A 57671-nucleotide genomic window follows, 5' to 3' on the forward strand; every position below is an offset into this window, starting at 1 on the left:
TTTCTCGTGTTAGGAAGCTCACACCCTTGGCTTCCCTCTCTGTAAACCGTAAAAATGATTTCATGTCCTTATCGTTACTTTTTCGTTCATGTCTATTTGTTAACTTATTATAGTTATCAACTTTTTAAAAAGCAAGCCTATTTTTACTAACTATTTTCAAGATAATTTTTCATTATATTTCACAATAACATTTTACAATGACTGCTCTTATTACTTTTTTTGTAATTTATTAGCTTGTAAATCAACGGTTCATATATAAATATTCCATTTTAAAACGAGAAGATTTCCACTTTCTAAAATTATATCAATAAAGAATTTTTCAATACAATCTTTTCGTATAACTTTCTTCTAAAGAACGTGCAACGTCCTCTTCTGACGCATTCACTTTCGCATGTTCCATTAACATTTTTGCTGCTGAAGGTAACTCTTTTTTATTTAACCATGATTCTGGCTCCCACACCTTAGAACGAATAAAAGCTTTCGCGCAATGAATATAGCATTCTTCTATTTCAACAACGATTCCAAGTAACGGATTACGTCCATTCGCCTGCATTTCTTTCAAAACTTCTTCATCGTTTGTAATATATGCTTTACCATTTATTCGGAGTGTTTCCCCAAGACCAGGAATAAAAAAGATTAATCCTACGTGCGGATTCGAAATAATATTTAAAATAGAGTCTATACGACGATTACCCGGTCTTTCAGGGATGATAATTTTATTTTGATTTAATACATATACAAATCCAGGTGCATCTCCTCTCGGCGAAGCATCACACTCTCCTAATTTATTCGCAGTAGATAATACTAGAAAAGGAGATTTAGACAGAAAATCTATGCAATGGTGGTCTAGTGATGAAATAACTTTTTTCAAAGCTCGCTCACTTGGTGGCCCCAATATTTGTCGTAATTCTTCCTCTGTTGAAATAATCGATTTTATTCCCTTACTCTCTATCCCCACTTATAAACACTCCTTTTTCTTTATTTTTCCAAAATTCAATACAATTATTGTATAATAAAATTTGCAGAAAGGGGAATTAAAATGACAGAGTGGTTAACGATATTTGATTCTGAAAGAAATACACTTGGGAAGAAATTACGTGATGAAGTGCACCGTGACGGTGATTGGCACGAAACATTTCATTGTTGGTTTGTAGAAAAAGATGATGAAGATATGTTCTTATATTTCCAATTACGCTCTAAAAATAAAAAAGAAGCTCCAAGTATATGGGATATTACTTCGGCTGGACATATTATGCATGATGAAGATGTACAAATTGGTGGCCTACGTGAAATTGAAGAAGAATTGGGGCTTTCCTTCCAAACCACTGATTTAGCATACAAGGGCATCTTTAAAATAGATTATGAAATTTCGAACCTCACTGATCGTGAATTTTGCCATATGTATTTTCACAATGTCATCACCTCACTTCCATTCGTACCAGGTGAAGAAGTAGATGATGTAATGAAAGTACATGCAACTTCTGTTCTTCAACTATTAAAAAGAGAGGTTCCATCTTTTACGGCCATTTCTGTTTTAAACAATAAACCGATAACGATAACATTTACAGATATTTATCCGTATGATCTTGCATACTATGAATTTGTAATTGAAAAAGGAAAAGAATTGCTAAAGAATGATAGTTTGTAAATAAAGTAGGACTCCTAGCTTATATTACCCAGGAGTCCTACTTTATTTATCATTATTGTTCAAGTATCTTCAATCTTTTCTCTACTTGTATAAATAAGCGAATAATTAATAATAGCATAACAATCATAACCGCTATCATTGTATGCGAATATCTAAACAATATACTAATAACACTTCCAATTAACATCATGATGAAACCATTTTGTTTCATCACTTCTGCACTATACCTATTACCCGCATCCCATAGTTCCTTATTTTTCATAGATCGTTTCGTACGATAACCATATGCCGCGTTAATATCTGTCGGTGGATTTTTTTGAAGTATAAGTGCGGCAAGTATAAATATAATACCAATCAATAAGCTTATTCCTATGTTTACTAGTGCATCAATCAATTATATCCCCCCTAACTTACACTCTCATTATACGCCACAACCCTATTTTTCCCAATTTATAACACATTCAGTTTCTTTCTTTCGATGTCTGAAACATGCTTGGAAGTGTTACAAAGCGCGCACCTTTCGTTTTTAACTGCGGAATGATTTTGTCTAGCGCATCTACCGACCCTTGCAAATGCCCGCCTGGAGTTGAATGCTGCAGTATGACACTACCTGGAAATGAATTCCCTAACACATTATTTGTAATCGTATCGGCACTTACACCTTTCCAATCAACTGTATCAACACTCCACTGTACAATCATAAAATTTTGCTCAGTCGCCCAATTCAGTTGATTTTCAAGTATTTCACCATACGGCGGACGTATAAATTTAGGAGCATAGCCGGCTAAACGTTTTAATATTTCTTCCGTTTTTATAATTTGATTCCGGTACTCTACCTCATTTACTTTCGCTAAATTCGGATGACTATACGTATGATTACCAATTACATGCCCTTCATTCGCGATGCGCTTCACTACGTTTGGATACCTTTCTGCGTTTTCCCCTAGCAGGAAAAAAGTGGCTTTTACATTATGTTGTTTTAACTTATCTAAAATTTTTGGCGTAAATACTAAATCTGGTCCATCATCAAATGTAAGAGCTACTTCCGCCTTATTGTATGGTCCTGAAAATGCATACGCATATTTTTCAACCCATGAAAATGGAGTCCATGATCCACGATCTTCTTTTATTTGGACTTCATAATTTTGAGGAACATGTAAAGCGTATGGCAATGAGCTTATATAGTCTCCATAATAAAATGGAGGATACGGCATATAAGCATACGAAATATCTCGTTCTAGCCCCGATTGAAATGGAACGAACATCTCTGGTGAATAAAAATAATACATGATAAAAACCTCCCTAAAATTTCATATGTGATTCAGCTGCACTTTGTTAGAGAAATTGTTATTCCTAAACCAAAATAAGACTGTCCGTAATTAGGACAGTCTTACTGCTTTATAAAATTAATATATCGTTGTACTATCTTTCGGCAAAGCTTTCACATGCTTTAAATAGCTTGTTACTTTGTCATCATCACATTGCGGATATTGATATTCATATGTTTTAGCGATTTCTATTGCAACTTCTCTAAATAAATCACCCATTACAAAGAATGACTCCCAAATACTCTCATATTCTGCATTAGAAAAGGTCCTTTTAAATTGTTCCCACATATCTTCTTCAATATATTGCTCGAAATGCTTTCCAAACTTTCCAGCATTAACTGTAAAGTCTGTTTTCATACCAATATGCCATTCTAGCATTACGCTTAACATATCTCGCACTGGACCTTCAAGCATTCCTTTCGCATAAGAAAGTTCTTCTCTCCATAACCCTTTTGCCACATTCGTACTACACCACCAAAATTCATTACAGCAATCTAAAAACTCTTTTTCTGTAGGCTTTTTTATTAAGTAATCTTTGTCGCTTGCTGGTGGTAATTCTTCCATACAATCATCTTTATCAAGAAGCAGTTTACTTAAACTATCTTGTACAGTAAACTTATTTATTAAATGAACTGGAACTAGCGTTAAATCAATACGATTCCCATCCATGAACTGCATTAAATATGGAAATTTCCCGTCTTCATCTGCTGGAAGTAATGACATTTCTTCCGGCATTTGAACAATCATTATTTCTCCAAATCTATGAATCCAATTATGATTAGATGTAAAAGGTTGTACTTCTTTTACAACATAAATAATATCATAGTCTTGAAAACAATCTTTTTTCACATTCGGATTCACGCGTGATCCATTCATGATGACAGCTCGAATTCTTTCATCTTCTTTTGCTGTATTTATAATTAAGTCTAGCATTTCTTTTTCGGTTCTCATCTACTTATATCCTCCAATTTTTTAATATATAATATAAAGCTATTTAAATTGAAGGTCCACGGGCTAATTTCGTTGTACACGATACACGTTATAATTTTTGAAACTTCTTTTTCATCCCTTTTTCCTCCTCACATCACTCATATATTGCAATCGTGCTCATTGAAATACTATCTCTTAAAGTTATTAATGCTTTTCTACTATGCACTTTTAATTATACAGAAATTTCTGTTTTGTATACAAACAGAAAAAAGGACATCCATTCCATCACAGAATAGATGTCCCTACCTTATTTTTAAATTTAGCCCTTACGGATTAGTAGACCAAAGTCCTGCTGATTTAATAAATGTACGTTTATTTAATTTCAGCTGTGCTACGATAAACTCTGCAATATCTTCTGCTTGCATAACTTTATCAGGATTCCCATCAGTTAATCCTAAATCTACAGCCATATCCGTTGCTACTGTACTTGGTGTTAAAGCAGTTACACGAATGTTATGTTTACGAACTTCCATCGCTAATGATTCTGTTAAGCCAAGAACACCGAATTTAGAAGCACTATACGCACTTGTTACAGGCGCACCTTTTTGTCCCGCTGTAGATGAAATATTAATAATATCACCAGATTGCTGTTCAATCATGCTCGGTAAAGCGGCACGAGTTGCATAGTATACACCCATTAAGTTTACTTGAATAATTTTTTCCCAATCAGCAACGTCTAGTTCTAAAAACTTACCGAACTTAGAAATACCAGCGTTATTAATTAAAATATCGATAGACCCTAAGCCGTTTTTTAACGTTTCAATTGCAGTCGTTACCTCTTCATACGAAGATACATCAGCAGTCGCAATAACAGCTTTTACGCCTTCTGCTTCTACTTCTTTCGCTACAGCTTTTAAGTTTTCTTCTGAACGAGCTAATAGACCTACATTTACGCCTTCTTTCGCTAATGCGATCGCTACAGCACGACCAATACCTCTACCTGCTCCTGTAATTAAAGCATTTTTACCTTGTAATAATTCTGCCAAGTATAACACTCCTTAATTTCCTCAGTTGTTTGTTATATTAAAAGTGTATCTATGTTTATGCAAAAAGGCAATGATGCACTTTCATGTGCGTAGGTTACTTATAGGTAACTATAGTAGTTATACATACATTTTTTAAAGAAAAGTAGTGTTAGAAAGCTTTCCTCCTAACACTACTTTCCTTCATATTTAGGAATACGCACAATAAATTCTGTACCATTCCCTTCCTCACTCTCGACTTTTATTTTTCCTTGATGAAGGTCAAGTACTTTTTTTACAATGGCCAACCCTAAGCCACTTCCTCCATAAGCACGATTTCGTGAAGAATCCGCTTTATAAAAACGCTCAAAAATATGTTGTTTCTGTTCTTCTGATATCCCAATTCCCGAATCACGAATACGCACTTCCACTACTGTCTCATATTCTTTTAACTGAATTGTAATCGTACCACCACTTGGAGTAAATTTAATACTATTATGAATTAAATTAATCCATACTTGACTCATACTTTCTTGGTCGGCAGTAATTTGTACTTTTTCTAAATCAAGATCTAATTCAATTTCTTTGTCAGCCCAGAGTGGTTCACTATTTAATACAATTTGCTTTAATTGTTGATCTAATCGATAAGCCACTCTCTCTGGTATATACTCTTCTGACTCTAAAAGCGTTAGCTTCAGTAAATTTTGACTCAGTTTAGATAATCTCGTTGTTTCAGTTTCAATAATGGTAAGATAATGCTTTCTTTTCTCCTCAGAAAGATTATTATCTTGTAGCGCTCTAGCAAATCCTTTTATGGAAGTTAATGGCGACTGTATTTCATGAGAAACATTCGATACAAATTCTTGTCTCATTTTCTCCATTGCATTCAGTTCATCTGTCATATCATTTATACTTTTTACGAGTACACCAATTTCTCCATCATACTTTTCTTCATTTCGTATTTTTACGGAGAAGTCTCCTTTTGCAATTTTTTGTATCGGTTCGATAATAGTCCAAATCATTGCCTCTCGCTTCGGTCTCATTAATACCCCGATCAATACCCAAATAAGAACAATAAATACAAAGCCGACCATATCACTAATTAAAAAAGTAACAAACGGCGATACGTTTATTTCTAGAGCATCTAATATACTAGATGCTACATAAAATGCGATAGACCAAATTATAGTGAGAAACGAAAAGAGCGCTATGACCGCTCCAATTACTTTCAGTATCTTTAACTTACTCATTCGTTCTCTTCTTCTCATTTACTTACCTCTAAGCGATACCCTAATCCTCTTATCGTCTTAATACTAAACTTCGAACTCTCTTCTTGAAACTTCTCACGTAACCGATTAATATGAACGTCTAGTGTACGTTCATTCCCTTCAAAATCATATCCCCATACACCTTCAATTAATTGCTCTCTTGAACATGTCCTTCCAGCTTTAGATCCTAATGTAAAGAGTAACTCAAATTCTTTTAGCGGCAACGTAATGGTCTGTTCTCCAAGTGTAACTTCAAATGTTTTACGATTTAATAATACGTCTCCAACTTGAATAGATTGTGATATTGTAATTTGGTAACGTTTTAGTAATGCCTTTACTCTCACTACTAGTTCTATCGGATCAAATGGTTTTACAAGATAATCATCTGTTCCAAGGTGAAACCCTTTTACTTTATGAGACGTCTCACCTTTTGCAGTTAGCATCAAAATCGGGATATCATAGTATTTTCTTAATTCAAAACATACATCAAAGCCATCCATATTCGGCATCATAATATCGAGAATAACCATATCAACTTTCACTTCATCTATCTTCTGAAGTGCATCTTGTCCATCCATCGCCTCTAATGTTTGAAAACCTTCCCGTTCTAAAAAAACAGAAACAAGTTCTCTAATGTGCGGGTCGTCGTCTACGATTAAAATTTTAGGTATCAAAGGAACCATTTCCTTTCTACTTAGCATCCTTTATACAGTTTTTACAAATAAATAATCAGCGGAGTACAATCCCCACTGATTATTCATTTTATAATGCGCCTTCTTTAATTTTCAATTGTTGCATTGCAAATTCGCGATACATATCATGCGTCTGTAATAATTCATCATGTGAGCCACTTCCTGTAAGATTCCCTTTTTCAATAAAGATAATTTTATCTGCATCTACAACAGTAGAAAGTCTATGTGCAATAACTAACGTTGTTCTGCCTTTCATTAAGTTGTTTAATGCTTTTTGGACGACAGACTCCGATTTACTATCTAGGCTTGAAGTCGCTTCATCTAACATAAGAATTTGCGGATTTCGAAGTAACGCTCGGGCAATAGCAATTCTTTGTCTTTGTCCTCCCGAAAGCTTCACACCACGTTCTCCAACTTCTGTTGCATATCCGTTTGGTAAGTCATGAATAAATGCATCAACATATGCCATTGCCGCTACTTTTTCAATTTCTTCATCAGTCACTTCGCCTTCAACACCGTAACAAATATTATCACGAATCGTTCCATCAATTAATGGGCTATCTTGTGATACATAACCGATTTGACGTCGCCATGACTGTAATGAATAGCTCGTAATTGATTCTTTTCCTAATTTAATGGCACCACTAGTTGGCTCATAAAAACGTTCTAGTAATGAGAATAACGTTGTTTTCCCACTACCACTTGGTCCTACGATCGCTGTTACTTTTCCAGATTCAATTGTAAAATCAATATTCTTTAAGACTTGCTCTTCTTTGTTATACTCGAAATGTACATTTTCAAGAACTATCGGCTGCTTAGCATTTGAAACCTTCACACCAGTTTCATGGTCCTCTACCTCATATTCTAAGATCGTATTAATTCTTTCAGTTGCACCAATTGCCTTTTGAAATTGTGTAAAGAACATAGATAATTGACTCACCGGCATTATAATTTGAACTAAATATAAAATAAACGCTACTAGTTCTCCTGTTGTTAATGCACCGCTAGAAACCCGCATTCCACCATATCCTACGATAATAACAAGTAGTGCCATTAAAACAAACGACATAACTGGTGAAATTAACGCTTGCACTTTTCCTTCTTTCAAACCAAATTGTAATAACTTTTGTATACCTGTATTTCCTGTTTCATATTCTCTTTTTTCTGTATTTGAAGATTTCACTAAACGAATTTCTGATAACACTTGTGTTAACACACTGGTAAAAGAAGCTGTTTCATCTTGAAGTGCTTTTGAAATCTTATACATTTTTCGTCCAAGTGGCACTAAAATTAGTACAGACAACGGAATAACCGTTAAAAGTAAAGCAGTCATTTTCCAATCTAAAACAAACAATACAATTAACGATCCAACAATTGAAATACCGCCTGTTAATAAGTTTGACAAATGCTCAGAAATTAACGTTTTAACAACACCTGTATCATTTGTCATACGGCTAATTGTATCTCCCGTTCTATTTTGGTCATAATAAGACACTGGTAAAATAAGTACCTTTTTCCATAATCGTTCCCTCAGTCCCGCGACAATCTTCTGTCCAATAAAATTCAGTAAATATATAGACAATCCTGCAGCAATGGTTTGCATAATAAAGAAGGCAACTAATCCAACAATTTGTCCCGTACTAATTGAAGAAAGCGAAAAATTATCTACTAATCCCTTTGTTAACATCGGAATAAATAAACTCGCTCCCGTAGAAAGCAAACTCATTAATAATGCAAAAGCAAGAATCCCTTTCGGAGGATTTGTATCTTGAATAAGGCGTAAAAACTGCCTCCAACTCCCTTTTTTCTTCATTTCATTTCTAACTTCCATTCATGTTCATCTCCTCGTGTTAAACCAAACTGTTCTTTCTAAAACTACAATACAATACAAATGTAAACTGAATGTAAACACACTTTTTCTATTTTTACAAAATATACATAAAAACTCATCTTTACAACACATATAAATATCTGATATTATTACCTGGTACTTAATATTATTCTATGTGGATTATAGATAACTAGTTAAAACACTATATACATCTCCAGTTATTGAAAGGAGTATCCTTTTTGCAAACAAATATACATTCCGAAAAGGAAACAATCATTTTTATTCATGGATTAGTTGGCAATCGTCGCGCCTTCAAAAAAGAGCATAAACGATTTTCTGCCTCCTACAACGTTATAACTTATGACTTATTAGGTCACGGTGACGATAAAGGAGAAGCTATCGAATTTTCATTACAGCGCCTCGTAGATCAATTATTGAGCTTATATGAAAAAGAAGGCATTAAAGAGGCTCATATTTGTGCTTTAAGCTATGGTTGTTATATCTCTACAATTTTTGCACAAATGCACCCAGAAAAAGTATTAAGCATTTGTCATATTGGCGGACATTATAATAACCCTTCTCGTTTATATAACGTATTTCAAAATTTTTGGGAGAAACGAGGAGATGAATACTCTAAATGGCTCTCTCAATACGCAAACACTATTTTTCCGAGCGGCATACTAAAAGCGAACCCGTTCGCAGTTATTTCCAGAAATATTTACTACCGTTTCGGGTTACAATTACATTCGTCAATTATTGCCCAATCATTACGACACCGGTTAGAATTCGATTTAAAATCTAAATTAAAATCACTTCCCCATCCTATACTATGGGTAATGGGCGAACATGATCATCTCTATAAATCTTGTCTTTTTGATTTAAAGTCTATCTTGCCAAATGTTTTATATAAAGAAATCCCGTTAGCAGGACATGCAGCAAACTTATTTCGTCCTAACTATTTCCATGACCTATACGATCGATTTTTAAATGGGAATTTAAAATAATAGCTACTACACTTCTAATTTATTTAACTATAAAAAGGCTTCCCAAGTTTCCCTGGAAAGCCTTTTCTCTATACGAAAAGTATAAAATACTTTTTCTTAGTATGCTTTTGTGTAACCTAATAGGTGCTTGCTCCAGTAAGAGTTGTTTACTGAACTAATACGTACACCAGTTTCATCAGTTTCTGCACTAATGAACTGACCGTTTCCTAAGTAAACGCCCATGTGAGAAGGACCTGATTTATAAGTATTTTGGAAGTATACTAAATCACCTGGTTGTGGATTGCTAGTTTTTGTTTTAGAGCTCCAGTATCCAGCAACTGTTTGACGAGCGCCTGTATGACCAGTTTGATTTAATACGTAGTGAATGAATCCACTGCAGTCAAAACCAGCAGGTGTTGTACCAGCAGTTCTGTATGGTGAACCATTTAATGATCTAGCGAATCCAGCGATTGAAGATGTATCTCCACCTGTTGGCGCTGTTGGTTTTTGTACTTGGTTAGAACCTTGGTTACCACCAGTAACTACATTGTTCACTCCGCCTTTTACAAACTTAACAAAGTCTGCACTTACGTAACCTGTGCGGCCGTTATGGTTAATTTTATACCAACCATTTTCAGCGCCAGTAACGTTTAATACTGTACCGTTCGTTACTCCACCAATTACAGCGTTATATGTAGCTGGGCCTGTACGTACTTTTAAAGCACCAGTGTTAACAACATAAGAACCACCAGTTTGAACTGTAGTAGTATTGTTGTTTGTAGTTGGTTGTTGTGTTTCGTTAGAGACAGCAGAACCACCTTTTGTTACGAAGTCTTTGCTTACGTATCCAGTTCCACCATTGAAGTTGATTTTAAACCAATCTTGCACTTCACCAACAACTTGTACTGTTTTACCTTTATTTACAGAACCTAATACTGTATGAGAAGTACTTGGGCCTGTACGTACGTTAAGTGAAGAAACGTTTACTGTGTAAGTACCTGTTCCTTGTTGAACAGTTGTTCCTTTATTACCACCATTTGTTACGAAGTCCCCACTTACATAACCTGTTTGGCCATTTACATTAACTTTGAACCAACCATTTTCTTGTCCAATTACTTGTAGTACTTGACCTTCTTTTACTTTAGAAATAACGTCATGTCCTGTACCAGCACCTGAACGTACATTTAATACATCAGCTGTTACTGTGTATTTTAATTCAGAAGTTGTTTCTACAGTTTTTGTTTCAGTTACATTCGTTTGAGTTTGTGTTTGTCCATTAATTTCTTTTAGCGCTTCGTTTGAAACTTGTGCATGGGCAGAATCCATACCTGGAACTGCAACGCCTGCTACTGAAGCTGCTGCTAAACCTGCGATTATTTTTTTCATAAGTTGTCTTTACTTCCTTTCCCTACTATCCTCTTAAAAAAAACTTACAAACTTAATACTTTACAATATTATCAAAGTAAAATATTCATCAAGTTCCATTTTTTAGCAAGAGTTTTATTTTTCACACGTAGTTCATTTTAAATGCATGAAGTGAAATCCGTGTGAACTTCATGTGAACTTTACCATTAAACACACTGTTTTTGCAACGATTTTTAAAAAATTCTTATGTATCACATTAAAATTCGACATTTCATTTAATATTTCAATATAGAATTTCTATTTTCTATCCACTATAAAAAATTCTATTAACCTAATACAAAATAAAGTATGTGTTTTCTTATAAAGCTACTTACATGAAGTGTACTCTTATCATGACAAAAATCACTCTATTTATCAATAGTATAATATTTTTAGAAAACTAATTTCCTATACTACCTAAAATTTTGAAACAATTTGACGAATTGTAAGATTTAATTCCTAAAGTCTCATTCACTTTACAGAAAATACACACTCTATTTATTATTCATTTTTACTAAATATGGATTTTTTAGGATACTTCCATTATCATATGGTTATCCGTATAAAGTGAAACTCTAATAAATAAGTGCTTTATCCCCCTTTAATAAAGCGAGTCGGACTTTTACGACCAGGGGGTCGAATTTCAAATGAGAATTTTATTGGAACAAAAAGGGGGTGCACTTGTGAAAAACATAATTGATGATCATGTAAATAAAAATATAGAACTATACTATGCTTCTATTCTATTCGTTTCATTTATAACATTACAAAAAATATCAGCTATTGAAATCCGTAAAAACGAATTAAAAAATCAGATGAAAAATGCCGAGCAAAAAAATCCTTATTACTTATAAAAAGACTGTGTGTTGTTATCTAAAATAAGTAACAGCACACAGTCTTGCTTATGTAGCAATCTACAACGATATTTTACTTAATTAACTAATCCAAAAGCATATGTCATTAACTTATTCGTCTCTGTAAAACGTTTTGTTTTACCTGATGTCCCCATGACTACTGTAATAACTCGATTGTCACCTTGTTTTGCAGTACCTGTAAAACAATACCCTGCGCTATCTGTGAATCCTGTTTTTAATCCATCTATTCCTTCTATATATAAATCTTTATTATTTTTATTTAACATATCGTTCGTACTTACAACATTAATATTATTAAATGCTAACTGACTTTGACGTAAGTGAGTCACTTCTAATATCTCTGGATAATCTTTTATAAGATGATACGCTAACTTTGCTACGTCAGCAGCCGTCATCTTTGTTTCACTTCCATCAGGCTCTTGTAGCCCAGATGCATTTGCGAATTTAGCATATTCCGACATTTCGAACTGTTTCGCTTTCTCGTTCATAAGCTGAACAAAATCTTTCTCCGTCTTTGCGATATGCTCTGCTAAAGCCACAGCCGAATTGTTAGCTGACTCAATCATTAACGCATGGTATAAGTCTTTTACAGTTAATGTGTCATTAACTTGTACTGGGATTCTTGCACCCTCTGTTTGTGCCGCTTTTGCACTCATTGTCACTGGATCTTCCCAACGGACTTTCCCATTATGTACACTCTCTAATAAAAGATATGCTGTCATCATCTTAGACATACTAGCTGGCGCAAAAGCCTCATTCTCGTTATTTTGATAAATAACATCTCCATCACTCGCATCTATAACGATGGCTGCTTTTGCATTAATTTCCGGTGGAATATACTTTTGTGGAACTTCCTTATCAGTTAGCCCTATTTTAGGTAATTCAGTTACCTGTAAAGGTTGTGCATCTACGCTGTTCCCACTCTTTTGAGTCCCTTGGAAAAAGAACCAACATATACCCAAAACTACTACTAATAGGATTGCTATTCTTCCCCATTTTAACTGCTTCATTTTAAAACTCCTTTAGTAAACCTTTTATACACTCGAATTTAACCATAACAACTTTCCCTTTATATCGTCAAGGTAAAAAACATATTTATTCATCTATTGCAATTTTATTTCAATGTATTTATGTTACACTAATAATACAGAAATATAAGAATATTTAACAATACAGTCTCGTAAATAAACTATTTAATAGAAGGGATTCATACAAATGTTACTTCCAAAATCATTGAAAAATGGAGATACAATTGGGATCTACTCACCTTCTTCACCAGTAACCTACACTTCTCCAAAAAGATTTGAACGAGCAAAATCTTACTTACAACAGAAGGGATTTCGTATATTAGAAGGTTCCCTAACAGGCCAACATGATTACTATCGTTCTGGCAGTATACAAGAGCGTGCTGAGGAACTAAATGCCTATTGGTATTCAAGTTAAGATGGATGCAACTAATAAAACAGTACATATTTTAGAAAAATGGAAGGTCTAAAAAATACATATATTAATAAGAAGAAACTATAATGAACTTTTCCGTTAGAAAACATTAAAAAGCTCCGTTCATCACAAACGGAGCTTTTCATTATTGACCTAAATTTTGTACCTTATCTTTCAAAGCTTGAACTTGATCTATCGTCTGCATAAGCTCAGAGTTTTTAAATTGCTCTACATCAATTTTCCCTTCCTCTATTTTCTTCATAGACGTATCAATTAATGTATTTAACTTCTCATTATATCCCACGATTTGTTGGTGAAGATCTTTCGCAACATCTGGTGGTGTTAATTCATTAAAAGCTGGTATATCTTGTTTAATTTCATTCAGCTTCGTTTCCAATTCTTTACGAGCTTCTTCATCATTAACAGCCTTTTCTACTAACGCTGGAGCTTCATTTGCAAATGCACTTATTTCATTTACATAGTCTGTTGCTTTTTGAGCATAATCTAATGAGTTCTTTCCTTCCTCTACTACCGAACATCCCATTAAACCAATTGAAACGATAATTGCAAATAACATTGTTTTTGCAAATTTCATTTTAACCTCCTAAATAATTGTTATTCCTTTATACTTATATAAAAAGTATGTTTTCTTCTTATACACCTAATCACAGCATATGTTATTTTCTAATCTTCATTTTATATATTCTAGAAAAATTACTCTTCTCCTGTTCAATATGTACATCAAGAAGAAATATAACATTATTTCCTCTTTTATCTTCCTACAGTCCTTATCTCTCAAAGTAAAGCATCTATGCCTACCCTTAACTATTTTCATTGAAATATAAGCAAGCAGACGTACTTATTTTAAGTACATCCGTTCGCTTGAAGTCATCCCTCATTTATGCTCTTACATGACCAATAACTGTAACCACTTCAATTTCTATATGTACACTAATAATATCTTCAATAATATCCGTATATCCTTGTCCTAAAGGTGTTCCGTACTGTAATAATATCTCCTTATTTTCATAAACGGACTTCGGCACCGTAAAAATAAATCTCCTCAGATTCCGTTCATCAGCTGGTTCCATAATTAAAACAATCCCATCTTCTTCAAACATATAATCACGCCTTCCAACTATGCATTCACTATGGCTCAGTATTGCCTTAAACAGATAGATTTTAAACCCTATCTCCAGTGAAACAATTCGGATCTTATAAAAAAACACAAACCTTGAACTATCAAGAATTTGTGTTTTTCATTATATGTTTATATTCCTTTATCAAGTTCATAAAGCTTACGATACTTTTCGTTTTCTTTAAGAAGTTGTTCATGACTACCTTGCATCACAATGTGACCACGATCAAGGAATATAACTTCATCTACATGTTCAATTCCTACAAGATGGTGTGTAATCCAAATAACTGTCTTTTCTTCCGTTGCAGAAAACATTGTCTCAATTAAGGACAATTCAGTTTTCGGATCTAAACCGATAGTCGGTTCATCAAGTACAATGATCGGCGCTTCTTGCATAAGCGTTCTAGCGAAAGCAACCCGTTGTCTTTCCCCACCAGAAAATCTCTTTCCCATTTCATGCATTTTTGTTTGTAATCCATCTGGGAGAGAAGTAATATGTGAAGCTAATTGTGCTTTTTCTAAAGCTTTCCATATATCCTCATCATTCGCCTCTGGTTTGCCAATTCGCACATTATTTCCAATTGTCGTATCGAACAAATGCGGTTTTTGATTTAATACAGAAATATATTTGGACAACAGACTCGTATGAGCTTGTTCACCATTCAATAAAACTTGACCATTTACCGGACTTAACGCTCCTGCTAACAATTTTAGCAAAGTAGATTTCCCTGTCCCACTTCTCCCTAAAATAGCAATTTTCTTTCCTGCTTTTATTTGCAGTGATACATCTTTTAATACAGACTCATTACTATTCGGGTAATTATACGATACATTATTCAGTTCAATATCTACATACTTTGGTGCAACGTAAACTTTATCTTCAAATAACTCATCTCTATCTTGCAATACGTTTTCACTTTCTACACTATTAAGCCGATGAAAAGATTCTACATAAGATGGGATTCGATCAATAGCATCTGATACTGGAATAAGCGCATTTGTGACAGATAACGTCATTAAGACGAAAGCTGCGATAACTGTAGGTGCAATCTGTCCACTTGCAGCTTCATTCCCAGTCCATATAATCATTGAAATAACTACAATACCCACTACTAACTGAATGATACTGTCTCTAATATGATACCAGCTTTTCACTCTCTGTTCAGTTTTTAATAACTGAGCATTCTGTTCTACATACGCATCAATAAATTCATTTTTTCTACCACTTGCCTGCCAATCAGACAATCCAAAAACAGCATCCGTTAGTTGTTGATACAAACGGTTTCTTCCTTGCTTCAAAGTAACGTGATGTTGTTTCATTAAAAGTAATGATACAAACGGAATCAGAAAAACAATGATAGCCAACATACACCCTGCAATAAGTGCAAACACTACGTCAAATGCACCGATAACAAGTACGAAGATGCTATATACAACTAGCGCTAATATACTAGGGAATATTGTACGTAAATATAAGTTTTGCAAATGCTCTATATCTTCGGATAGTACGCCTAACATATCACCCGTTTGAAATCGTGAACGAAAAAATAACGCCTGTGGCTCTACTATTCTATATAGTTTCGTTCTCATTTTTTCTAATATGCGTAGTACGACATCATGTCCAACTAAACGCTCTATATAATGAAAAACAGCTTGTCCTATACTAAACGCACGTGTTGCAACAATAGGTACATATACAACCATTACATTTTCTGGTCTGAGAGCAGATTTAGAAATTAAATAACCTGAAATGAAAAGTAACATCGCACCTGAACTAACTCCAAGAAGCCCAAGGAAAATAGTTAAAGTCATTCTACCTTTATTTTGTTTTATATAAGGTTTAACCCAGTTACTCATTTCTCTCCCTCTCTTCCCTATGAAAATGTAATGGCTCATTTTCTAAAAGTTCTTCATATGTTCCACTTTCTTTTATTTCTCCTTTATTTAAAATAAGGATATGATCCATCTGTTTCATCCAATGCAGACGATGTGTTGCAAGAAATACTAACTTACCTTTAAACAGGCGTAACATAGATTGCTTTATTTCAAATTCAGTTTCAATATCAAGATGCGCCGTAGGCTCGTCTAATAAAATGATTGGCTTTTTACTTAAAAGTGCACGCGCCATAGCGACACGTTGTTCTTGTCCGCCACTAAGCATACGTCCACCTTCTCCAATTCTTTCGTGCATCCCATTTGGAAGTGATGCAACAAGCGAACGAAGACCAACATCATGAATAACTTTCTCAATTTCTTCATCAGTTGTATTTGTCTCGTAGAAACAAATATTATCTTTTAATGAAATTGGAAAAATATAAGGTTGCTGCGGAATATAAGCAATATTTTTTTGCCAATCTTCTCGAATGGATTCATCAATTTCTAAACCATTTACGATCATCTTCCCACTAGATGGAGCTAAAAACCCTGCCAAAACATCGATTAACGTTGATTTTCCAGCTCCACTTTCACCAATTATTCCAATAGTACCGTTACCTTCCCAAGTAAAGTCAATTCCTTCTAATATAGCCTTTTCAGATTCATCGTTATTTACTTTTATATGTTGTAACTTTATGCTGCTAGAAGAATCCCATGTAATTTCTACATTTGATTCTTTTATTTCCATTGCTTTTTGTTGTTGCAGAATCCCTTCAATTTGCTCCATGGCAAGTTGTCCATCTAATGTAGCATGATAATTCGCTCCAACTTGCTTAATTGGAAGAAAATATTCCGGTGCTAAAATTAAAATCGTAAGAGCTGGTAACAGTATAATTGTCCCATCTATTAAACGTATCCCTAACCCAACTGCTACAAATGCGATTGATAAACTCGTAAAGAAATCTAATGCAAAAGAAGAAAGAAAAGCAATTCGCAAAGTTCGCATCGTTGCTTTTCTATATCTTTTACTTACTTTTTCAATCTTTCCTTCGTGCTGTTTACTTTTCCCTAAATACTTTAATGTTTCTAATCCTTTTAACGTATCTACAAAATGATTAGAAAGTACACGATATGTCTCATATTGACTATCTGCCATTTTTTGCGCTGCTAATCCTAAAAGAATCATAAATATGATCACGATAGGAATCGTTACAACTAAAATGATTCCAGACTCAATATCTAACGTAAAAACATATAAAACAATTAGACACGGAACGATGCTACTTCTAATCATTTTAGGAATTGTCAATTCAATATATGTTTTAAATTTCTCAATCCCTTCAATCGATAAGGTAACCAGATGACCCGTTCCAGCAGTCTGAACATACCTTGGACCTAATGTAAAATATGCTTCTATTAATTGTTTTCTTAGTAACGACCCTGTTTTTTCAGCGAAACGTTCCACTAATATTTGTGATGTTCGAACTAATATTTGACGCGCTACAAACGAGATACCAAAATAAACAATTTCACTTAACACTGTTTGTACTGCCTCTCCATGAAATAAAAACGTAATAGCGCGTGCTAAAAAGATTGTTTGTACAATAATACTTAAAGCTTCTAAAATACTAATAATCGTTAACGCTACATATAAAATACGGCTACCGGGATAAGATGGAAGTCCTCTTTTTCTTTTCATTAGTACTCCAAATCGTTGTCTGACTTAACAGGTTGTCTAAATACATAATAACTCCATATCTGACTTCCGATAACGAAAGGTAAAATAGCAATCGCAAAGTAAGTCATAAGTTTTAATGCATAAGCCCCTGATGCTGCATTATAAATCGTCAAATCATTCATTGCTCCTAAAGAGCTAATCATAACACGTGGAAACATACCGATAAATACACTCGCACTTAGTAAAATGATTGTTAAGCTCGTCATAAAGAAAGCCCAACCATCTCTTCTTCTTTTGTTTAATAGAGTAGACATTAATAATGCTACAAAAGCTCCAATTGGTACCATAATCCATTCTGTTCCATGTGCAGTGAAAATATCAGTTTTCCATAACCCTATACCAGCAAAAATAAGAAGCGTAATTAATGAAAATGGTGCAATTTTTATTGCAGCAATTCGTGCACGTTCTCTCAATTTACCAGTTGTACGTATTGTAAGGAATTGTAATCCGTGAACAATACATAGTAGAAGGAACATTACTCCTCCAAGTAACGCAAATGGATGAAGTAATTGCAGGAATCCACCTACAACATTTTTACTCTCATCAATAGGTACACCTACCATAAAGTTTGCAATTGCAACTCCCCAAAGGATAGGAGGTAACATACTTCCTATAAACATCCCCCAATCCCATACACTCTTCCATTTATGATTATCTATTTTCGCACGGAACTTAAAGGAAACACCTCTTAAAATTAAGGCAAGTAGCATAAAGACAAACGGAATATAAAAACCACTAAATAAAGTTGCGTACCAGTGCGGAAATGCCGCAAACATAGCGCCACCAGCACAAACAAGCCATACTTCATTCGCGTGCCAGAACGGTCCTATTGTATTTAAGTAAACTCGTTTTTCAAAATCATTCTTTCCTAAAAACCTTGAAACCATTCCTACACCAAAATCGAAACCTTCCAGTACGAAGAATCCAACAAATAAGATTGCAATAACTACAAACCATAACTCATTAAGAGATAACATACTCTTCCTCCTTATCAAATGGATCATGGCTTTGATTATCCTTTTTCGTTTTCTTATTCTTATGTCCCTTAATGATACGAACGAATAAGTAAACACAAATTCCACCCATAATTAAATACATTGATGTGAATGAAATAAGTGAGAATAACACTTCACCGAATGTTACATTTGGTGATACAGCATCTTCTGTTTTCATGACACCAAATACTACCCATGGCTGACGACCCATTTCAGTCATAACCCATCCAACAGTATTACCGATAAACGGTAGTGAAATTGCATACACCATTAATTTTAAATACCACGTTTTTTCAGCTAAACGATCTTTTCTTGATAAGAACCATCCGTAAGCTCCTAAAAGTAACATGAACGTTCCGCTCATTACCATCGCTCTAAAGCTCCAAAACATTGTATGTACTGGCGGAATATAATCCCCAGGTCCATATTTTTCTTCATATTGTTTTTGAATTTGATTCATACCTTCTACTTGACCGCTAAATTTATCGTATGACAATAGACTTAGCATATAAGGGATTTGAATTTCAAACGAATTTTCTTTCTTCTCTGTATCAATTTTTGCAAATACCGTAAATGGCGCTGGATCCTCACTCGTATTCCAAAGCGCTTCAGCTGCCGCCATCTTCATTGGATGTGTCTTAATTAAATTTTGCGCTTGTGCATGACCGAAAAATAATACCAATGCTGTTGAAATTGTTCCAACAACGATAGAAACTCGGAAAGACTTCTTAAACACCTCAGTCTCTTGTTGTTTTGTAATTTTCCATGCACTTACACCCGCAATAAAGAATGCACCCGTTGCAATTGCAGCTGTAAGTGTATGCGGGAATTGTACCCATAGTTGCGGATTTTGAATAATCGCTAAGAAATCATTCATCTGTGCACGTCCATCTGCTGCCATTTCATATCCTACAGGTGACTGCATAAATGCATTTGCAGTTAAAATCCAAAACGCTGATAGCATCGTTCCAATTGAAAGAAGCCAAATACATAAAAGGTGAATTTTCTTTGGTAGTTTATCCTCACCGAATACCCATAAACCTAGGAATGTAGACTCAATGAAAAATGCTAATAATCCTTCAATTGCAAGTGACGGACCAAATACATCACCTACGAAACGTGAATATGTTGACCAGTTCATTCCAAACTGAAATTCTTGTAATATACCTGTTACTACACCTACCGCAAAGTTTACTAGGAATATTTGTGTCCAAAACTTCGCCATCTTCTTGTACACTTCTTGTCCTTTTACCACATACATCGTTTGCATTAACGCAATAATAAAAGCTAAACCAATGGATAGCGGAACAAAAAGGTAATGAAATATCGTTGTTGATGCGAATTGTATTCGTGCCAATTCGAGCGTTTCCATGCTAAACTCACTTCCTTCATAGTTTTTATAATAAAAATTAATTGAGCGATCTTAATAAACTCAACTATTAAGAAATACGAAAAGATAAAATTATCCTGTATGTATTTTCATAAAATATGAAATTTCAGTTTTTCAAACTATTACACTTCTATTATTTACCTTTTCACTATTTCTGTAGTGTTTTGATTCGTTAATCGAATTGTATAATATACTTACATAATAAATTCAGATGATTTTTGACGTATTATTGACATCATTTTGTCTGAAATATGTCTTTTGGTATTTTTTCGAATTATTTTTTTCACATTATTAAAATGTATTTTTCGAATGTGAGACTTACTTTTATATCAATAAAATTATCGTTTTTCTCTTTATACGCTTGACTTTCCTCCGAAAAAATGCCCTTGAAACCCACCAGAAAAAACACTGTATTTTTGTCAAGAAAAAAATTATTTTCAACATTCAATTCTATCATTTTATTATTCAAAAATAGAAACTAACTCCCTTATTCCTAAACTAAAAATTCATTTTTTTGTCACTTTTTCAAACTAAATAAATACACAAAAAAACACCGAGAATCCATTCGATTTTCGGTGTTTTCAAATTATTTCGCTGTATGTTTTCTAACAGCTGGTAAAATTTCAGTAGCAATTAATTCGATATTTTTTTCAATTTTATCAATTGGCACACCGCCGAAATCAATTTGTGCCATAAAACGTTGTTGTCCAAATAATTCATATTGATAAAGCATTTTTTCAATAATTTGCTGCGGGCTACCAATCATTAACGCATCACGGTAATCTAGCGCATTTGTAAATTGTTGCTTCGGATATCCGCCTCCACGTAACGCAATCATTCCAGCATTAATATGAGGATAATATTCACTTAACGCATCCTGTGAATTTTCTGCTGTATAAAATAAACTCGTTGTAGCAATCGGTAAACTTGCTGGATCAAACCCACTTTGCGCAGCTGCCTCACGATAAGCATCTACTGATACTTTAAAATTAATAGCTGGTCCGCCAAGTGTTGTTATCATCATCGGAACACCTGCGCGCCCCGCTTTTATTGCACTAGCTGGTGGACCACCAACCGCACGCCAAATTGGTAAGTTATTATTTTTAGCTCTTGGAATAATCGAAGCGTGTTCAAGTGGTGCTCTAAACTGCCCATTCCATGTCACGCTCTCTTCTTTATTAATTTTTAATAAAAGATCCATCTTTTCTTCAAATAACTCTTCATAATCATTTACATCGTAACCAAGCAAACTATATCCTCCAATACGAGAGCCACGACCAGCTACGATTTCAGCACGTCCATTAGAAATTAAATCAATTGTTGCAAAATCTTCATATACTCGGACTGGATCTGATGTACTTAATATTGTTGCAGAACTCGCTATTTTAATATTTTTCGTTGCTTGTGCAACAGCCCCTAAAATAACTGTGTGAGCTTGCGTTGTAAAATGCGTTTGATGACTTTCACCAACTGCAAATACATCAAGTCCAGCCTCATCCGCTAACTTAGCAGTTTCAATAAGCTCACGGATTCGCTCCCCTGCACTTAATTTTTTTCCATTATGCGGATTTAAAATATGATCCCCAATTGAATATAATCCAAACTCAATTCCTTTACTTGTATCCATACGGTATTTTTCCATAATTGCGCTCTCCTTTATTAATCGGTATTAACTTTCCTCTAATCACTTGATTAGTCAATTGATTCTGTAAAAAAAATTACTCACTCGGTAATTCTTTTTTTTCACTATGCTTATGAACTTTCGTCATCAACTCATAAAGTATTTTCTGCTCTTCTTCATTTAATACATCATCAAAAAATGATGATTGAAATGCAAGTTGTTCTGGCAATGCTCTTTCTAAAGCCCCTTCCCCTTGCTCTGTAAGACTAATGGTTTTCGTCTTCCAATCTTGTTTTCGTATAATATAACCTTCTTTTTCAAGGCGAGTTAACATTCGAGAAATACCACCTTGTGTAACAGTAACCTTCTCAGCTAACTCCATTTGCGTTAACGGCTGATAAGTCCGTATTTGTAAAAGTACATCAAATTGTGCTGTCGTTAAATCAAAACGTTTTAAAAACTCATTTGACATTTGATTACTTTGGTTCGTAAATCGTATTAAACGTAACCATATTAACGATCCTATCGTATTATCACGCATGATTCATCACTTCCTAGCGTTTATCTTACTATCACTTTACTACGCAAGTGATAGTAATGCAAGTGATAATTACATTTTTTTTATACAACTCAACTTACATACGCCTGATGTCTTTTTCAAATAAAAATCCCTCCTTAACGAATCAAAAAGAGGGATTTTCATATTATTTGCAATATATTTTTCACACGTTCTGCTCCACTCCAGTACTTTTTTCCTTCTTACTTCTTTTAAAATTCTTCAACTTCTTAACCGTTCCAACTAATCCTTTCGGAAAAACTAGTAACACGATAATATACAATAAACCTAGCATAATCGTCCATCTTTCAAAAATCGGATACTCTGTCGCTAGTTCTGATAAATAATATTTCAGTGATTCAATTATGCCAGCTCCAACAATGGCTCCTATTAATGTTCCAACTCCTCCAATCATTGTCATCAACAATGCATTTAATGTCATTTCAATTGAAAATACTGTCGTATTTACAAAGCGCAATGTGATAACAAATAACCCACCGCTAATTGCAGCTACTACTCCCGCCACTACACTCGCGATTATTTTATAATGAAGAACTTTGTATCCAAGCGCTTCAACACGTTGTTCATTTTGTGAGATTGCTTTCAATACTTTTCCAATAGATGATTTTGTGAAAAGACGTAACACAATGAAAATGATAATTAGACATATGAACGTTACATAATAAAATGTAAAACGATCACGGAATACATCTGGCACACCAAATGTAAAACCATCTCCCCCGTGGGTAAGCCCACGCCATTTTTCAGCAAGTACGAAAAATAACTGTGAAATAGCAAGTGTTAACATTGCATAAAAGTGACTTTTCAACCGTAAAGAAAGCAAACCGATTATATAACTAACAATTGCCGAAACGATAATTGCAGCTACAATTCCTATTAAAAAGTTCGTTATTGATACTCCTTGCCGATCAAATAAAAGCGCTACCCCATATGCTCCTATCCCAAAGAACATACAGTGACCGAACGATACAATTCCTGTATACCCAAGCAATACATCAAAACTCATTGCAAAAATAGCAAAGATGAAGATTTGAGTGAATAAAATTAACAGGCTCCGTGAATCATTTACGAATGGAAATACACTTAAACAAATGAGCATAATTACTCCGAAGTATACTTTAATTCGGTTCGATGTGCCGTTCACCATTTCACCCCTTTTCACCAACAAGTCCAGTTGGCTTCACTATTAAGAAAAATAGTAACATTAACATATTAATTGCGAGTGATAAATCTGGCATAAAATAAGCTGTAAACGCACCGGCTAATCCAACAATTAAAGAAGCGATAGCTGAACCTTGTACGCTTCCTAATCCGCCAATTATTACTACAATAAAAGCTAAAATTGCATATTGCATACCCATTTCCGCGAAAATAACGCCTGAATATGGGGCAAGTAGGAATCCCCCTAACGCCGCCATTCCTGCTCCTAATAAAAAAACGAAAGAAAATATCGCTTTTACATTAATACCGAGCGCTTGAACCATCTCTTTATCCATTACACCAGCGCGGATCATAAGACCTATCTTTGTTTTTTTGAGTAATAATAGTAATGCAATGTAAATGATTATCCCGATTACAATAACGAACAGACGATATTTAATTAATATAACGCCTCCGAATGTAAAGCTTCCTTGTAGCCATAAAGGTAATTTTGCGCTAATTGGATTGGGTCCCCAAAATATTTTGATACATTCACTTAGAACGAGCATTCCTCCGAGCGTAACGAGTAGTTGCCGAACATGATTTCCATACACAGGTCTGATAAGAAATCTTTCTAAAATAAAACCAAGCAACATTCCCATAGCTACTGCTCCAACTAACGCTAAGAAATAACTACCCGTCATATTAAATAACCAAACACCTGTAAAAGCTCCCCATGCAAATAAACCGCCATGTGCAAAGTTCAATACACTCATTAATCCGAAAATAAGTGACAGACCAGATGCTAATAAAAATATAAGCATCCCTGTTGAAACACCATTCACAAATAAGTTAATTAACACATCCACGTTCTATCCCCCCGTATCAATGTTAAGAAATACCTAAATATTTTTGACATGTTTCCTTATCCTCGCGTAATTCATTCATAAAACCGTTATGCACAATTCTCCCATTATCCATAATGTAAAAATAATCCCCAATTTGACTGGCCATCATAAAGTTTTGTTCGACAAGTAAAACTGTTGTTTTCTCTTTCATCTTCAAAATAGCTACCATTAGTTTCTCTACCATAATTGGAGCCAGTCCTTTACTCGGCTCATCAATTAGTAATAACCCATCACTATTAATAAACGCTCTTGAAATAGCCAACATTTGCTTTTGGCCTCCGCTCAAAAGACCACTTTTTTTATTCCAAAACTCCTTTAAATCTGGGAATAGTTCGAGCATCCACTCTATTTTCTCTTCCGCTTCTTCTCCCTTTCCCCTAGCAAGAGCGAATGTTTCTTCTACGGTCAAATCATGAAAAATCCCTTGATTTTCTGGTACGTAACCTATCCCTTTCCTAGAAATCAAATGTGTAGATAATCCATTTACTTGTGTACTATCATAGTAAATTTCACCATCTGCAATCCGGTGAAACCCCATAACCGATCGCAATGTCGTAGTCTTCCCAGCCCCATTTCTTCCAAACAATACAGTAATTGTCCCTTTCTCAACAGTAAGAGATACCCCTTGTAAAATATGAAACTGATCTAAATACGTCTCTATTTTATTTACTTGTAATAGTGCCACTATATAATCCCCCTAAATAAGCACTTTGTACACGCTCATCTTTCATAATTTCTTCCGGCAATCCTTCAGCCAATAATTCTCCATGAAATAAAACGATAAGATGATCTGACAAATCGATTACCATATCCATTTTGTGTTCAATAAGTACAATTGTGCTCTCTGGATGTTTCTTAATATTTTCAATCACTTGTAAAATAGCAGGTACCTCCTCAACTGATATACCTGCCGTCGGCTCGTCGAGTAATAACACATCCGTTTTCAAGGCCAATAACATCGCAAGCTCTAGTTTTCTTTTTTCACCATGCGCTAAATCCTTCGCTAATACATTCTCTTTTTCGTGAAGTAATACTGTTTTTAAGAAACGCCTTGCCTCTCCAACTTGTTGCTTACGTTTTGCTGAACTTGGAAAGAAACTATAGTAATCTTGAACAAATGATTGAACACTTAAACGAACATTTTCAAGCACCGTTAACTCTGGGAATATATTTGTAAGCTGGAAAGAACGACCAATTCCTAAGCGTGTTCGATCTGAAATCGATAGGTTTGTAATATCTTGACCTTTAAAATACACTGCACCTTTTGATGGAGAAATCTGGCCACTTAGTAAATTAAATAATGTTGTCTTCCCTGCACCATTCGGCCCAATAATTGAAATGAGCTTTCCTTTTTGTACTTTTAAATTTACGTCTTTAATAACATGATGTTCACCGAAAGATACGCTAAGATTTTTCGTTTCTAGCAAATGCGTCACGAAATCCCTCCCTTTAAAGCTTTGAATATGAAAGAAATACGTATAAAGAGGGTATCCCCTCTTTATACAAAAAACAACTGAAAATTCAGTCTATTTATTTTGAACTGGTGGTTCTGTCTCTTTCATTGTTAATTCTCTCTCTAAAACAGGCACTGGATAATCCACACCATCTTGCTTTTTCAATGTGATAGAATAAAGTGTCTGCATCGCTTGGTGGTCCTTCTCTCTAAATTTCATCTTTCCTTTCGGTGTATCAAATTCCATTCCTTCCATTTTCTTAATAAGCGTATCTACATCTGTATCACCTTTTGTTTTCTTTAAAGCTTCCACAATAGAAATTGCCGCTGACATTCCTCCTGCTGTAAATAAATCCGGCACTGCGCCATTAAAACGTTTTTTATGTTCTTCAACTAGCCAATCGTTCACCTTATTTTTAGGAAGTTTGTGATAATATACAGAAAAACCTTGCATTCCGACTAATGCATCCATCGTTTTTAATGCTGGTATATCTGGCGCACCAGTAGAAATTTTAATACCTTGCGCTTCCACATTCATATCTTTCAACTGTTTCCATGGTGAATTGGCACCTGCCCAAACGACAAATAAATAATCTGGTTTTGAGCTAATGATATTTTGAATATTCGCTGTGAAATCAGTTGAATTCGTATCTGCGTATTGCTCATTTACAATATTCGCACCTAATTTCTTCGCTCCCGCTTTAAATGCTGCAATTCCTTCACGACCGAAAGCATTATCCGGGGCAAACGTCGCAATCTTTACATCTTTTTTAGCAATTGAGGCAGCACCAGCAATCGCATCTTGTGAAGAGCTTCTTCCTGTTCTAAAAATATATTTATTCCAGTTCTTTCCAGTGATACTATCAGCAACTGCCGGTTCAACAACCATAATTTTTTCATATTCTTCAGCTAATGGTAATACTGCCAATGTATCACTTGAACTAGACGAGCCGACTAAAAAATCGACCTTCTCTTCTTCTAATAACTTCGTAGCTTTTTTAACTGCTACATCGGCTTTCGTTTCCGTATCTTCTACAACAAACTTAATCTTCTTCCCTTCCACTTTTCCCGTCCCACCAGTTGCATAATCTAATCCTAATTCAAACCCGTTCACTGTTTGTTTTCCATACGATTCTAGTGGACCTGTTAATGAAGCAAGAACCCCTACCTTAATCGTTTTTTCATCCTCAGTACTTGTCTTCTTACCTGAACAAGCTGCTGTTACCAATAGCGACCCTAAAACACAACCAGTAACCACCGTTTTTAGCCATTTACGTTTTTTTATCGACATTGTGATCCTCCCCATACTTTACTTTCTGATAGAATCAAACACGCCAAATTCCCCTGTCCGTAATCATGACTTTTAAACTTTACAATTGGTAATGGAAAACTCTTGTAGTAATCTCTACATTCGGCACAAATCTATAATCACCTTCCTATTAAATGGAAACGGACATACAATCCATATATATTCCGTTGTTCACATGAAATTACTGTTTCATTACAGGAATCATCACGAAAAAAGCTGCAAATAATTAACTTAAGTTAATTATTTGCAGCCTACCTAAAAAGTACTTAATTATTTTCTACTTTCTCTAACCCTTCAACCAATAGTTTCTTATCTAACCCTTCCCCTATTACTACCAAGTTTGTCGGGAAACCGAAATCTTGTTCCAATAAAGTTGGTACCCCAAACGAATATTGAAATAAATGAGGGTATTTATCTCCATGGAATTTCACGAAACCTTTCACACGATAAATACTATCTGGTAAATTCGAAAGCCATTCATATAATTTCTCTTGATCAATCGATTTTGTAAATTGATACGTCATTGTTTGTATATGTAAATGCTGTTTGGCATGTAGTGTCTTGTGTTCTCCATCACTCACAAATTTAGCTTCTTCAATATCATTTAAAGATATATTACAATACTTTGTTTCAAACAACTTTGCATGATTATTTATTGCTTTCACATCTTCAAGTACTTTGTTTTTATCTTCTTCTGTTAGTAAATCTGATTTATTAATTAAAATGTGGCTACCAAACTTCATTTGTTCATGCAACAATTGCTGAACGTTTGCGCTTAATACACTTCGATTTAACCACCTTACTGCATCTAAAACGACTACAATAGATTTCACTTCAAGGAAAGGTGCTAATATAGGTGATACGCATGCATCTAACACTTCAATCGGATGTGCGACACCTGTTGTTTCTATGTAAATTACATCTGGTTTTTCTTGTTGATATAAAGAATGTAATTGAATTTCAAGTTCCTCTTTTAACGTACAACAAATACATCCTTTTAAAAGTTCTCTTAACACGTTTTCTTTACCAATAATATCTGTATCGACTGAGTATTCACCAATCTCATTCATTAATACTGCAACTTTTCGATTCTTCTGCTTTTCTGCTAATAATAAATTTTGCAGTAATGTTGATTTTCCGCTACCTAAAAAGCCACCTAATATGTGAATTTCTACTTTATTCATTTGACCGACCATCCATTTCTCTACTTCAAATTTCTTCAAAGCGTAATAATTACGATTTATATCTATCATTTTATTAAAAGAATAGTGATTTGTAAATATATCTTCATTGTTCATTAACTTCATGAGCAACTCTAACTCCAGACTCAATCGCACCTTGCATCCATCCATGTGTCAATGTCGTATGCTCACCTGCAAAATGCACTTTTCCAGTTGGCGGCGTAATATAAGGAAATATCTCTAGCTCTTGGCCTGGCTCAAAAGCTGTAAATGCTCCGCAAGAATACGGATTCTTACTCCAGCTAAAAGATGCCCCTGTAACAAACTCGCTATAGACCACATTCCCATATATTTGTGCTAAATTTTTCAATGCGTAACGAATACGCTCTCTATGCGAGAGACTATCCCATGTTAACGCTTCATCTGCCCACGTATAACTTGCTATAACGATAGATGCCCCTGGTGACTGAATGCCATAGCTCGGATAATATGTAAAACGTATCGGTAAATCCGTAATAGATTTCCCACCACACTGCCTCGCTCTTTCCCAAAATCTACTTTTGAACTCTATCGCAATTTTAGTTGCTGCAATATAATTTAATTCACGAATTGCCCGTCTTTTATAATAAGAGAATAAATGATACGGCTGGACTTCTACAAATCGCAAAGCTGAAAATGGAATTGTGATAATAGCAATATCACCCGTTACTATAGATTGCTCTAACGTTTTCTCATGATTCACTTGCATCATTACCTGGTTATCTTCTTGAATTATTTTCTCTACTTTATATGACATGAAAATATTATCCTTTAGCTGCGGTAAAAATGAATTTGGTAATGCGTCCATCCCGCCAGTTATCTCATAATATTTCGTCGTGGAAGTGAAAAAGATCATTTCTCGTAATACTTCAATTAAAGACATTCCCATGTATGCTTCCATATCAAGAAGTACTCCAATCATATCTATTGCTCCATCTGAATAATACTCGGTTAAAAATGAACCGAGCGAATATGTTTTATACTTTTTTTCAACAATAATCCAGTTTTTATTAGGATCTTTCTTAATATAATTAAGTATCGGTTCTAATACCTCTAACATTAATTCTTCTGCCGTTTTCCCTCTTTCTTTATCTAAAACTGGATATCCAAGTACACTTGGATCCTTTTCAAACACATCCAATCTCGTTATTTTATTATTCGTATAAATTATATCTGAAGCAGTTTTATTAATAAAAAGGTTTAACGGTAGTTTAAATTTACGAATGTAGGCTAAAGTTAAATGATGAGTATCCGGAATACGCATAGGACCTGCGTTAAAATATAATCCTGCGCTAAATGGTTCACGAATCGTATACACCCTGCCACCTATTCTGTTATTTGCTTCTATAATCGTTATTTTATGACCCGCTTCTTTTAGTAAAGATGCTGCGACTAAACCAGAAATCCCTGCACCAGCAATAATGATTTGTTTTGGCTTATTCGTTTTTAAGAGCCCCACATTAATAATATGAAGCATGTTTTCCATCGTTAACGGCTTCAGCATGTCCTTTTCCCCTTTTATAAAGGATTTTACTGAATTATATTCAGTTAACTTGATTCCTATGTTTTGTACAAGGAATTGCCGGATACATTTTCAAATACTTGAATATCTTTTATAAAATGTAATAAAATAGATATGAAACTATAGAGGTAAGACGTATTATCTTACATAATAAAATAATGAAATTGCGAGGAATTTTGAAATGAAAAATGGTATTAACCGTGTTGTATTAGTAGGAACTGGAGCAGTTGGATGTAGTTATGCTTATTGTATGATTAACCAAGCTGTAGCTGAAGAGTTTGTTTTAGTCGATGTAAATGAGGCAAAAGCTGAAGGAGAAGCAATGGACTTAAGCCATGCCGTGCCTTTCGCACCAGCTCCAACAAAAGTTTGGAAAGGTAGCTATGAAGATTGTAAAGACGCAGATCTTGTAGTCATTACGGCTGGATTGCCACAAAAGCCAGGTGAAACACGCTTAGATTTAGTTGAGAAAAACGCTAAAATTTTCAAGCAAATTGTTCGTAGCATTATGGACAGCGGATTTGATGGCATCTTCTTAATCGCAACTAACCCTGTAGATATTTTAACTTACGTAACTTGGAAAGAATCTGGTCTACCGAAAGAACGCGTAATCGGTTCTGGTACAACACTTGATTCTGCTCGTTTCCGTTATATGTTAGGTGAATACTTCGATATTGGACCTCATAACATTCACGCTTATATTATCGGAGAGCACGGTGATACAGAACTTCCTGTTTGGAGTCACGTATCAATTGGTATTCAAAAGCTAGAAACACTTCTTGAAAAAGACAACACATTCAACCAAAAAGATTTAGATGAGATTTTCATAAACGTTCGTGATGCAGCTTACCACATTATTGAACGAAAAGGTGCTACATACTATGGCATTGGTATGTCACTGCTTCGTGTAACGAAAGCAATCTTAAACAATGAAAACAGCGTATTAACTGTATCAGCTTATCTTGAAGGTCAATACGGCCAACAAGACGTTTATATTGGCGTACCTGCTGTCTTAAACCGCGGAGGCGTTCGTGAAATTTTAGAAGTTGAACTAAGTGAAGAAGAAGAATTAAAATTCGATCACTCTGTTCAAGTATTGAAAGAAACAATGGCTCCAGTTCTTTAATGGTATATTCAAAAAGCAATCCAACTTATTTTGGATTGCTTTTTTATATTTTTATTGTTCACCCTCAATCTAAACCGTAATATTATCTATAATAAAAAGGAGTGATTTCATGAATGATTCTTGGACGATTGTCATCCTCTTACTAGCTGTAGCAGCCTTAATTCTCTTCCTCTTCTTAATCATCAGAACGCTATTTCCAACTAAAAAATATGATAAGAATCTCGGATTGATTCTAATTATTTTAAGCTTGTTAGCAATACCGATAAGTATCTTCCTTATAGGAGGATGGGCAGGTGTAGGAGTTGGCGTAATCGCATTGTTTATTTTTGCTGCTGTTATTATAGCTTTAATTGCAAATACATTCATTAAACTCCCCCCTCCAAAGAAACAATAACAAATAACCGATGTTTTCACTCGGAAAAACATCGGTTATTTTCTATCATTTATTATTTTTAATCGGTTCTTCATTATTTACATCAAGTACATCTAATAAAAAGATAAAGATTGGAATCCCAATAATAAGCCCCCATATTCCGAGGAAATGCTCTGAAAAGATAAGAATCATAAATGTATAAAAAACAGGTAAATTCGTTTTTGCCGACATAAATTTCGGATTTAAAAAATAACTTTCAAGAGCGTGAATCCCTGTAATGAATATTAGTATGTAAACAACATATATAACCCCGCCGACGTTATAGGCAATGATACAAAGTGGAAACAATGAAATGATAACACCCGCAACAGGAATCAAGCCGAGTAAAAAGATCATAACTGCTAATACAAGTAACTGTGGAAATCCTAAAATGACAAGCGCTATCACAGTAAGAACACAATTTACAACCGCAATTAAAAACTGCGCTTCAATCACTTTTCCAAACGACCTTGCAAATCTTTCACCGAAATATGCAATCTCCTCATAAAAAATTTTCAGCCTACTATCTTTAAATTTCGAAGTAAATGATATTATGCGTTCTTTTTCCAGTAAGAAAAATAAGCTTAAAATAAGAGAAAGTAGGATTTGCAAACTGACTTTTCCTATATTTGCTATCGATTGATATATAACATCTACACCTTGTTCAATATATTTTGATACTTCCATTCCGTTAATGGTCGAGAGTGCATATTTAATTATCTCGTTATCAGGTGGGTTTTGAAAAAATAATTTAAATTGATAAATTAATTGTGAAATTTGTATCGTTAGTACAGGCAAATATTTATATAACGTTGTGATAATAAACGACACTAATACAATATATAAACAAGCAATAACAATTTTCCTATTTACTTTCAATTTTTTTGAGATAAACTTTTGAAATCGATCCATTAAAAATGTAAGAATAAACGTAATTAATATTAAATTAATCATACTTTTTAATCCATATAATACAAGCGCTAATATTATTAAAACGAGAAACCGTTGAAACCCTCTACTGCGAAAGAAATTTTTCACTTCATTCATTAAGAATTAACCTCCCCCTTCAATAGATGGAAATTGATTATATTACATTTTATGAACTTCTATAGACAATCTTTCTTACTAATTGGGAAGAATCCTTTTTTTCTTTTTTAATGTCGGATTTTTCATCTAATACTTTTCTAAAAACTATTTTCAAACTCTATATTTTAGGAGAACTTCTATTTTTAGACTGTTGCTCATACTCATATCCTACGTTACCTTTACCCATTTTTTCAGGTGGTTTCCTCCACTCTAAAAATTGCTCCTCAGTAGATTTTTTATATTGAAAAAAGAGAGTTATCTACTACTTAACTCTCTCTAGAAAAATGCTAAATGAAAAGCTTAATTATTTCTTTTTTGCATTTGCTTCGCTAACAATTCCTTCACTTGGTTATACGTTAACCCTGAATTTTTATTTAAACGCTTTACTTCCTCGACATCCGTACCTACCACTGTATATTTTTTCTCATCACTCATTTTTCCACTCCCCTTCTCACTGGATTATTTCTTATATTTCTTCCCTAAACTCTTATAAATTACTACACATAAGGAAGCTATACTTAATTAAGTAGACTACACTGAATAGAAGATATTATAATCAATAGCTAAAGGGAGTTTGGTTGTGTAAGAGGACTAGATAAAAAAATGTCGAATTTATATACTTGTTGAAATTGAGGACTTGGGGGATATACTTTGAAGAAATATGAGTTTAAAAATAACATTCCAACATTGGAAGAGTACAAATATTTGTGTGATTCTGTTGGGTGGACTAATTATATGAATTTTGAAGTGGTGGAAACATCACTGAAGAATTCCATTTACTGCATCACGGTCAAGGATAATGAACAAATTGTGGGCATGGGGAGAATTGTTGGTGATGGAGCTATCTATTTCTATATTCAAGATATAGTGGTTCATCCAGATTATCAGAAACATGGTATTGGGAAAGAAATAATGCACATTTTGGTTGAATACTTACATCGGAATGCCCCAGATAAAGCGTTTGTCGGTTTGTTTGCCTCACAAGGTAAAGAACCATTCTATGAAAAATATGATTTTAAAGATTACTCACCAAACATGACGGGGATGTTTACTGTCATTTCAAAAAAATAAACATAATAGATTTTTCATTTTAAGTCATCCCTATTAAAGAATTTGTTCCAGTACTAACTTTTTCATTATTAAACTAAAAGAAATCTTATCTTCAATAAGAATTTACACAAACAAGCTTGAATATAAAATAAGAAAGGACAGCCCACTAATAGGGGCTGTCCTTTCTTTTTGATAAGTATGTAACAAATCTCTTCTTGTTACATATTGGGTTTCTTAATAAAATTTCACTACCTCTTCAGTAGGTAAGAATGTTCTTTCTCCCGGTTGTTCATTTGGTTCACCAAATGGCATTTGTCCTACTAAACTCCACTCTGCTGGAATGTTCCAAGTCTCTTTTATTTCAGCATCTACGATTGGATTGTAATGTTGTAATGACGCTCCAATTCCTTCAGCCGATAATAGCATCCATACAGTATGTTGTAACATTGCATTTCCTTGATGAGACCAGAATGGGAACTGATCTTTATATAATGGTGCATTTTCTTGCATTTTTTCTACTGTTGCTTGATCTTCAAAGAATAAAACTGTCCCTACACCTGCATGGAAGCCTTTTAGTCTTTCAACAGTTGCTTCAAAGTTTTCTGCTGGCACGCGAGCTCTTAGTGTTTCTTTTACGATATCCCAAAACTTTTCATGCTCTCCATCCATTAATACGACCATACGACCACTTTGCATATTGAAAGAAGTTGGTGCATGTAACGCTGTTTTTAAAACTTCTTCAATTCTTTCTTTCGTAATTGCATCGCTTTTTGTTACTTTACGAATGGAACGACGGTTCACAATTGCTTCTTTTAAGCTTGTTGTAGTTGCTGACATTTTAATTCCTCCAAGTGTATGTTTTTTATTTAAACAAATCAATTCGATTCTTTCATGCAAAACGAATTAGCAATATCTATCCGTATTACATTGCATTCCTTCAAATGAATTTGTTTTATCCTTTTCCATTTCTTTATCAATTACTCTTTCTAACGTTTCTTTACTAGCAAGCCCTTGAATGACTTCATCCCCAATCATGACAGTTGGAACAGCCATAATATTCGCTTCATCATATGCATGCTGAATTGCTGCTTGATGTTTTTCTTTATATTTTCGAGTTACTAAAGCATCTTTAAATTCATCTTCTGGAAGTCCTACTTCTACCGCTAGTCTTGTTAAAACATCAATATCCTCAATGTTTTGTTCTTCTTGGAAAAATGCTGTGAATACGCGGTGATGATACTCATTTCCTAGTCCACGTTCTTTCGCAAATTGACATCCTTCGAAAGCTAAATGTGTATATGGATGCGGTGAAACACGTGGCAGACGCATTTCAACTCCTAATTTTTTTGCAGTAGGACGAATGAAAGCATCCCATGAACCTAACTTATCTGGTTCGTTCCAAGGATCTATTTTAGAATATGGACTTGGACGCAATTCAAATGGCATCCATTCAATCTCTACATCTTTCTCTTTCGCTACTTCATCTAATGGACCTTTTGCCAAAAAGCAAAACGGACATATAAAGTCTGAGTATACTTTCATTTTTACAGTCATAAGTTTTACACCTTACCTTTATAGTTGTAATTAAATTAGTTACATCGATAACAAAAAAATATAGATAATATTTTAAGCATTCATTTTCTCTTGCAAAGATTCAAATAACTGCCCCATCGTAATACTTCTCAAAACTTCTTCCATCGCAGATTGTGCTTGAACCAAAATAACTTCTAATACAGCTTGAATATTCGCACCAATTGGACAATCTGGATTTGGTTGCTCGTGAATATGAAATAGTTTATCTTCTTCTACTACATTCACCGCATGATACACATCTAACAATGTGATTTCATGTAGATCCTTTAATAATCCCGCACCACCTGGTCCGCGATTTACATAAACAAATCCAGCTTGTTTCAAATACGACATGATTTTACGAATGACTACCGGATTGGTATTTACACTTTCAGCCATATAGTCTGAAGTGCACAATGATGATGGATTATTTTTCAAAATAGATAAAATATGAACAGCTATAGAAAAGCGGCTACTAATTCTCATCGTAATCACCACCTTGATGTAATCATTATAGTTACAACTAAAAAATAAGTCAATCCTTTTATTAAAAAAGCACCTCATTATTTATGAGATGCTAAATATTAATCCTTAAATAACACTTTAAACTCTTCAATAAACAACTGAACAGCTATAGAAACTTCTTTTAATGACGGTACAGCTAAAGCAATTTCTCGCCACACTTGTGGTTCTAACTCTCTAGTTTGTACGTTCGAAGGTAAATTCGCTAAAGATAACTCCGCAAGAATTGCAAGACCTAATCCTTCTTGAATCATATTCAAAGATGTAGTGACAGTCGAAACCGCATATTCAACTCGAAGTGGCACGTTTGCTTGTTTGAACATATCAATAATCGGCGGTTCATATCCACCCTTAAATAATATAATCGGTTCGTTCTCTAAATCATTTATCGTAATAGAACGTTTCTTACAAAGGGGATGATCCTCCCTTAAAACTACAACCATCTTCCCTTTCGTTACTGGGACTATTTCCATATCTTTATTCGGTAAAATAACAATCCCAATATCGATAACTCGTGATAATAACCAATCTTCAACTTCTTTAAGTGCCCCCTCACAAAGAACTAATTGTAATTTTGGATACTTTTCACGGAAAATATTAATCATTTTCGGCAAGAAATAAGCTGAGGCACTTGGAAAACTCCCTATACGAATCGTCCCAACTTCATGCCCTTTCTCCATCGCTACTTCTTGTTCAATCTTCTCAACACCGTTCAAAATCTCTCTAATATGCACAAGAATTCTGTTTCCAACATCCGTAACGATTAACCCTTTTCGTTTATCACGTATAAGAATCGTAACTCCTAACTCTGACTCAATACTTGAAATCGCATGACTAACGGCTGGCTGTGTCATATTTAACACCCCTGCAGCCTTTGTAAAACTACCTAACTCAACAGTTTTTATTAATACTTGAAGTTGTGTAATGGTCATAACTAATCACTTATACCCCTTATAAAAAAGATTCATTTTATTTATCATAGTCGATATCATATCATAGTGAAATGAAATACAACAAGGAGGTCTTACAGTGACACAGCTTTCTCGAACTAAGACAGCCATAATCCTTACCTTTCTCGTTCTTATGTGGGGAATTAATTGGCCTTTATCTAAGTTTGCCCTTCATTATACACCGCCTATTTTATTTGCAGGCGTTAGAACTTTAATTGGAGGATTTATTTTACTACTTTTCGCTTTACCAAAATACAAAGAGTTACATTTTAAAAAAACTTGGCATTTATACTTAATTTCTTCTTTGCTCAATATCATTATATTTTACGGACTACAGACTGTCGGCCTTCAATATATGCCTGCTGGATTATTTTCCGCAATTGTATTTCTACAGCCTGTTTTACTTGGTATTTTCTCATGGATATGGCTTGAAGAATCAATGCACGGTTTAAAAATCTTCGGGCTTGTTCTCGGGTTTATTGGTGTAGGAGTTATTAGCTCTAGTAGTTTAACCGGACATATTTCTGTCATTGGAATCCTTCTCGCATTAGGATGCGCTATTGGCTGGGCACTTGGCACAGTATTTATTAAGAAAACAGGACACCGCGTTAATTCCATTTGGATGGTAACACTTCAGCTTATTATTGGCGGACTTTGCTTAATCGGATTCGGTTCAGAATTTGAAAGTTGGTCTAACATCGCTTGGAGCATACCATTTGTAAGTGTACTACTCTTCATTTCATTCTTTATTATCGCAATGGGGTGGCTTGCCTACTTCACACTCGTCGGAGCTGGTGAAGCAAGTAAAGTTGGGGCTTATACGTTTCTTATCCCTCTTATCGCTATTATTACAAGTTCAATTTTCTTACATGAAGCAATTACAATAAGCTTATTGATTGGATTATTATTGATTGTCGTGAGCATTTATTTTGTAAATATAAAGCCAAAAACACTTGCTGTAAGGCAGCAGATTGAAGTGAAATAAACAAATATAAGAAAAAGTCTACTGTTTGTAGACTTTTTCTTATATTACTTTTTACGACGTACGACAAACACACACGTACCCACCGACGATACAATCGCCAAAACAGATAAGACAATTGCTATTGTTTGCATATTACTTGTACCTTCATTCTTTTCCACACTAGACTCTTCTCCATGTTCTCCTGTAAGTGCTGTACCTTTTGCAATCGTAGTAAGCGAATGTGGCTTCTCAGCTTTCTCATCACCTGTCCATTCAACAATTTCTCCGTCTTTATATTGTTGATATGCATCCCAAGCTATTTTTTGTTCTTTATCTGGATTTTTAGCAACGAAAGTAAATCGCTGAAACTGCCCAGGTAAAATACCCTCTCCTGTTGCTTCCCATACTACCGTTTTAACTTTTTCAGCTGCATCTTTCTGTTCTTCTACTTTCCATCCTGGCACTGGTTCATACTGTTGAAACTCGACGCCAGCTGGTATTTTCAGTGTGACTTTTGTCGTTGCCATATTTTTTTCAACTGGCACCTTTATTGTGTAAGTCTCCCAAGAGTTAACGTCTGAAGTTGCTGGTTGCACAGTTACGTGAGCGCTAACAGGTAACGAGAAAATCCCCATTGCAATTATTGTTGCGATCATTGTTGTTCCTAATTTTTTTATACGTTTCATTTTCTATTAACTCCTTTTCATCTATAACGGCTCTTTATCTGCCACCTACAATAAATTTATAATCTGTATCAAAGCTATCAAGAGATTTTGTTAATCCATGAACATGTATATTCCAGTTTCCTGTCATGTTAATATACATACCTTCCGCTTCATATTCTCCTGGTGAAACTGCCGAAACTTTAAATGAACCTTTGCCCATATTCATATCTAACGATTGTGTGGTCAATATCATTTGTTCCATATCAGTAACAGGCTGTCCGTTTTCATCCTTTAAAGTAATATGAAATGTATTTTGTCCTACCTTATTAGGACTTACATGTAAAGTAAGTTCATATCCATTATCTAATTGTTTACTCTCTGTAAAAGGTCCAGTAGGAGGCATCGGCGGTGTTTGTATGTTTGTCATAAAAGCTACGATTAGAAAAATGATAACCCCAACAATAAACTCTACTCTCAGCGTAGCTCCTAACCTTTTTTGAGCTCTCATTTTCCCTTTCACATAATGAATAATTCCCAATATCCCCATACAAACGAATAAAAGTATCTTTGCTAATAAGGCCAATCCATACTTCGTATCAAATAGGGAATGGATCGTGGGAATAAAAAATGTACTGTTAAAAAGACCCGTTAATAAAATCACTATGACAGCACCTGTTGCCCATGGTGAAAAACGCTTAATCGCATCCCAATACATAGTCCACTTGTCATCCTCTTTACGTAAAAGAAGAATAATCGATGATAGCCCCCCAACCCATAACGAAGCTGCGAATAAATGCAGAAAGTCCATAATGACAGCAATTTCTTTAAACTTTAATCCATACGCATGACTATTGAAGGCTTTCATAACAAGTAACCCAATAAACAATACAATTGGAATGCTCCATACTTTAAACGAAGAAAGTTTCTCACGCTTCACCGCAAAATATGTAACAATCATAAGCATACTTATAAGAGCCATTTGAGTGATCCATACATAACCAAAAACAGATAGCTGTAATGTTTCTTTTAATAAGAAAGGATCCAACGCTTCTAACCATGAAACATCAGCATTTATTTTCGCTTGCAATGGTAGATTGAATAATAAACTAATGAATATCCCGAATAATGCTATCCATATTATTCTCTTACTCCTTGATTGAACTGGGGTTGCATTCCCTTTATACAGAATAAGATTAAAGAATAGAACTCCTAAAAATAGTGAGAAACTTGTATATAGAATGCTGCGTTCCATAATCATATCGATTTGCGGGACATAGCCCATCTCTTCTACTTGTACATCGTCTGCTCCCGCTTCCGCTAATCCAACACGAAACAGAATAACTCCTTGAATTGGATGTCCATCAGCTGAAATAGCCTTCCACTGAATAGAGTAAAGACCGTTTTTGAGATTCTCTTTTAATCCAGCTTCTAATAATTTTTTATTGCCTTTATCAATATGAGCATCTTTCAAATCTACTCTTTTACCTGAGGAATCTCTTACGAATAATGTATTAAAATGTGAAACTTGTATATCCTCATCAAATTCAATTTTCACAACAGATGGTGCTTTCTTCAACGTTTCATTTTCAGCAGGGTTTGATTTCACTACATACGCATGAGCATATGCATTTTTTGGTATCAAAATAATAAACACGCACGCGATTAGCAACCATGTCCCTAACCTTCTCATTACTTTCACACTCATTTCACTTCTTTCTTCTCCGTCGCTATACTTTCATTACTTTTTACTTACTAAGTTTGATTCCCCGGCAAAATATTAACCTGATTAAGTATAAATTTCTATACAATATGACTCTTAACTTACCCCTCACCTCTAAACTTCCAATATAATAGTAACTACTTTCATATATATAACTTATATTTTTAAAGTAGATTGTTATTATATCATAAAATATATTTATGTAAGTCCCCGTAGAAGAAAAGTTATCGTGAATCATTTGTGAAGAAAATGTGAAATACATAAATAAAAAAGGGTATTGCGTTATTACACAACACCCTTTCTCAATAATAAAATCCCTTTACTTTTCTTCCGGATAATCACAATGCTCAATGATCGTGCCCTCTGTATCTGCTAGGTTAAGATTTCTACCATGCTTATTCATTCGAAGTATATGCTCTTACATTCAAATACCTTATCCTTTCCCTATTTTTAAATTTCATTTTCTTTTTTAGGGTTCATTTCAATTATTTTTAACAACTGTTTTACCCTTTTATCATATGTATGTTCGATTAGCGTTCTCTTAAGCCCTCCAATCGCAATTTTCTTTCTTTGTGCCGGATTCGCTAAATATCTTTCAGCTTTCTCTATAAAATCAACCGATGAGGTAAATGTCTCAATTTGTACCTCTGGAATATAACACTTTTCTAAATCTGAACGAATATCCGTCATTTGAAAAGAACCTGTACTAGCTATTTCGAATGTACGATTATTAATTGAACAGGCATTTACTTTTACTCTATTTCTATTAAATCTTAAATCCTCTATCGAACGATGTATATTCATGTTTATTTTACTTTTTTTGTAATATCCTATACTGTTTTCGTAAACCAAAAATGGTAAAAGTAAAATTTTATCTTTCAATAACTCATAACTTTTTAGTCTATCCCAATTACAACCTATAATTAGAGTGTTTTTAGTCACTAAGTACTCTGCAATTGAATCAATAAATGCGAGCCGATTATCAAAAGCTGTCCCTATGAAACTAATATCAAATAAGTATTCCTCTTCCCTAAGTATTGGCGTATATACAGGTGGTTCTGCTGCTAAAGGCAAATAATATACATTATCACAACCTAAACCTTTATAAAAATCAATACATCCTGTATCTTGCGTAAAAACATAATCATAATCAAGTACTAAGTTTTTCGTCACATCTGTAAAATAGGGGTCATCTGTAAGCCAAAGTGCAGTTTTAAAGTGATATGGTTTTAATTCTTGAATCCCTTTACTTATCCCTTCTTCAAAACCGTGGAAGACAATAATGAGAGATGGTTTTATCTTTAAAGCTGTTTTCACCAAGTTTTCGTATGTTACCATCGTTACAGTTCCAACTGCCTTTTTCAAACTATTATATATAGATTCCTCTAGTACCGGGAAATATACAGGAACACTAGATGTAACAAATAATACGTTGAAATCTTCAGCACCATATGAACTCCCCACAGATAGCCACTCTCCAATACATCAAATTAACTGTTTATATTATGCGTAAAAATAAATAGTTGGTTACAAACTGCTCTTTTCCTTATGCCCACTCCGATAGATAGTGGATAGCTTCTCATAATATATATTCAACTTTCCAAAATACTTTCATCGAAAAATACATAAAGTGAAACTTTAATCAGTGGGGGCATCCCCCACTGATTATTAGCCCACACCAATCGTGATAAATAAAAAGGTGTTACATTAGTACGTAACACCTTTCACAAAAATATCCTTCTTTTATTTCTCTTCTGGATAATCACAATACTCAATAATCGTTCCCTCAGTATCCGCTGGGTTAAGGTAAATTAACCTTCTACCATGTTTATTAATTCTAAGTGTATGCTCTAACGTCCGAATTCCTTGTGCTTTCAATTCCTCTAAAGCTACATCTAAATCCTCTACTCGATAGGCAACGTGATGTACACCTTTACCCTTTTGTTTAATAAATCTTGCTATTGGAGAAGTTGTATTATTCGTCGGCGCAAGTAATTCGATTCTATCACCATCAACTTCAAGAATGGCTACTTCGCTTTCCACACCAGGCGCCTCACTTACGTAACGATCTATTAAAGTTCCTAACAATACCGTTTCATAAAAACGTATCGTACTATCTATATCTCGAACTGCGATTCCGATATGATCAATTGTTTTTTTCATGTACTTTTCCCCTACTATTTTATTTTTTCTATACTTATCAATAGTAACAAAAAAAGTTATAGAAACAAGCGTTCTATAACTTTTTTATTTAACCTATTTTCTTATCGGCTCTAGTTGCTGGTTGAACTTGGTTTTTCACTTTTAAAACACTAATACCATATCCAATAAATCCACCGATAATTGCTGGGAAGATCCAGCCTAATCCTACTTCCTGCATCGGAAGGAATTTAGTGAACACTTTGCTTACTACTTCAATGTTAACTCCAGCTGCACTTAATCCATCAAATAAGCTGATGATAAATGTTACGATTAAACTCACTTGATAAACTTCAGCTCTTCCTTTAAATAGTGAATGGAAGAATGTTAAGAAAATCAATACAATTGCTAGTGGATAAATTGCTGTTAATACTGGAACAGAAACTGCGATTAATTGTGTTAACCCTACGTTTGCAACAATTGCACTAAATACACATAGCGTGATTGCGATTGCTTTGTAAGGAACATTTGGGAATAACTTATGGAAGAATGAAGAACATGCTGATACAAGTCCCACACTTGTTGTTAAACAAGCAACTGTAATCATTAACCCTAATAATATTCCGCCATATGATCCGAAATAGTAGTTAGAAACTTTCGCTAATACTTCTCCGCCGTTCTCTAAATGTCCAAGCTTTGCAACACTTGAAGCTCCCATATAAGAAAGAGCTGTATAAATAATTGCTAAAATAGAAGCCGCAATGATTGTCGCTTTTGCACAAACGGCCATAATTTGTGTTTTCGTTTTTGCACCTTTTTCCTTAATTGCATTAATGATGATGATTCCGAATACGAATGATGCAAGCGTGTCCATTGTTAAGTATCCTTCTTGGAATCCTTTAAAGAATGCATGTGATGTATACCCTTCAACTGGTGCTTGCATATCTCCAATCGGATGAATAAAAGCAACGATTACTAAAATACCGATGAATGTCAATTTAATTGGCGTTAATATTTTCCCAACAATATCGACAATTTTCGCAGGATTTAGCGAAAAAAAACAAGTAATGCTAAAGAATATAATTGTAAAAAGAATTAACGGTGTAGAACCTAATCCCTCTGGCATAAACGGCTTAAGACCAATTTCATAAGAAACATTCCCCGTTCTTGGTATTGCAAATAACGGACCGATCGCTAAGTATAAAACTGTTGTAAACACAATCCCGAATACTGGGTGAGCACGACTTGCTAATGACTGTAAATCGTCTTTACCTGAAAAACCAAATGCCAATACGCCTAGTAATGGTAAACCTACTCCTGTTACTAAAAATCCAGCGTTAGCAATCCATACATTCTCTCCTGCCGATTGACCAAGCATCGCTGGGAATATTAAATTTCCTGCTCCAAAAAATAGTGCAAATAACATTAAACCAATAACTACTATAAACGAAAACGGTACTTTATTCGTCATAATATAACCTCCATTCACAATTCCTTATCTCATTTCCATTTTTCACTAATTGAATTTTCTGAATATTTAATTTGAATATCAACTATTCTTGAACTCATTATAGTTTGATATATAATATTTTGCAATACTATTTTCAAACTTTTCTTTTATTTTATAAATATACATTTTTTAACATAGAAAATAGACTAAAAAACCAACATGGTCATCCATGTTGGTTTTTCTATTTACTATCAGTAATTAAAATTTCACAGCTACTTTTTTAACGTTTTCTAAACCTTCTTCTACAATTTGTTGTGAGCGATCTGGGTATTGATTGTGTCCTTCAATTACAACTGTCTCTGGATTTGTAATGCCCCAGAATCCAAGTACGTTTGTTACATAATTGACTGCCATTTCCATAGGAGCCATTTGCTCTGAAGAATAATCTGAACCACGAGCACCTAATACAACTACTTTCTTATCGCCAGCTAAACCTTCTGGACCATTCGCTGTATATTTAAATGTTTTTCCAGCTTGGGATAGATATGAAATATACGTAACTAATGGTGCTGGCACCGTGAAGTTCCATAATGGGAACGCAAATACAACCTTATCAGCTTCTAAAAACTGATTTAAATATTGATCTACAGTTGCTACAGCCTTCTCTTCTTCAGCTGTTAACTCCATGCCTTGGCTACGTTTGTATCCACCTGAAATAGCGACATTTCCGTAATAAGGAAGATCTAGTGCAAATAAATCTAACTCCGTCACTTCTGTATTTGGATTTGCTTCTTTATAAGTACTTACAAATGTTTCATACATTTTTGAACTAATTGCTTGCTCCGCTGGACGATCGTTTGCTTTTACAAATAATACTTTTGACATAACTTGATTCTCCTCTACTTTTGTATTTTCTTCTTTTTTACCAAATAATGAGCTAAATAATCCCATTCGCCTCACCTAAACTTTCTTTTCATATTCATTATTCATCATCATAAAAATTCTTATTCTAAGAAAAGGTTCCAATCGATACCTTATTAAGTTGAACCGACGAAACTTTTTGTTATTTAATTACCTTATGTAAGTGAGTATATTACAACCACTTACTTTAGTCAAGTAACTTTTTAAAAAGAAAAAAATCTCGAATTAAAAATAAATAAGAAATATATTCCCCCAGTCAAAATGATAAATTCGAAAACACATACGTGAAATACCTTGTATAATACAACTAGAGAGGGAAATTCACCAATAGAGAGGATTTATTAATGAGTACTTTAGAAAAGATTCAAACCTTTATCATTCTTGCAGCTGTTATATTCGGAGTTATATTAGGACAATTTAATATGATACATATGTATTCAGAGAAATTTATTGTCCCCTTCTTATTTTTCATGCTATATGGACTATTTCTCAGCATCCCATTAAAGGATATAAAAAATGGATTTCGCAACTTAAAGTTTGCTGGAACAAGCCTTGCCATTAACTTTTTATGGACACCTTTCCTCGCTTGGGGATTAGGCGCACTATTTCTTTCAGATCATCCAGCACTTTGGGTTGGATTTATTATGCTCATGGTTACTCCATGTACAGATTGGTACTTAATATTTACTGAAATAGCGAAAGGAAATGTAGCACTTTCCACAGCGATTTTACCCGTGAATTTAATTTTACAAGTATTATTGCTACCCGTTTATTTATTTTTATTTGCAGGTGTAATGAAGACTGTAGCGGTTTCTGTTTTAGTAGAAAGTATTGTTATCGTAATCGTCTTACCATTTTTACTAGCACACGCTACAAAATTTATTATGCATAAAATAAAAAAAGCTGAAACACTTGAGAATAAACTCATTCCATTTTTCAGCTCTGCACAAATTGTATTTTTAAGTTTAGCCATTGTAGCGATGTTTGCATCACAAGGTAAATATTTACTTCAAAATATGAATGTTGTGTTATTATTACTAATTCCCGTTCTATTGTTTTTCGTAATTAATTTTTTAATAGGACAATTCATAGGACGCATTATGCGTTTATCATATAAAGATACAGTAAGTCTAAACTTAACAACATTAGCGAGAAACTCGCCTGTTGCGCTCGCTATTGCTGTGACCGCTTTTCCAGACGAGCCTCTTATTGCACTTGCACTCGTTATTGGGCCGTTGATTGAACTGCCAGTACTTGCTTGTGTTTCACAAGTTTTGTTGCTAATTAAGAAAAAACAGCAAATTGTACAAAAATAAAATTACAGCGATTCTATACAGTAAGTTATTTACATAAAAAAGAGCATGACAATGAATTGTCATGCTCTTTTTCTTCATTAATTCTCAAACACAAAATTAATCTTATTATCTTTCCATTCTAACTTCGCATCAAACGTTTTCTCGCCTTTTTTAAAACCTTTAATTAAATCGGTCTTCTCACCTTTTAAGAGCTTTGTCATATTCTTTTGCGAAATTGTTTTGCTTAAAATCTTCTTCGAGATAGTAAAATCACATTGTGTTGTATTATAGTTAGCACAACCGTAAAATGTCGACTTATCGACTACATCACCATCACATTTTTTACAGCTACCAACCTTTTTACCTGTTGTAAATTTCGATCCTTTTCGCTCAATTGATTCAACATGTAATCCAGTGAAATCCCACTTCTCAGACATTTCCACCGCATCTTCAATAATTTTCGCTGATAGCTTTTTCGTTTGTTCCATAAATGTAGCTGGTGATGCGGTACCTTCTCCAATTTCAGCAAGGCGTTGCTCCCACTTCGCCGTCATTTCTGGAGAAGCTAGTATTTTGTCACCGATTGCGGTAATTAATACTTTCCCCTTATCGGTCGCATACACTTGGTTTTTCTGTACATCTATATATTTACGGTCTTTCAGCATCGTAATAATTCCAGCGCGAGTCGCTTCCGTACCTAAACCTTCTGTTTTCTTTAATACTTTCTCTAATTCTTCATTCTCTAAATACTTTCCTGCCGTTTTCATTAACGTAATAAGTTGTCCTTCTGTATAACGCTTCGGTGGCTGTGTTTTTCCTTCTTTCACTTTCACCTTTACAACTTTTCCTAGTTCACCTTCAGCTACAATTGGAAGAATCGTTTCGTCATCTTTATCGTCTTGGAAAATAACTTTACGCCATCCTTCTTGAATTTGCTGTTTTCCTTTTGAAACGAATGCAGCACGTTCATCTACAAGCGTAATGATTGTTGTATAGTCAAAGATTGCGACTTCATAGTGAGCAGCAATGAGTCTTCTTACAATCATATCGTAAATTTTCTTTTCATCACCCGATAATCTACTTGGGTTTGTAACTTGCTCTGTCGGAATAATGGCGTAGTGATCTGTAACTTTCTTTTCATTCACATAACGCTTATTGTTCATAATTGATTCAATTGGTGCTGGTAATAAGCCTTTATATTCATCGAATTGACTTAATTTCTGTAAAATATCAGGGAATGTTGCTGCTTCTCCTTGTGTAACATAGTTAGAATCCGAACGAGGATAAGACACTATCCCTTTTTGATATAGTGCTTGCGTTATATCAAGTGTCTTTTTCGGTGAAAATTTAAATGCTTTATTTGCCGTTGCTTGTAGTGATGATAAATTAAATAAAAGCGGTGGTTGAAACTCTTTACGCTCCGTTTTCATTTCCTTCACTTCAGCTGGTTTCCCTTGACAAAATGCCGCAATTTTATTTGCCATATCAGGTTCTTTTAAGCGAGATTCACTATCTTTCTCCCATTTCCCCTCATACTTCTTTCCTTCTATATTAAAGGTTGCAAACACTTCCCAAAACGGCTCTGATTTAAAGTTTTCAATTTCTTTCTCACGTTTTACAATCAATGCGAGTGTCGGTGTTTGTACACGACCAGCTGAAAATACATCGTTCATTCCTTTTTTCTTTAGCAAAATACTAAAGACGCGTGATGCATTCATACCAACTACCCAGTCAGCGCAAGATCTTGTATACGCCTCATAGTACGTATTAATTGTATCCGATTCATCAAGTAAGTTTTTAAAACCTTGATAAATAGCTTGCTTCGTTAAAGAGGAAATCCAAAGTCGTTTCATCGGCTTTTGCACGTTACAAAGATTAATAATGTTTCGTACGATCAATTCCCCTTCACGCCCAGCATCGCCCGCGTGAATAATTTCTGTTACCTGAGGATTATGTAACAGCTGTTTCACAACGTTAAATTGTTTATACTTTGACTTTGTTACTTCAAATTGAAAGCGTTCAGGAATCATAGGTAACGTATCAAGTGACCATTTCTTCCACTCTGCGTGATAATGTTCTGGATTACATAACTGCGTCAAATGACCAATTGCCCATGTACAGTACGCTCCATTTGGAAATAACTCATTTGCTTCTACTTCTAAATACCCATCTTTCCGGCGATATTTAAACTGTGAAACAAGAGCCAAACCTTGATCTGGTTTCTCGGCAATAATTAATTTCATTTTATAACTCCCTATCTGTATTCCAGTGTTACTTTCGTTGTATATATGTTTAGAAGCGATGATAAAACAACAATCTTATTTATCATTCGCGGGTTACTCCGAGTAATGGGATAACTATAATATTATACGCTTATTCTTCATGGCTTCACAATAGAAACTCATTATATAACAATTTCTTTCGCATGCTCACAAACGAAAAAGAAGCCCTGAAACATGAAGCTCCTACTTGCTTCCATTCCTGAAATTGTGCAGATAATATGCAGATATAAATAAGCATAAGTACTCTCCCTATGAACATATGATGAAGTGAATGATCGGACAGGGAGGTATCATGATGTTTGCTTATACATTAACTGCCTTAACACTTTGTTGTATCTCGATTTTTATTACATCATATGTTTCTAAACGCAGGGGTACCCTAATGGAGTATATGGTATTTATTATGTCTTTTAGTATGAGTATCGGGTTAAGTATTGGTTTTTATTTAGGGATTCTCTTTAAGGGAGAATTACTATATTCTACTTTGCTTGCTATTTTAATTAGTAGCTTTATCGGTTTTTTTGTTGGTCTACGTTTTCATCTGTATACTGCATTAGAAGGAATGTTCTCTGGATTAATGGCCAGTATGATGGGAGCTATGATTACAGAAATGCTAAATGCGCAACAAGCCCATAGCATATTGTTCATTAGCCTTCTGCTTACTATAACGATAACTATGTCATGTATGATTCAGCTTTTATCTGAAACCTTTTCTACTTTTATCCACAGACGTTTTTCATTATTACTTTCCATTAGTGTAGTCATCCTTATTTCTGTATTCGTAACATTTCCAGATCATAATCCTCCTTCATACGAGCATAATCAACACACGCATTAATACTAGATAATCAAATGACTAAAGCAGCTATCCATTAAGATAACTGCTTTATATCATATAGAAATCAGTAAAAAAACAAAGTCTTTCCCGTTATACGAATATGATGGGAAAGACTTTGTTTTTTACTTGATTATTTAATTTTAGCAAGAGAAACCTCAGCATTTCCAGCCATCTTTTTAAATAATTTCAATACATATTCTTGCTCCTCAGTAGATAAATCTTCGACTAAAATGTTTTTCCAGCCCAATAAAATTTCAGTTAGTTTTGCTTCAAATGTATATGCTTTATCCGTCAAATATAATTTTTTTATACGTTTATCAACTGTAAATACTTTTCTTTCTACATAACCTTCCTTTTCTAATTTAGCTATCGCTCTTGCAGCTGTTCCTTTATCAACCTTTAGTATGGAAGCTATTTCATCTTGAGATGCACCTTCATTTTCGTACAACACTGCCAAAAATTGATATTGTCCTGCTCCAATATTAAACTCTTTTAATTGTTCATTTATATACACATTTCCATATCTATGTAGTAATGAAATCCAACGTCCAACTGACTCTTTATCGTTTATATTCATTTGTAAATCCCCTTTCTGAGATTACATTGCTGATACAATTATTATACATATTTGAATTGTAACATTCATGTAAAGTATTGGAGTATTCCCTCTAAAAACCTAAAACTTGATTCATTTATAATTTTACCGTAATATTAGTTGCGTTAACAACTAATATATTTATTTTTCAATTTAACTTCTTTAATAGAAAGATATAATAGTTGCGTTGACAACCATTATATCTTTCTTCATTATTGAATTTTAGAAACTAAAAATATATTTCGGAGGGATTTTATATGTAAAAGATTGCGGAAATTTTTATTTTATACACTATAAATGGAGATGATTATCATAGAAGCGACTCAACATAAATTCAACTCATTAAATATGAGCAGTAAAGCAAGGTTATTAATTCTATCTATTTTTGTTCTCGGGTCATTTATGACTCTTTTAAACCAAACGCTATTAAATGTCGCAATTCCCGAATTAAGTAAAGTATTTCAATTAGATGTAAATACCGTTCAATGGTTGAGTACTGGATTTATTATGGTGAATGGAATCGTAATTCCCATCACCGCGTATCTTATCGGAAAATTTTCTACAAGGCAGTTATTTATAAGTTCTGTTGCACTTTTTTCAATTGGTACAATTGTAAGTGCCATCGCACCTAACTTTTCAATTTTATTAGTGGGAAGATTACTACAAGCAACAGGTGCTGGTGTAATGATGCCACTCGTACAAACTGTTATTTTTAGTTTGTACCCACCTGAAAAACGAGGCAAAGCAATGGGGATGATTGGTATCGCTATGACATTTGCACCAGCTATCGGCCCCACATTATCAGGATGGATTCTACAGCACTATTCTTGGCGAGTTCTATTCTATATCATTATCCCTATTGGCATAATTGATTTAATTCTGGCTTTCTTCTTTTTACGTAACGTTACAGAAAAAAGTAATCCTAAATTTGATTTGTTAGGTATAATTACATCAACAATTGGCTTAGGCTCGTTATTATATGGATTTTCTATGGCTGGAAGTCTTGGATGGAGTGCAAATGAAGTAATCGTTACTATCATCATTGGAGTCATCTTTATTAGTCTATTTATTTGGAGAGAATTAGTCGCTGAACAACCTATGCTTAACCTATCTGTGTTTAAAAACAAGCAATTTGCACTAACAATTGGAATTGGAGCTTTTATTGCGCTTGCGATGTATAGTGTAGAACTTTTAACACCTGTTTATATTCAAAATATTTTAGGGCACTCCACACTTCAAACTGGGTTAATTTTATTACCTGGTGCAATTGTGATGGGAATTATGTCTCCTATAACTGGTATTATTTTAGATCGTTACGGTATACGACTATTAACTTTTGTCGGTATGCTTACGATTATAGTCACTTCATGGTTCTATACAAATTTAAGTTTAGATTCAAGTTTATTATATGTCACTGTCCTTTACTCTACTTTTATGTTTGGGATTTCTTGCATTATGATGACCGTGATGACATTTGGGTTAAACCAGCTTCCTCCTTCTATGAGTCGTCATGGTGCAGCAGCAGCAAATACTGCTCGCATGGTTTCAGGAGCAATTGGTACCGCATTATTAACAACCGTTATGTCTACACAAACGAAAAATTATTTACCTGACTTAATGGGGAAATTACCAAAAGTAGAGGCTTTACAAGAGGCAAGTATTTTAGGTATGCAAGATGCTTTCCTCGTAACTACTGTATTAGCTGTTCTTGTATTTATTATGACGTTGTTTCTTAAAAAGAAATGATACTTAGTTTCTCAATAGCAAAAAAGGTAACCCATAACGTAGCGGTTACCTTTTCTTATTATTTAACTACAGACTGATTTTCCTTTACATGAGCATTATTTCCACTCATAAACTCTTCAATCTCTTCAACTTCTCTAATGATATCTTTTGATAAGTTTTCATACCCATCTTTCGTTACAAGAATATCATCTTCAATTCGAATACCGATTGCTTCTTCTTCAATATATAGACCTGGCTCTATCGTAATAACCATCCCTTCTTCTAACACTCTATCTTTGTATGTCCCTACATCATGCGTATCTAAACCAAGGAAATGGCTTACTCCATGATAATAGTATTTAGACAATTCTTCGTCTTCTTGAATTAAGCCAATTGCTTTACACTCTTCTGCTAGTACTTTTTTTGTATGCTCATTTAATGCAGCAAACTTTACTCCTGGCTTAATAAGTTCAGTTGTTTCTTTCAATGCTTTTAACACAATATTATATATTTGTTTTTGACGACTAGAGAATGTTCCACTAACTGGGAATGTGTAACTAATATCAGCATTGTAGTAATCTTTTTGCGCACCTAAATCAAGCAGTACTAAATCACCATTTTGAATTTGTGCATCATTATTTTCATAATGAAGGACTGTAGCATTTTTACCACTCGCCAAAATTGTATGAAACGCATGGTGTTTAATGCCAGATGATTTCAGCGTAAAATCAAAATAAGCTTCTAATTCATATTCCATCATGTCTGCTTTTGCATGCTTTAGCACATTGTAAATACCATCTTTCGTTACAGCAATTGCTTCTTTAATGATTTCAATTTCTTCCTCTGTTTTAAACACTCGTAATTCACAAATATTCGGATATACATTACCAATTAAAACGTGTGGATATTGTTCTCTTATATGTTTAGCAAACGCTAAAGTTTTTGTTTCCGTACCATTCCACTCACGACGCTCTAAATCTAAATAGATGTGCTTCACATTTTCTGTAAAAAGTATATTTGACATTGTCTTTTCAAAGCTATCCAAATATACAACTTTCTTTATACCTGAAATTTTCTCTGCTTCTTCACTAGAAACTGTTTTACCGACCCATTTTTCCATCACTGGATCTGATTTTTCAATGAAAAGTGTTTCTTCTACACTATTTTCAAACTTCTTCAACATGAAAATAACATTTGGCTCATCGATTCCTGTTACATAGTAAAAATTTCGGTTCGGCACAAACTTATAATGTCCATCAGCTGACATGTGAGGTGCTTGTCCAGCGAATAAAATAGTAATGGACTCATCTGGTAATGTTTTCGTTAGTCGCTCTCTATTTTGAGCAAAAAATGTTGATTTCATAATAATCCCCCTAGCGTTCTATGTATGTAAAGCTAATTGTCTTCTGTTATTTATTTTATTATTGTTATAATTTTTCGTCAATTTTTAACCTTTTTAGACGGTATTGACATAATAAAAATTAAGCGTTACAATAACTATAAATTAGTAAGTAACTAATTTAATTAAATCTAACTAGAGGTGAAAACAAATGCAAAACATTTTATTCCGTATTAACGAATTAGCAAAAAAAGAAAGAACATCTGGATTAACAATTGATGAAAAACAAGAACAACAAATGTTGCGACAAAACTATACAAAAACATTTCGCGGAAGCTTAGATTCCATTTTATTAAACACAAAAATTGTTGATCCAAATGGTATTAATGTTACACCATTTGCATTACAAGACGCTCAAGATCGTTTGAAATTTAGTAAATGAGTTCCGCGCTAAAAAATTTCAATAAAACATAAAAAAGCTGGAATTCCTATATAGAAATTCCAGCTCTTTTTATTGTCTTTTCTAATTTAACATATGAGCGATACATCGCAATTCTCCACGATACAATCATCGCAAATGCGAGTAAGAAAAACATTCCGCTTAACTGCGCTAAATCAATCGATTGACTTAAATACGATTTCATTGCTACTCGCACTGCTAATAACCCAACTAAAATAAATATAAATGCTTTTGACGGTTTCATATATATTTGTTCGTTTCTTACTTCGAACTTCGTTGTTTTAATAAGAAATATAGAGAAAATAAGCCCTACTGCAATTGCTTCTACTATTTCTAATGATGTTAACCGAAACTCTGGTAAGAAGTACATCACAGCACCAGTACTCATAAAAAACGGTGGTAATATAATTTTCTTTTTCGTTACGGGTTTTTTCGCTGCTTTAAAACGTAGAAACATTACTCCAACAGCCATACAAACTGCTACGATACTTGATAAAAGTGCTACATTCATATTCTCCACTCCTACCTATTTAAAAGACTTTTTAAGCAAAATCATAAACCAAACGAGCCCAACACTTATAATGACATGAGCTAATCCAGCCATATGGCTTAAACCGTTAAAATCAGTTCCGTTTACTTGTAGAAGACCTCTAAATACCATTGTAGCAATAGTAAAAATGAGTCCTATATTATAAACAACAAACCATGCACGAAAACTTTTTGTATCTTGCATTTGAAATACTTTAAATAAAGCGAAAGCGACCAAAAAGAATATGAATCCTAATACTAATACGTGCGTATGCACTAATTGCAACATAGTAGAACCTTTAATTCCTTGTGCTTTCGTATACTCTCTTGCAAATACACCTGATAATAAACCAATTATTAAGTACATGAATGCTGCATTATATAATTTCTTCATTATACTCCTCCTGCTGTAAACTTTCCATATTCGATGCAATCATTTTACGTACAGATTATGAACGGAGTATGAACAAAACATTACATTCTATTTTCGAAAATAAAAAATCCATTTCACAACTATTTGAACAGCTCCCTGTCAAGTAGACAGTGGAAATAATAAAAATACTTTTTTCCATCTACCGTATACGTTACGGTCTGACCCATTTCCTCAGCAATACTTTTAAAGCCGGTTATGTTGTCAGCACTTACCTTCATATTCCGTGTAGAACCGTCACTATAGGAACTCATGCCCCTGGTAGTTGGAATGCGGAGTGTCTGTACCTTTTCTCCGTTTACATATTAAGCTCTTGGTACTATTGGTAGCGTCAGTCGCATACCTTATTTTCAATATTTTTTACCGCCTGAAGTTCCTCCGTCAATCTTAAGCATTTCTAAATATGCTCGTCCATCGTTCATATTGACAACCTTACTACTAAACACATTGACGTCATCGCTCATGGTTGTGTAAGCGAACGCACCATCTTCAGCTTCGTACACGCCGATTTTATTCGGTTTCAGTTGTACCGTACCGTTCCAAATTGTTGTCAAAGTGTTGAAGTCTCTGCCCCTAATATTCACCTTGTCATTATATACGTCAAATATTAAACCCTGACCACATGTAACACATCCATCTCTTACTGCTGAGAATTCTTTGTTATATAAATTGCCTTGCAATTTCATATCTTCATGGACATGCCCTGTTGTTAAAATAGCCTGTGGATATTTCGTCAAAATACCCTTGATTTTCTACTACTTTACAAAATCAACTCCGACATAATTATAAGAAGGATATGTTTTTGATACAGTTGAATCTAATGGCTGATACAAGAACAGAAAAATCGGCTTGTTTGGGTCTGCATTTGAAGCTAGCGTACTATCCAACCAACTGATCTGCTCGTCGGAAATATACGCCGGTTTAGCCTCTGCTCCTAAAAAAATGAAATGATAACCTTCGATCCACTTGAAATTAAACTTATATAAGCTTAGCCTAATGGCGATGAGGTACCACCAACAAAACGAAGAAACCTAGCATCTGCATAAAAAAATAGAGATTTGTGCACCCGAATAGTAGTACATGAAAAAACACCTAAACCATCTGTTCCCTATATTCTTTAGGGGATAGGTGGTTTAATTTCTCTTGAATTAGCACACAATTTAGTTAGCCTAAAGTCTTTTAATACCTCTATTTTAGAATCACTTGCACATGAGACAAGACTGATTTAACGTAAAAGAAAATGTCAAGCACGGGTTATCGTTTCTTTATGTGTCTTTTAAAAATTGGTAGAAAAGCATATTAGTATAACCCAAGAATATCAAAATCCACTTCAACATACCTCTAAAAAATATATATTGAGATCCTATTGGAATATATCAAATAGGAAAGCTTATATTCTATAGTTAACAAAAATAAACCAGNNCTGGTTTATTTTTGTTAACTTAATAGCTATGCCCCTTAAGGGGTATTTTTATGCTGCAGGTTCTGTTGGAACTGGTTGAACAGGAGTTACTTTCCCACCATCCAATTCACTATTCATCATGAATTGATTCATAAATTCACCAATCATTTTTTGCAACTCATCCATTGGAACAATGTTCTTTTCAGAAGTATCGAATGTGAATTTGATTGGTTTATCAATAGATTTGATATCAGAATTAATATTCATATCAAATTTAAATGTTTCTTTTTCATCTTTAGGATTTTTTGCTTCGAAATGAATTACTGCATCCTGTTTTTTAATTGTTTTTCCATCCATTGTATAAATTAAAGAAACAGAAGATTTACCAAGGTTTGCACCTTCCAATTCTTTCTTAAAGTCTGCAATTTCTTGTTTTGTTCCAGTGAAGTTTTTCATTGTAGATATTTCATCAAATACCTTTTCAATCACTGCTTTTAAATCTTTACCTGTTAATTTCACAGTATATACATCTTCTTTTTTTGTAAAGTTGTCTTCAGGAAGCGCTTTGATTGCATCTAATAACGATTTCTGTACTTTCTCTTGGATTTCCGTAGATTCTTTTGTATCTACTTCTCCTAAATCTTTCATATCCATTTTGATAACTTTTCCCTCTAGAGTAGAAAAACTATCACTAGGAATGCCAGCTAATTGTAATAGTGATTTTACATTATTCGCTTTTACATATAAAGCCTTTTTCCCTTCATCCATAAGCATTGGAATCGATATATCCATTTTCATTGCATCTGTTTTAATATTTGCACCAATTGTTATTTCATCTTTTTTTGCATCTTTATCTGTTTTTGAATCAACTGTAATTGATATGTTTTTTAACATATCCATTGCCGCTTTATCTTCCGGTTTCATATCTTTCGCATTAGAATCGAGTTTAATAGAAATTGAACCGCTTGATTCCATTTGTTTTGCATTTAAAATGCTTTCTGTTGAAGAAACAACTGTTTCTTTTGCAGATTTTCCACACGCAGATAAAGCAAAAAGACTTAAACTTGCTACAACCAATAATCCCTTTTTACCAAACTTCATAAAACCACCCCTTCAATACATTAACGTTCCCCTTCCATACATTAACATATCTCTTCTATCTTAACAATCATATAGAAGAATTTAATATTGAGAAGAACTGGTGTGTATTGAGAGATGCATAGCACCATAGAACGGAAAAATGAGATTCTCTTGTGAAAGTAGGGTTCCTTCTTTTTCCTTGCTACCGATCATGAATATGATATACAACCAAAAAGACATGATACATCCCTTTCCCTAAATGGTACAATTAGGAAAAGGAGGGATTCAAAATGATTTTAGAAGCAGTCATGTTGCAAGTAAAAGACGTTATGAAGACGGAGTATGAATCAGTATTTAAGCAAGCATCCTCAATCATCTCTTCCATGCAAGGATACATAAATCATGAATTACAACGCTGTATGGGGCATAAAGGAAAGTATTTGCTCCTTGTGCAATGGGAAACTTTAGAAGACCACACGATAGGATTTCGTCAATCTGAACAATATCAAGAGTGGAAAGCATTATTGCATCACTTTTATGATCCATTTCCAACAGTTGAACACTTTGAGCGTGTAGAGTTTTCACAAAACTAACTCCCTCTCCATAACACGGTAGAGGGCTTACTGCATAACACTTTAGATATGGAGGGAAACTTCCTATATCGGGATTTATGGAAAACACCTTTTCAGTCTACAACTATTTTTTAACAGTCTAATACTTCATTCTATAGTCGAAAACATTTTTTTAATGAAACACATACATAATAAAACCGAATCGAAGTGAAGGGCGTAGTATTTTGTTTAAATGTCGTAA

General features: G+C 34.1%; 56 protein-coding genes and 2 pseudogenes. 13 read left to right on the top strand and 45 right to left on the bottom strand.

Going from position 1 to position 57671, the window contains the following annotated elements:
• Positions 1-319: 319 nt before the first annotated feature.
• Entirely contained in the window at positions 320-958 is a 639-nt protein-coding gene (locus tag COC96_RS03135; RefSeq protein ID WP_098267711.1) for a pyridoxamine 5'-phosphate oxidase family protein, read from the bottom strand.
• Positions 959-1039: 81 nt separating this feature from the next.
• Between COC96_RS03135 and COC96_RS03140 the strand changes: the two genes are divergently transcribed.
• Complete coding sequence (locus tag COC96_RS03140; RefSeq protein ID WP_098768286.1) at positions 1040-1648, top strand: NUDIX hydrolase; 609 nt, start codon at positions 1040-1042, stop codon at positions 1646-1648.
• 52 nt (positions 1649-1700) lie between these two features.
• Here COC96_RS03140 and COC96_RS03145 read toward each other — a convergent pair whose 3' ends face one another.
• The 7 genes from COC96_RS03145 to COC96_RS03175 form a co-directional block, all read right to left on the bottom strand.
• Positions 1701-2039 carry an SdpI family protein gene (locus COC96_RS03145; protein WP_142339951.1) on the bottom strand — a complete coding sequence of 113 codons (339 nt, stop codon included), beginning with the start codon at positions 2037-2039 and terminating at the stop codon, positions 1701-1703.
• Between the two features lie 70 nt (positions 2040-2109).
• Positions 2110-2937: a peptidoglycan-N-acetylglucosamine deacetylase gene (locus tag COC96_RS03150; RefSeq protein WP_098267714.1), complete on the bottom strand. Its 828-nt coding sequence runs from the start codon at positions 2935-2937 to the stop codon at positions 2110-2112.
• Positions 2938-3054: 117 nt separating this feature from the next.
• Positions 3055-3927, bottom strand: a complete 873-nt coding sequence (locus COC96_RS03155; protein ID WP_098768288.1) for an aminoglycoside 6-adenylyltransferase — start codon at positions 3925-3927, stop codon at positions 3055-3057.
• A 305-nt stretch (positions 3928-4232) separates the two neighbouring features.
• A complete protein-coding gene (locus COC96_RS03160) occupies positions 4233-4952 on the bottom strand; it encodes a 3-ketoacyl-ACP reductase (RefSeq protein ID WP_000818985.1) in 720 nt (239 codons plus the stop codon).
• A 170-nt stretch (positions 4953-5122) separates the two neighbouring features.
• A complete protein-coding gene (gene hitS, locus COC96_RS03165) occupies positions 5123-6196 on the bottom strand; it encodes an envelope stress sensor histidine kinase HitS (RefSeq protein ID WP_098267716.1) in 1074 nt (357 codons plus the stop codon).
• On the bottom strand, positions 6193-6870 hold the full coding sequence (gene hitR / locus COC96_RS03170; protein WP_218009838.1) for a response regulator transcription factor: 678 nt from the start codon (positions 6868-6870) through the stop codon (positions 6193-6195). Before hitR ends, hitS begins: the two co-directional genes overlap by 4 nt.
• An 88-nt stretch (positions 6871-6958) precedes the next feature.
• Positions 6959-8719 (bottom strand): ABC transporter ATP-binding protein, encoded by a 1761-nt coding sequence (locus COC96_RS03175; protein WP_098768289.1) that lies wholly within the window; start codon positions 8717-8719, stop codon positions 6959-6961.
• A gap of 239 nt (positions 8720-8958) precedes the next feature.
• On the opposite strand from COC96_RS03175, the gene COC96_RS03180 reads away from it, so the two are divergent.
• Positions 8959-9723 carry an alpha/beta fold hydrolase gene (locus tag COC96_RS03180; RefSeq protein WP_098768290.1) on the top strand — a complete coding sequence of 255 codons (765 nt, stop codon included), beginning with the start codon at positions 8959-8961 and terminating at the stop codon, positions 9721-9723.
• Positions 9724-9819: 96 nt separating this feature from the next.
• Here the strand turns inward: COC96_RS03180 and entFM are convergent, their stop codons facing one another.
• Complete coding sequence (entFM, locus tag COC96_RS03185; protein WP_098267720.1) at positions 9820-11088, bottom strand: enterotoxin EntFM; 1269 nt, start codon at positions 11086-11088, stop codon at positions 9820-9822.
• A gap of 665 nt (positions 11089-11753) precedes the next feature.
• On the opposite strand from entFM, the gene COC96_RS03190 reads away from it, so the two are divergent.
• Positions 11754-11960 (top strand): hypothetical protein, encoded by a 207-nt coding sequence (locus tag COC96_RS03190; protein WP_098267721.1) that lies wholly within the window; start codon positions 11754-11756, stop codon positions 11958-11960.
• Positions 11961-12037: 77 nt separating this feature from the next.
• Here COC96_RS03190 and COC96_RS03195 read toward each other — a convergent pair whose 3' ends face one another.
• The gene (locus COC96_RS03195) at positions 12038-12991 is read right to left on the bottom strand and encodes a D-alanyl-D-alanine carboxypeptidase family protein (protein WP_098768291.1); all 954 of its coding nucleotides are present in this window, start codon (positions 12989-12991) and stop codon (positions 12038-12040) included.
• 205 nt (positions 12992-13196) lie between these two features.
• Here COC96_RS03195 and COC96_RS03200 point away from each other — a divergent pair.
• Positions 13197-13403 (top strand): annotated as a pseudogene (locus COC96_RS03200) (LD-carboxypeptidase); the annotation flags it as partial.
• A gap of 163 nt (positions 13404-13566) precedes the next feature.
• Here the strand turns inward: COC96_RS03200 and COC96_RS03205 are convergent.
• The 15 genes from COC96_RS03205 to COC96_RS03280 all read right to left on the bottom strand — a co-directional run bounded on the left by COC96_RS03205 (position 13567) and on the right by COC96_RS03280 (position 30289).
• The gene (locus tag COC96_RS03205; RefSeq protein ID WP_098267723.1) at positions 13567-14016 is read right to left on the bottom strand and encodes a DUF6376 family protein; all 450 of its coding nucleotides are present in this window, start codon (positions 14014-14016) and stop codon (positions 13567-13569) included.
• Between the two features lie 304 nt (positions 14017-14320).
• Complete coding sequence (locus tag COC96_RS03210) at positions 14321-14542, bottom strand: hypothetical protein (RefSeq protein WP_097904369.1); 222 nt, start codon at positions 14540-14542, stop codon at positions 14321-14323.
• A gap of 149 nt (positions 14543-14691) precedes the next feature.
• Entirely contained in the window at positions 14692-16416 is a 1725-nt protein-coding gene (cydC, locus tag COC96_RS03215) for a thiol reductant ABC exporter subunit CydC (RefSeq protein ID WP_098768292.1), read from the bottom strand.
• Entirely contained in the window at positions 16409-18133 is a 1725-nt protein-coding gene (gene cydD / locus COC96_RS03220) for a thiol reductant ABC exporter subunit CydD (protein ID WP_098267725.1), read from the bottom strand. The genes cydC and cydD overlap by 8 nt, the downstream gene beginning before the upstream one ends.
• Complete coding sequence (cydB, locus tag COC96_RS03225) at positions 18133-19149, bottom strand: cytochrome d ubiquinol oxidase subunit II (protein WP_098267726.1); 1017 nt, start codon at positions 19147-19149, stop codon at positions 18133-18135. The genes cydD and cydB overlap by 1 nt, the downstream gene beginning before the upstream one ends.
• Entirely contained in the window at positions 19136-20539 is a 1404-nt protein-coding gene (gene cydA, locus COC96_RS03230) for a cytochrome ubiquinol oxidase subunit I (RefSeq protein ID WP_098768293.1), read from the bottom strand. The genes cydB and cydA overlap by 14 nt, the downstream gene beginning before the upstream one ends.
• Before the next feature lie 604 nt (positions 20540-21143).
• Complete coding sequence (locus COC96_RS03240; RefSeq protein ID WP_098267729.1) at positions 21144-22199, bottom strand: LLM class flavin-dependent oxidoreductase; 1056 nt, start codon at positions 22197-22199, stop codon at positions 21144-21146.
• A gap of 76 nt (positions 22200-22275) precedes the next feature.
• On the bottom strand, positions 22276-22719 hold the full coding sequence (locus COC96_RS03245) for a MarR family winged helix-turn-helix transcriptional regulator (RefSeq protein WP_088230586.1): 444 nt from the start codon (positions 22717-22719) through the stop codon (positions 22276-22278).
• Positions 22720-22900: 181 nt separating this feature from the next.
• Positions 22901-23854 carry a branched-chain amino acid ABC transporter permease gene (locus COC96_RS03250; RefSeq protein WP_142339952.1) on the bottom strand — a complete coding sequence of 318 codons (954 nt, stop codon included), beginning with the start codon at positions 23852-23854 and terminating at the stop codon, positions 22901-22903.
• Between the two features lie 49 nt (positions 23855-23903).
• Positions 23904-24764, bottom strand: a complete 861-nt coding sequence (locus tag COC96_RS03255) for a branched-chain amino acid ABC transporter permease (RefSeq protein WP_098768295.1) — start codon at positions 24762-24764, stop codon at positions 23904-23906.
• A 22-nt stretch (positions 24765-24786) separates the two neighbouring features.
• Entirely contained in the window at positions 24787-25488 is a 702-nt protein-coding gene (locus tag COC96_RS03260; RefSeq protein ID WP_098267735.1) for an ABC transporter ATP-binding protein, read from the bottom strand.
• Positions 25466-26239 carry an ABC transporter ATP-binding protein gene (locus tag COC96_RS03265; protein WP_088230594.1) on the bottom strand — a complete coding sequence of 258 codons (774 nt, stop codon included), beginning with the start codon at positions 26237-26239 and terminating at the stop codon, positions 25466-25468. The genes COC96_RS03260 and COC96_RS03265 overlap by 23 nt, the downstream gene beginning before the upstream one ends.
• A 90-nt stretch (positions 26240-26329) precedes the next feature.
• Entirely contained in the window at positions 26330-27547 is a 1218-nt protein-coding gene (locus COC96_RS03270; RefSeq protein WP_098252243.1) for a substrate-binding domain-containing protein, read from the bottom strand.
• Between the two features lie 284 nt (positions 27548-27831).
• Positions 27832-28749 (bottom strand): CobW family GTP-binding protein, encoded by a 918-nt coding sequence (locus COC96_RS03275; protein ID WP_180234949.1) that lies wholly within the window; start codon positions 28747-28749, stop codon positions 27832-27834.
• A gap of 103 nt (positions 28750-28852) precedes the next feature.
• Complete coding sequence (locus tag COC96_RS03280) at positions 28853-30289, bottom strand: flavin monoamine oxidase family protein (RefSeq protein ID WP_098267737.1); 1437 nt, start codon at positions 30287-30289, stop codon at positions 28853-28855.
• 199 nt (positions 30290-30488) lie between these two features.
• On the opposite strand from COC96_RS03280, the gene COC96_RS03285 reads away from it, so the two are divergent.
• Positions 30489-31433 carry an L-lactate dehydrogenase gene (locus COC96_RS03285; RefSeq protein WP_098267738.1) on the top strand — a complete coding sequence of 315 codons (945 nt, stop codon included), beginning with the start codon at positions 30489-30491 and terminating at the stop codon, positions 31431-31433.
• A gap of 109 nt (positions 31434-31542) precedes the next feature.
• Positions 31543-31827: a YesK family protein gene (locus tag COC96_RS03290; RefSeq protein WP_098267739.1), complete on the top strand. Its 285-nt coding sequence runs from the start codon at positions 31543-31545 to the stop codon at positions 31825-31827.
• Positions 31828-31872: 45 nt separating this feature from the next.
• Here the strand turns inward: COC96_RS03290 and COC96_RS03295 are convergent, their stop codons facing one another.
• Together COC96_RS03295 and COC96_RS27865 are read right to left on the bottom strand one after the other, a co-directional pair.
• Complete coding sequence (locus tag COC96_RS03295; protein WP_098267740.1) at positions 31873-32892, bottom strand: AI-2E family transporter; 1020 nt, start codon at positions 32890-32892, stop codon at positions 31873-31875.
• 339 nt (positions 32893-33231) lie between these two features.
• Positions 33232-33366: a hypothetical protein gene (locus tag COC96_RS27865; RefSeq protein ID WP_002086208.1), complete on the bottom strand. Its 135-nt coding sequence runs from the start codon at positions 33364-33366 to the stop codon at positions 33232-33234.
• A gap of 216 nt (positions 33367-33582) precedes the next feature.
• Between COC96_RS27865 and COC96_RS03305 the strand changes: the two genes are divergently transcribed.
• On the top strand, positions 33583-34002 hold the full coding sequence (locus COC96_RS03305; protein ID WP_098267741.1) for a GNAT family N-acetyltransferase: 420 nt from the start codon (positions 33583-33585) through the stop codon (positions 34000-34002).
• A 213-nt stretch (positions 34003-34215) separates the two neighbouring features.
• Here the strand turns inward: COC96_RS03305 and COC96_RS03310 are convergent, their stop codons facing one another.
• The 4 genes from COC96_RS03310 to COC96_RS03325 form a co-directional block, all read right to left on the bottom strand.
• Positions 34216-34818, bottom strand: a complete 603-nt coding sequence (locus tag COC96_RS03310) for a nitroreductase family protein (RefSeq protein ID WP_098267742.1) — start codon at positions 34816-34818, stop codon at positions 34216-34218.
• Positions 34819-34884: 66 nt separating this feature from the next.
• A complete protein-coding gene (locus COC96_RS03315; protein WP_098267743.1) occupies positions 34885-35535 on the bottom strand; it encodes a DsbA family oxidoreductase in 651 nt (216 codons plus the stop codon).
• Between the two features lie 72 nt (positions 35536-35607).
• On the bottom strand, positions 35608-36039 hold the full coding sequence (locus COC96_RS03320) for an Rrf2 family transcriptional regulator (RefSeq protein ID WP_098267744.1): 432 nt from the start codon (positions 36037-36039) through the stop codon (positions 35608-35610).
• A gap of 98 nt (positions 36040-36137) precedes the next feature.
• The gene (locus COC96_RS03325; protein ID WP_098768296.1) at positions 36138-37007 is read right to left on the bottom strand and encodes a LysR family transcriptional regulator; all 870 of its coding nucleotides are present in this window, start codon (positions 37005-37007) and stop codon (positions 36138-36140) included.
• A 97-nt stretch (positions 37008-37104) separates the two neighbouring features.
• Here COC96_RS03325 and COC96_RS03330 point away from each other — a divergent pair, with 97 nt between their 5' ends.
• Positions 37105-38010: a DMT family transporter gene (locus tag COC96_RS03330; RefSeq protein ID WP_098267746.1), complete on the top strand. Its 906-nt coding sequence runs from the start codon at positions 37105-37107 to the stop codon at positions 38008-38010.
• Positions 38011-38054: 44 nt separating this feature from the next.
• Here COC96_RS03330 and COC96_RS03335 read toward each other — a convergent pair whose 3' ends face one another.
• The 7 genes and pseudogenes from COC96_RS03335 to COC96_RS03370 form a co-directional block, all read right to left on the bottom strand.
• Complete coding sequence (locus COC96_RS03335) at positions 38055-38675, bottom strand: YcnI family copper-binding membrane protein (protein ID WP_098267747.1); 621 nt, start codon at positions 38673-38675, stop codon at positions 38055-38057.
• Between the two features lie 34 nt (positions 38676-38709).
• Entirely contained in the window at positions 38710-40359 is a 1650-nt protein-coding gene (locus COC96_RS03340; RefSeq protein ID WP_098768297.1) for a copper resistance CopC/CopD family protein, read from the bottom strand.
• Positions 40360-40693: 334 nt separating this feature from the next.
• Positions 40694-40792 (bottom strand): annotated as a pseudogene (locus COC96_RS03350) (glyoxalase); the annotation flags it as partial.
• Positions 40793-40824: 32 nt separating this feature from the next.
• Positions 40825-41838: a CgeB family protein gene (locus tag COC96_RS03355; RefSeq protein WP_098768299.1), complete on the bottom strand. Its 1014-nt coding sequence runs from the start codon at positions 41836-41838 to the stop codon at positions 40825-40827.
• Positions 41839-42117: 279 nt separating this feature from the next.
• Positions 42118-42537 carry a VOC family protein gene (locus tag COC96_RS03360; protein ID WP_098267751.1) on the bottom strand — a complete coding sequence of 140 codons (420 nt, stop codon included), beginning with the start codon at positions 42535-42537 and terminating at the stop codon, positions 42118-42120.
• 88 nt (positions 42538-42625) lie between these two features.
• Entirely contained in the window at positions 42626-43984 is a 1359-nt protein-coding gene (brnQ, locus tag COC96_RS03365) for a branched-chain amino acid transport system II carrier protein (protein WP_097902096.1), read from the bottom strand.
• 237 nt (positions 43985-44221) lie between these two features.
• Positions 44222-44914 (bottom strand): FMN-dependent NADH-azoreductase, encoded by a 693-nt coding sequence (locus tag COC96_RS03370; RefSeq protein ID WP_098267753.1) that lies wholly within the window; start codon positions 44912-44914, stop codon positions 44222-44224.
• A 314-nt stretch (positions 44915-45228) separates the two neighbouring features.
• Here COC96_RS03370 and COC96_RS03375 point away from each other — a divergent pair, with 314 nt between their 5' ends.
• A complete protein-coding gene (locus COC96_RS03375; RefSeq protein ID WP_098267754.1) occupies positions 45229-46200 on the top strand; it encodes an arsenic resistance protein in 972 nt (323 codons plus the stop codon).
• A gap of 77 nt (positions 46201-46277) precedes the next feature.
• Here the strand turns inward: COC96_RS03375 and topB are convergent, their stop codons facing one another.
• Positions 46278-48422, bottom strand: a complete 2145-nt coding sequence (topB, locus tag COC96_RS03380) for a DNA topoisomerase III (RefSeq protein ID WP_098768300.1) — start codon at positions 48420-48422, stop codon at positions 46278-46280.
• Positions 48423-48756: 334 nt separating this feature from the next.
• Here topB and COC96_RS03385 point away from each other — a divergent pair, with 334 nt between their 5' ends.
• On the top strand, positions 48757-49299 hold the full coding sequence (locus tag COC96_RS03385) for a hypothetical protein (protein WP_098768301.1): 543 nt from the start codon (positions 48757-48759) through the stop codon (positions 49297-49299).
• Between the two features lie 130 nt (positions 49300-49429).
• On the opposite strand, the gene COC96_RS03390 is transcribed toward COC96_RS03385, so the two are convergent.
• Positions 49430-49876, bottom strand: a complete 447-nt coding sequence (locus tag COC96_RS03390; protein ID WP_098768302.1) for a MarR family winged helix-turn-helix transcriptional regulator — start codon at positions 49874-49876, stop codon at positions 49430-49432.
• A 366-nt stretch (positions 49877-50242) separates the two neighbouring features.
• Here COC96_RS03390 and COC96_RS03395 point away from each other — a divergent pair, with 366 nt between their 5' ends.
• The gene (locus COC96_RS03395; protein ID WP_257201499.1) at positions 50243-51640 is read left to right on the top strand and encodes a DHA2 family efflux MFS transporter permease subunit; all 1398 of its coding nucleotides are present in this window, start codon (positions 50243-50245) and stop codon (positions 51638-51640) included.
• Positions 51641-51698: 58 nt separating this feature from the next.
• On the opposite strand, the gene COC96_RS03400 is transcribed toward COC96_RS03395, so the two are convergent.
• Positions 51699-52982 carry an aminopeptidase P family protein gene (locus tag COC96_RS03400; protein WP_098768304.1) on the bottom strand — a complete coding sequence of 428 codons (1284 nt, stop codon included), beginning with the start codon at positions 52980-52982 and terminating at the stop codon, positions 51699-51701.
• Positions 52983-53169: 187 nt separating this feature from the next.
• Between COC96_RS03400 and COC96_RS03405 the strand changes: the two genes are divergently transcribed.
• Entirely contained in the window at positions 53170-53400 is a 231-nt protein-coding gene (locus COC96_RS03405; RefSeq protein ID WP_088231283.1) for a DUF896 domain-containing protein, read from the top strand.
• Positions 53401-53446: 46 nt separating this feature from the next.
• Here COC96_RS03405 and COC96_RS03410 read toward each other — a convergent pair whose 3' ends face one another.
• From COC96_RS03410 to COC96_RS03425, 4 genes are all read right to left on the bottom strand, one after another.
• A complete protein-coding gene (locus COC96_RS03410; protein ID WP_098768305.1) occupies positions 53447-53929 on the bottom strand; it encodes a CcdC family protein in 483 nt (160 codons plus the stop codon).
• A gap of 15 nt (positions 53930-53944) precedes the next feature.
• On the bottom strand, positions 53945-54340 hold the full coding sequence (locus COC96_RS03415) for a DUF2871 domain-containing protein (RefSeq protein WP_088231281.1): 396 nt from the start codon (positions 54338-54340) through the stop codon (positions 53945-53947).
• A gap of 386 nt (positions 54341-54726) precedes the next feature.
• Complete coding sequence (locus tag COC96_RS03420; protein ID WP_098768306.1) at positions 54727-55113, bottom strand: hypothetical protein; 387 nt, start codon at positions 55111-55113, stop codon at positions 54727-54729.
• Between the two features lie 734 nt (positions 55114-55847).
• Positions 55848-56879 (bottom strand): hypothetical protein, encoded by a 1032-nt coding sequence (locus tag COC96_RS03425; RefSeq protein WP_098768307.1) that lies wholly within the window; start codon positions 56877-56879, stop codon positions 55848-55850.
• Positions 56880-57148: 269 nt separating this feature from the next.
• Between COC96_RS03425 and COC96_RS03430 the strand changes: the two genes are divergently transcribed.
• Positions 57149-57451, top strand: coding sequence for an antibiotic biosynthesis monooxygenase family protein (locus tag COC96_RS03430; RefSeq protein ID WP_098768308.1), 303 nt, complete (start codon positions 57149-57151; stop codon positions 57449-57451).
• Positions 57452-57671 lie beyond the last annotated feature (220 nt).

The organism is Bacillus cereus, from assembly GCF_002577405.1.
Classification (GTDB): Bacteria; Bacillota; Bacilli; order Bacillales; family Bacillaceae_G; genus Bacillus_A; species Bacillus_A cereus_AU.

Coding starts and splice junctions, on each gene's coding strand:
- COC96_RS03140 (WP_098768286.1), top strand. CDS start 1,040: ATGACAGAGTGGTTAACGATATTTGATTCTGAAAGAAATACACTTGGG.
- COC96_RS03150 (WP_098267714.1), bottom strand. CDS start 2,937: ATGTATTATTTTTATTCACCAGAGATGTTCGTTCCATTTCAATCGGGG.
- COC96_RS03155 (WP_098768288.1), bottom strand. CDS start 3,927: ATGAGAACCGAAAAAGAAATGCTAGACTTAATTATAAATACAGCAAAA.
- hitS (WP_098267716.1), bottom strand. CDS start 6,196: ATGAGAAGAAGAGAACGAATGAGTAAGTTAAAGATACTGAAAGTAATT.
- COC96_RS03175 (WP_098768289.1), bottom strand. CDS start 8,719: ATGGAAGTTAGAAATGAAATGAAGAAAAAAGGGAGTTGGAGGCAGTTT.
- entFM (WP_098267720.1), bottom strand. CDS start 11,088: ATGAAAAAAATAATCGCAGGTTTAGCAGCAGCTTCAGTAGCAGGCGTT.
- COC96_RS03190 (WP_098267721.1), top strand. CDS start 11,754: ATGAGAATTTTATTGGAACAAAAAGGGGGTGCACTTGTGAAAAACATA.
- COC96_RS03195 (WP_098768291.1), bottom strand. CDS start 12,991: ATGAAGCAGTTAAAATGGGGAAGAATAGCAATCCTATTAGTAGTAGTT.
- COC96_RS03205 (WP_098267723.1), bottom strand. CDS start 14,016: ATGAAATTTGCAAAAACAATGTTATTTGCAATTATCGTTTCAATTGGT.
- COC96_RS03210 (WP_097904369.1), bottom strand. CDS start 14,542: ATGTTTGAAGAAGATGGGATTGTTTTAATTATGGAACCAGCTGATGAA.
- cydC (WP_098768292.1), bottom strand. CDS start 16,416: ATGAGTAACTGGGTTAAACCTTATATAAAACAAAATAAAGGTAGAATG.
- cydD (WP_098267725.1), bottom strand. CDS start 18,133: ATGAAAAGAAAAAGAGGACTTCCATCTTATCCCGGTAGCCGTATTTTA.
- cydB (WP_098267726.1), bottom strand. CDS start 19,149: ATGTTATCTCTTAATGAGTTATGGTTTGTAGTTATTGCAATCTTATTT.
- cydA (WP_098768293.1), bottom strand. CDS start 20,539: ATGGAAACGCTCGAATTGGCACGAATACAATTCGCATCAACAACGATA.
- COC96_RS03240 (WP_098267729.1), bottom strand. CDS start 22,199: ATGGAAAAATACCGTATGGATACAAGTAAAGGAATTGAGTTTGGATTA.
- COC96_RS03245 (WP_088230586.1), bottom strand. CDS start 22,719: ATGCGTGATAATACGATAGGATCGTTAATATGGTTACGTTTAATACGA.
- COC96_RS03250 (WP_142339952.1), bottom strand. CDS start 23,854: ATGCTCATTTGTTTAAGTGTATTTCCATTCGTAAATGATTCACGGAGC.
- COC96_RS03270 (WP_098252243.1), bottom strand. CDS start 27,547: ATGTCGATAAAAAAACGTAAATGGCTAAAAACGGTGGTTACTGGTTGT.
- COC96_RS03275 (WP_180234949.1), bottom strand. CDS start 28,749: ATGAATAAAGTAGAAATTCACATATTAGGTGGCTTTTTAGGTAGCGGA.
- COC96_RS03280 (WP_098267737.1), bottom strand. CDS start 30,289: ATGCTGAAGCCGTTAACGATGGAAAACATGCTTCATATTATTAATGTG.
- COC96_RS03285 (WP_098267738.1), top strand. CDS start 30,489: ATGAAAAATGGTATTAACCGTGTTGTATTAGTAGGAACTGGAGCAGTT.
- COC96_RS03290 (WP_098267739.1), top strand. CDS start 31,543: ATGAATGATTCTTGGACGATTGTCATCCTCTTACTAGCTGTAGCAGCC.
- COC96_RS03295 (WP_098267740.1), bottom strand. CDS start 32,892: ATGAATGAAGTGAAAAATTTCTTTCGCAGTAGAGGGTTTCAACGGTTT.
- COC96_RS27865 (WP_002086208.1), bottom strand. CDS start 33,366: ATGAGTGATGAGAAAAAATATACAGTGGTAGGTACGGATGTCGAGGAA.
- COC96_RS03310 (WP_098267742.1), bottom strand. CDS start 34,818: ATGTCAGCAACTACAACAAGCTTAAAAGAAGCAATTGTGAACCGTCGT.
- COC96_RS03315 (WP_098267743.1), bottom strand. CDS start 35,535: ATGACTGTAAAAATGAAAGTATACTCAGACTTTATATGTCCGTTTTGC.
- COC96_RS03320 (WP_098267744.1), bottom strand. CDS start 36,039: ATGAGAATTAGTAGCCGCTTTTCTATAGCTGTTCATATTTTATCTATT.
- COC96_RS03325 (WP_098768296.1), bottom strand. CDS start 37,007: ATGACCATTACACAACTTCAAGTATTAATAAAAACTGTTGAGTTAGGT.
- COC96_RS03335 (WP_098267747.1), bottom strand. CDS start 38,675: ATGAAACGTATAAAAAAATTAGGAACAACAATGATCGCAACAATAATT.
- COC96_RS03340 (WP_098768297.1), bottom strand. CDS start 40,359: ATGAGTGTGAAAGTAATGAGAAGGTTAGGGACATGGTTGCTAATCGCG.
- COC96_RS03360 (WP_098267751.1), bottom strand. CDS start 42,537: ATGAAAAAAACAATTGATCATATCGGAATCGCAGTTCGAGATATAGAT.
- brnQ (WP_097902096.1), bottom strand. CDS start 43,984: ATGACGAATAAAGTACCGTTTTCGTTTATAGTAGTTATTGGTTTAATG.
- COC96_RS03370 (WP_098267753.1), bottom strand. CDS start 44,914: ATGGGATTATTTAGCTCATTATTTGGTAAAAAAGAAGAAAATACAAAA.
- COC96_RS03375 (WP_098267754.1), top strand. CDS start 45,229: ATGAGTACTTTAGAAAAGATTCAAACCTTTATCATTCTTGCAGCTGTT.
- topB (WP_098768300.1), bottom strand. CDS start 48,422: ATGAAATTAATTATTGCCGAGAAACCAGATCAAGGTTTGGCTCTTGTT.
- COC96_RS03385 (WP_098768301.1), top strand. CDS start 48,757: ATGTTTGCTTATACATTAACTGCCTTAACACTTTGTTGTATCTCGATT.
- COC96_RS03390 (WP_098768302.1), bottom strand. CDS start 49,876: ATGAATATAAACGATAAAGAGTCAGTTGGACGTTGGATTTCATTACTA.
- COC96_RS03395 (WP_257201499.1), top strand. CDS start 50,243: ATGAGCAGTAAAGCAAGGTTATTAATTCTATCTATTTTTGTTCTCGGG.
- COC96_RS03400 (WP_098768304.1), bottom strand. CDS start 52,982: ATGAAATCAACATTTTTTGCTCAAAATAGAGAGCGACTAACGAAAACA.
- COC96_RS03405 (WP_088231283.1), top strand. CDS start 53,170: ATGCAAAACATTTTATTCCGTATTAACGAATTAGCAAAAAAAGAAAGA.
- COC96_RS03410 (WP_098768305.1), bottom strand. CDS start 53,929: ATGAATGTAGCACTTTTATCAAGTATCGTAGCAGTTTGTATGGCTGTT.
- COC96_RS03415 (WP_088231281.1), bottom strand. CDS start 54,340: ATGAAGAAATTATATAATGCAGCATTCATGTACTTAATAATTGGTTTA.
- COC96_RS03425 (WP_098768307.1), bottom strand. CDS start 56,879: ATGAAGTTTGGTAAAAAGGGATTATTGGTTGTAGCAAGTTTAAGTCTT.
- COC96_RS03430 (WP_098768308.1), top strand. CDS start 57,149: ATGATTTTAGAAGCAGTCATGTTGCAAGTAAAAGACGTTATGAAGACG.